Origin of the sequence: Kluyvera genomosp. 3 (assembly GCF_011765685.1) — a bacterium.
GTDB classification, from domain to species: Bacteria; Pseudomonadota; Gammaproteobacteria; order Enterobacterales; family Enterobacteriaceae; genus Kluyvera; species Kluyvera georgiana_A.
On record NZ_CP050321.1, the window covers coordinates 1429079 to 1486749 of the forward strand.

Below are 57671 nucleotides of genomic sequence, written 5' to 3' on the forward strand. Positions count from 1 at the left end.
AGGTGATGCGGCATTCCGTCGGTTGTTACATGAACTGGAGGCGCGAGAGTTTCCGGAATCGGTGAAAACGCTGTGTCAGCAGGCGGCAAACACCTGGTTTTTATCCAGCAGCATCACGGAAATGGCAGACAAAACGACGCTACAGCAGTCGGCTACCGTATACCTGTTAGCGGCTTTTGGTCGAATCAATGCGCTGGCGACCATGGAAGAATACCTGGAGCAAAGGAATAAAGAGTTGTTCGGCCTGCGCTAAGTGGATAACTGTTTTCCCTGAAAGATTTGCCCCGTGAGAGACCACGGGGCTTTTTTTATGGCGAGTTAGCGCTCTAAACCATAGTTAGTTAATCACTCGTTTTTCTATCTTGTGAGGATGCGGACTGTGGAGATGTATCTGCGAAGAATGAAAAAGGAGTGGCTGACGCTGCTCGACCAAACGGAACCTCACATCAGACAACAGGTTGCGACTGCCATGAACGACACGTTTGATGCGTGACAGGAAAGTAATCTGCTTATCATTTTTGGTTAACACACAGCACAAAGGGGGACTGTGGGTTTCCTAAGAGCCAGGCATTGCCTAATGGACTTAAGCGTAACTGGCGCTCGGTTCCTTCAGGAACAAAGAAGAAACTCTGTTTGATAATCTCATCATCAGCATTGTCCCTTGATGTTTTTATATAACTCATGTTTCTCACGATTATTTCACCGGGAACCTTAATATCATAATCAAACATGATGTTACGTGAGACAGTCTGCCTGCCGGTTGCTGTATCGATGCTGCCTGAGAGAACGACCAGCCCTTCAAAATCACTGTCCAGCCTGAACGTTAACTCCAGAGTGGAAATATAGTCTGGTTTTGCATGGTCATAATGAAGGATGGTTGAGCAATTTACTTTCATACCTGGTTTCTGCGCACTTTTATGCCACAATAACCCTGCCGATATGATTATCAGTCCTGAAGTTACTATCGCAATCCATTTTTTTTCAGGTTTTACTTTCATATCCGCTCCAGTAAAAATTCAGGCATGAAATATATTCATTATCTTTCAGCGTACACCTGCTGATGAACGCTCTGCCTTCGCGACCGTAAAGATACGCCTCGGAAACCTGATACAGGAATGATGTATCTTTCAGACAAGCAATATCACTCTCTTTAACAAGTTCAAGAAATAGTGATTTCTTGCGCTCTGAAAACGCGGCAGAGTTATTTTGCGTGGTGTAAACCGAACATTGATCATAGTTGAAAAGAAGAAATGTTGGCACATCTTTCTTCTGAGCCTGCACATTTTCCTGATGCAGTAAGTCAGCAGGTATAAAATGAATCCCCGTTGCAATGACACCTAATGCGATTGCCGCACTAATAAATAATCGACTGGAGATAAAGGACACGTAGGTTTTTTTTGTACCGCCGTTGACACTATTATCGGTATTACTGTCGAGTTTTTTTTCGGACCCGGTATCCTGCTGATCGTCAGCAATAATCTGTACCTCTATATCGCCGTTAAACATAAAGCCAATTCTGGGAATTGTCGCGATACACTCAGACGTAATGCCAAAATTTTTAAAATGTTTTCTGAGCTCAGAAAGGTACTTATTCAGAGTGTGATTTGACGAGTGCAGCCCATGTATATCCCAGACGTTTTGCAGCAACTCATCACGGGTCACTACCTGGCCTCGTTGTTCAATAAGATATGAAAGCAGTCTGTTCATTATCACCGTCAGGATAATTAGCGATCCTTCATCATCCTGGAGCCATATCGCACCATCATCAGAGCGATATCTAATCCGCATATCAATCAAATAAACCATTTCCGACTCTCCGTGCCTCATGGTGAAAGGTAGCCAGAAGACGCAGACTTCCGGTTCTTACATACCTGGTTGATTCTCTTCAATGATATCACAAAACACCTCATCATCACCATTTGGAGTTTTCGCTTGTAATTTTGATTTTTTTTGGCTTTTTACTCTGTAAATTATGCTTCTGTCAATACATATTGCCATGGTGGCGAGCGCATGGTTACTATTTGGCTCAGGAAAAAGGAGCCATACTATTAACACACACAATAATTTCATCATGCCACTCATTTTCCCTGACTGATAACGATATTTTATCTGCTGGGGGATAAGGAACTAACAGACAACTCTCTCTTCTGAAAGAGTGGAGCGTGTTCATTTTTCAGAAGTATTTTTATCGAAACTAGCCAGTATGAGAGATTTTTGCAATCGAATTTAACTATATAGCCATAATTATCTGATAATGGAAAATATCATTTTGAGTAAAAATGCATTTATCACCTGTGCATTTCGCCAAATTTTTAAAGAATGCGACTGTAAAGATGTCTGCGTTGTGGATATAGATTCATACGGTTCGCTCAATGAATTATTGAACAATATGAAAAAGAGGAAGTTAAGTGTAAATCAGAAGGTCTATTTTCTAAAAGGAAATAGTGTTTTATCAAACATGCTCGTTTCCATAACAGCCTTTCATGTTCTTGACTCACTGGCACATATTCGAAAAGTGATTCTGACAGGAATCGCGCCCTGCTATGTATTTGTGGGGATGTATATTAATGGGCTCAGAGAACTCAGTGTGCTGACCTATAGAGAAAAGCAGATAGTATATGCACTCGTGAATTATAAAGATGTGTCCAGCATAGCGCGAGCCATGAACGCAAACCATAAAACTATTTATTCTCGTGTGCGGAAGATTGCTATCAAGTTGAATTTGCGTGATATCGGGCAGGTGCGAAAGTTTATTTTTTCTGAAATCACTACATAAAAGCATATCCGATAAATAGTCAATTCGTTTAAGTACAAACAAGGTTAATGATTTATGCGAAGATTCTTTCGTCATTTTGTATGGATTAATATCCTCATCCAGTTTCTTTTTCCAGTTACTGTTGCCTTTACTCCGGCTATGGCGGGAGCGGGAAGCAATAAGCGCTTCTTAAATCCGGCTGCGGGCGAGCAACTTAACACGGAGGTCTATACACTTCAGCCCGGCGAAACGGCTGAGTCCGTGGCTGCAAAGTTTAACATGAGCATGGCGGCGCTGAAAAAGCTCAATCAGTTGAGGACTTTTGCCCGCGGCTTTGACAACCTTCAGGCTGGCGATGAGCTGGATGTACCAATGTCACCGTTACTGGAGATCGTCTGGGGCGAGAGTGCGTCTGCAATGTCTACCGACAATGAGCAGGCGAAAAACATCGCGGGCGTCGCCTCTAAGGCAGGGAACTTCCTTGCCAGTAATCCACACTCTGACGCCGCAGCTTCCATGGCCAGAGGGATGGCAACCAGTGCTGCCGGCAGTGAAATCCAGGAATTCCTCAATAACTTCGGGAGTGCGCGCGTTCAGCTGGAAGCAGACAAAAACTTCACGCTCAAAAATTCACAGCTCGATCTCCTGGTGCCGGTATACGACCGGGACAACACGGTGACATTCACCCAGGGCAGCCTACATCGTACGGACGATCGCAGCCAGACTAACCTGGGAGTCGGTATTCGTCATTTCACTTCTGGCTACATGCTGGGTGCCAACCTGTTTGGCGATTACGACCTGTCTCGCGATCATGCGCGGGCGGGTATCGGTGCTGAATACTGGCGAGATTTCCTGAAGCTCAGTGCGAACGGGTACTTTGGCCTGACGGGCTGGAAAAATTCTCCCGACGTCCGGGATCACGAAGAGCGCCCTGCTAACGGCTGGGATATTCGTACCCAGGGTTGGCTACCTGCTGTGCCGCAGCTAGGTGGGAAACTCACCTGGGAGCAATATTACGGGAAGGAGGTTGCGCTGTTTGGGAAAGATAATCGTCAGAGCAACCCGCATGCGATGACGGTCGGGCTGGAATACACGCCGGTGCCGCTGTTAACTCTGAGTGCGGAGCAGCGTCAAGGGCGGTCGGGGCAAAATGATACCCGTCTTGGGCTGGGGCTGAATTACCGGCTGGGCGTTCCGTGGCATCACCAGGTTGATCCGGGAATGGTTGCCTCAATGCGCAGCCTGACCGGAAGCCGTTATGACCTGGTCGACCGTAATAACAATATTGTTCTGGAGTACCGCAAGCAGGATGCTCTGCGTATTGACCTGCCGGAGGTGATGGAAGCGGAAGCGTCCAGAACGATCGTGATTCCGGTAACTGTTCAGAAATCTAAATACGGTGTGCAAGACACCGAATGGACGCCTTCTCAGGCGTTTCTGGAGCAGGGCGGCTCGCTACATAAACGGTCTGCCATCGAGCTGGAAGTTCGCGTACCGGCGTGGAATTATAGCGCCCCTGATGCGGCGAAGCAGGAATACACCCTGACGGCGGTCAGTATTGATAACAACGGGCGACGCTCAAATACCGCCACAACACTTATTCGCGTGCTGCCAGCGCAGAGCGACATCGAGACCCTGTCTGTGACTCCGGACGAAGCCGTTATCGCGGATAACGTCCAGTTTGCCACCCTGACCGCGAGCATAACAGACGCGTCCGGAGCCGTGGTGCCGGGCCAGGCGCTGACATTCAGCGTAGAGGGTCTCAATGATGCACAAAACGCATCTGCCGCCACGCTGTTTACCGATACTCAGTCACATAACAAACAGCTGGCCGTGGTCACAGATGCGCGCGGTCAGGCTGCCGTGATGCTGCGCAGTAAAGTGGCGAAGAAAGGCACCGTGACCGTGAAGATGGACAACGGAAAAATCAAAACGGTGCCGGTTACCTTTACTGCGGATACTGAAAGCGCGAGCGTCGCGTCCCTTACGGTGACGAAGAACGATGCCCATGCGAACGGCGTTGATGCCAACGAGATCGAGGCTGTCGTACATGATGTTCACGGTAATCCGCTGGCCAACTTCACCGTAGAGGCCGATGTGGATAATGATGGTGTGGTCGATATCTCTTCCTCGACGGATGTGAACGGCCGGACCACGCTGAGGGTCACCAACGAGCGGGCAGGGGAAACCACCGTCACGGTACGTTCTGGCTCGATGGCGCGCGCGTTTAAAGTAGCCACTGTCCATTTCCACGTTGATAAGTCTGCAACCCATATCGCCGCAGGCGACCTGACGGTGGATACCGGAGCAAAAGCAGACGGTACTGACAGCAATGCGCTGACGGTAAAAGTGACCGACAGCAACGGCAACGTGGCGAAGGATGTTACGCTTGAAATCAGCGCGTCAGGCACGGCGGGCAATGCCGTTGTGACACCGTCAGTGGTGCAAACCGACAATAACGGTCTGGCGAGCGCAGCCGTCACCAGCCTGAAAGCAGGGCAATTCACCGTAACCGCCGTGGTTCGCGAGTCGGGTAAATCTGCGAATGCGACAACCGAATTTGTCAGTGATGACGCTACCGCGACCATCACTGACAGCAATATGCACGTCACCAGCGGCGCGAAAGCGGACGGCAAACTGACAAACAGCGTTCAGGTTATTGTGACTGATGCACAGGGTAACCTTGTTCCCGGTGTGAGCGTGTCTTTTGTCGCCGATAACGCTGCCGTTAAGTTTGCGGAAAGCGCGTCGACAACGGATACCAACGGCGTGGCCTCTGCCACGATGACCAGCACGCTTGCCGGTCAATTCAAAATTACCGCGACGGTAGGAAACGTTAGCCGGAATATGGACACGACCTTTATCGCTGACATTTCTACGGCCCAAATCATTGCAGATAATCTTACTGTAGGAACCGGCGCGCTGGCTGACGGTATCGACAAAAATACTGTACAGGCAATCGTAACGGATGCGGAAGGCAACCTGGTTTCCGGTGCCAGCGTGACGTTCGGCGTAAGCGGCGATGGCAGCAAAACGATAATCACCACGCTGAAGGGGATTACGGGAAGCGACGGGGTGGCTACCGCAGAGGTGACCAGTAAAGAAGCGGGGTCGTTCACGGTTACGGCAGCCGTCGCAGGCAAGGAAACGACCAAGGTGACTGAGTTTGTGGCTGACTCATCCACCGCACGGATTACTGATAGCGATCTTGTGGTGACGTCCGGTGCGGTTGCGGATGGTTCCGACAAGAATACCGTGCAGGCAACCGTAACAGATGCTGAAGGCAACCTGGTTTCCGGTGCCAGCGTGACGTTCGGCGTAAGCGGCGACAGTAGCAAAACCGTAATTACCGCGCTGACGGGTATCACCGGTAGTGATGGGGTGGCTACCGCAGAGGTGACCAGTAAAGAATCGGGAGCGTTCACGGTAACGGCAGCCTTACCATCTGGAAATAAAACCGAAAAAATGGTCGAGTTTGTTGCGGGCACTATACATGACGTATATACCACGCTCATTACCGATAAGCAGAGTTACGTAGCAGGTGAAAAGGTGCTGCTCAAACTCACGATGAAGGATGCTCAGGGTAATCTGATTAAGGGTGAACTCCCCGATGGCTGGGAGTACTCTGTCCCGGGAACAGCTATTGATGGCATGATGTATGTAGACAGTAGCGGTGCAATTATTTCCCCATTAATGGCTATTAATTCAGGCAACTATCAGGCGTCTTTTACATGGAACGGTGGGACGGTAACCTCCAACGCTTATGTTATTTCAACGGGAGAGGTTTCAGTTGAGCGATCTACAATAGAAACAAACGCTGGGACCTACAGATCGGGTGAGGATATTACAGTCACTGTGACCCTTGAGGATTCGTATGGTAATCGTGTTGACTCGCTAGTAAATCAACTGTCTACAAGCACAATTTCGGTTCCTAATGCAGTACTGAAATCAACGGATGGCTGGAAGGAGCATGGAGATGGGGTTTATAGCATTATTTATCAGGCCGTGACGACAGGTTCCCTGAAACGTGCCTCATTAAAGATGCCTCACTGGAGTGAAACGATTCGTTCAGCATTCTATGCCATTAGCGCAGGTGAGCCTGTCAGGGAAAATTCATCACTTGAGATGGCATCTTCTTTTATCGTTGGGGATGATATTAATATTACCGTTTCGCTAAAAGATGCAGCAGGAAACGCTGTTACCGGTTATGCAGATGAAATCGTTCTTACAATGGCAAATACGATCGAGAAATCAGGTGCGTGGCATGATAACAACAACGGGACTTATACTTCTGTATATACAGCATCGGGAACGGCTTCGGGATTTGCCAGACTTAAATTAGCGGATTGGGAAACGCACATCGCTTCCATGTACACTATTAAGTCTGTTTCATTAAAATCAGTTGCTATAAACGGTTATGAGTTCTCGCCAACAGCAGGTGTGCCGCAAACCGGCTTTAAAAACGCCTCTTTTACGTTAACGCTTAGCGATGATGTTGATGCATCAGCATATGAATGGACAGCGAATCAGCCATGGGTAACTGTTACTGATGGGATAGTAACATTCATCGATGATGCCGGTACTTCAATCGTAGAAATAAAAGGAAAGAGAAAGAATGGACATGACTCTATTGGCGCTATTACCTATGTTTTCCAGACGAAAAAGTGGTTTTGGTTTCCTGTAGGAAATGAGCGAACCTGGGATAATGCTCGTAACTTGTGTATCAATAATGGCTATGTCCAACCAGAAGCTAGCCAGGTATATATTTCCAGCGCTTCCGGCAGTAGATTTGTGGGGGCACTGAAAAATGAATGGGGCGGAAATCTTGCTGTTTATGATGTAGGTGGCTTGGCCTGGCTTGCTGATGCTGGAATATCAAATTCAAAGCTACGTCGTGTAACCGATCTCTATACCAATACAATATTTGAATCAGATCCGAGTGGGGCTTCTTACAAGGCTATGTGTGTAAGATGATAGAATCAGCCAGGATAATTTGGACTGACCACATAAAATTGGACAGTTCATTTTAAACGGCTATCAGGGCTTGGGTTCGGTATTCTACCGGGCTCAGGCCTTTTAACTTCAGACCGATCCGCTCGTTGTTATCGTGATGGATATAGTGCTCTATTGCCTTCCTCAGGTCATTCAGTTCGCTGAACCTATTCAGGCCAAAACACGCAGATTTCAGTGTGCCGAAGAAGTTCTCCATCATCGGCCTCTCCGACAGGCTGTAGGAGATAATCTCCCGGTTAAACAGATCGAGAACTGGCGATAAGGACAGATTTTTACCCTGCACCGAGAGCTCTGTAATACCCGTGACACATTTTTCGTTGGCCTTCGATGCTCTGAAGTTCCGGCTCAGGGTATTGGGTGCTGCCTTGCCCACTTCCCATTTTTGGTGGGCAGCCCAAAGACCGCGGTTTTTTTATGGTGAGTTAGCGCCCTTTCTTGTGTCTTACAACAAGTGAAACCATAGTTAGTTAACCACTCGTTTATCTATCTTGCGGGGATGTGGGCTATGGAGATGTATCTGCAAAGAATGAAAAAGGAGTGGCTGACGCTGCTCGACCAAACGGAACCTCACATCAGACAACAGGCTGCCGATATTGCCGTTGCCCATGCACAGGCGTTGAGCGTGGAGTTTTATCGCGTGGTCCTTGCCGATCCCCATGCTGAAGAGTTTCTCAGCAATGAGCAGGTTGAGAAACAACTTAAGACCGCACTAGAGAAATGGCTTATTGATATCCTCTCCTGCAATGTAGAGGACGTTGAGGGACTGATGGCTGCTCAGCATACCGTGGCGGAAGTTCACGCTCGCATCGGTATCCCTGTCGAGTTGGTTGAAATGGGATTCCGGGTATTAAAAAAATTACTCTATCCCGTCATTATTTATGGCCCGCAACCGTCGGCAGATAAATTACAAATTTATCACTTTGCTATCAATAGTATTGATTTGGCGATGGAGGTTATGTCGCGTGCCTTTTCCTTTAGCGAAAGCAGTATGGCTAAAGAGGATGAAAATTATCGGATTTTCTCGTTGCTGGAAAACGCCGAAGAGGAAAAAGAACGACAAATCTCTTCGTTGTTGTCGTGGGAGCTGGAGATTATTTACAAGGTCGTACTGGATGCCGATATCGGTAATACCCTGCCGCTGAGCCAGTCTGATTTTGGTCTGTGGTTTAATCACAAAGGTCGGCACTATTTCAGCGGCATTGCCGAAGTCGGGCATATTTCGCGCCTGCTACAGGATTTTGACGGTATCCTTTCCGCTATTAACGATACCACTAAACCACTCAACGCGAAGACACATCGCAACAAGTTTTTGCTGCAACTCAGAAGTACCGTTTCGCAGATTACGACGCTGCTACGCGAGTTGTTTGAGGAGGTATCCCGCCACGAAGTGGGGATGGATGTGCTGACAAGACTGCTCAATCGCCGTTTTCTGCCGACTATCTTTAAGCGAGAAATCGCCCATGCCAACCGCGTGGGGACCCCGTTATCGATCCTGGTGATTGATGTCGACAGGTTCAAACACATTAACGATACGTGGGGGCACAATACTGGTGATGAAATTCTGCGTCGTGTGTCGCAGGTATTTTATGACAACGTACGCAGCAGCGATTACGTTTTCCGCTATGGTGGCGATGAATTTATTATCGTGTTGACGGAATCCACTGCCCACGATACGTTGCGTACCGCCGAACGCATCCGCAGTCGCGTAGAGAAAACCAAAGTGAAGGCGCCTGACGGTGAGGACATTTTGTTATCGCTATCTATTGGCGCGGCGATGTTTAGCGGCCATCCGGATTATGAACGATTAATTCAGCTGGCGGACGAGGCGTTGTATATCGCAAAAAAACAGGGGCGCAACCGCGTTCAGATGTGGAAGCCTGGTTGATTTTTGCACTGTTTATTTAATCAATCACGTGCCGCTGGCATTCTCTCTTCACCTGCTGCCGGTATTCTGCATTCCAGTCATTATTAAGAAAGTCTCGGCCGCCTCGCCGTTCACATCCGGTGGGTTTCTCCAAAGCACGACGATGGCGAGATTTCGTCAATCGGCATTGCGACACGATAGCGCATCAATCATCCATCCTGTTTGCCAGAAATCACGTAGCGTTCGCGTTTTATGATTTGAACAGGGATTCACTATGCGTAAACGCGCTTGCCTCACGCTCATCCTGCTGACGGGCCTTCTTTCTGGCTGTACGACGGCTTACACCATGACCACGCGAACGGGAAAAACTATCGACACGCAGGGAAAACCGGTCGCAGATGCTACCACCGGCATGACCACATACGCGGATACCTTCGGTTATCAGCGTGTGATAGCGACCAGCGAAATTGTACAAACCACGAAGGGCAATACGACGCTGGGGTGGTGATAACACATGACGATGATGGGTTGAAGAGCTGTGTGGCGATAGAATGCATGAGGACGGGCGCTATCGCCGCTCAGTATTCATGCATTTTTATTGCGTTAACGCAGCGTATGACCAAAATAAATCAATCGGATACCATCAAGAATAATATGTTTGAGATGAACGTTTTGATTTTCAGTGGCCAACTATTATTCTTTCGCTTTAAAAACAACGACGCTTCAGGAGGCTTATCCTCACCTATTTCGATATGTGTAGACAAGGACAGTGTGTTGTGAGGACTGGCTCGGGCATAAATGCGCCTTTGTTCACCTCGTTGCTGATATCTGCCGATATTGAAAAAATTATCTCTGCGATCCTAATCTGGAGCCGAGTAACCCCCTGCCGATAGTTAGCTTAACATAATCATCAATCAGACTCGATCAGGAAATTGATTGCGTTATTCAAAAGAGCACTCTCTAACGTGAAAATTCTTATTTTGGAACTGTCCAAATTAGGAATTTTTCTTGCTTGAAATGTTAATTCACCTATTTATACTGCTCTCGGTGTTGTTTTATTTTTATATTGATTTAAATCAATTATCTTCTTTTATTGCCTAAATAAACCAGACCTTTTTTATTACCTGGGATATCTCACTGGTAACAAGGTAAATATTAATGAAAAACTCTGCTTTTTCTGAGGTGTGAACGAAGAATTCGGAGGAAAATTCCTAAAATTCAGCATTTGACAGATCTAAGATCTGTAAAGTTGATCTTGACTCGAATATTATCCTGCTGTTTCATGCAAAAGTATTACACGCGTTATGGCGATTGAGTATAACAACGAGGGTTGGTTAGATGAGCGATAGTTTCCAAAGCGAGGTGCCTAAGGCACGTATTAACTTAAAGCTGGATCTGCATACTGGTGGCGCAACGAAAAAGACGGAATTACCTCTAAAACTGCTGGTGGCGGGGGATTTCAGCAACGGTCAGGAGGATGCATCGTTGTCTGAACGGGTTAAGGTTAATATTAATAAAAACAACTTTGATGCAGTCCTTTCCGAATATTCCCCAAAAATAAATCTTACCGTTAAAAATACGCTGGCAGATGATGGCAGTGAAGAAAATATCAGCCTTGCATTCCAGAGCATGAAAGATTTCACGCCAGAACAGGTGTCCCGCCAAATACCGCAACTGAAGGCCATGCTCTCGATGCGTAATTTGCTGCGCGATTTAAAAGCCAACTTACTAGATAACCAGGCTTTCCGAAAAGAGCTGGAAAAAATCCTACTGGACCCGGCGTTAAGCGCAGAGCTTCGCGCCGAGCTGTCAGCCCTGGCCCCTAAACAACCCTAACCGTCACCCGGTAATCACGGATTAACCAAGGAATGCTCATGTCTGTAAAAAATGAAAACGCCGCGGCTGGCGACAGCGTTGTGCTGGAACGTCCTGCTGCGGGCGGGGTGTACGCGTCGCTGTTTGAAAAAATCAATCTTAGCCCGGTGTCTGAACTGAGCGCGCTGGATATCTGGCAGGATGCCCAGGCGATGTCGGATGCCACCGCGGATGAACGCCTGACCGCCGGTATGCAGGTGTTTCTGGAATGCCTGACCAAATCGGGTTCACGAGTCGAAAAACTCGATAAAAACCTTATCGATCACCACATCGCTGAACTTGATTACCAGATTAGTCGTCAGTTGGATGCGGTAATGCACCATGAAGAGTTTCAAAAAACGGAAAGCGTCTGGCGCGGTCTGAAGTCACTGGTCGATAAAACGGATTTCCGCCAGAACGTCAAAATCGAACTGCTGGATATGTCGAAAGACGACCTGCGTCAGGATTTCGAAGACAGCCCGGAAATCATTCAGAGCGGCCTGTATAAGCACACCTATATTGACGAATATGACACCCCGGGCGGAGAACCCATCGCCGCGCTGATTTCGGCGTACGAGTTTGACGCCTCGGCGCAGGATGTCGCCCTGCTGCGCAATATCTCGAAAGTGTCCGCTGCCGCCCACATGCCGTTTATCGGGTCCGCCGGGCCGAAATTCTTCCTCAAAGAGTCCATGGAAGAGGTGGCCGCCATTAAAGATATCGGCAATTATTTCGACCGTGCCGAGTATATCAAGTGGAAATCTTTCCGCGAAACGGACGACTCCCGCTATATCGGCCTGGTGATGCCGCGCGTGCTGGGGCGCCTGCCGTATGGTCCGGATACCGTGCCGGTTCGCAGCTTTAACTATGTGGAAGAAGTGAAGGGGCCGGATCACAATAAATATCTGTGGACCAACGCGTCGTTCGCTTTTGCCGCCAACATGGTGCGCAGTTTCATCAACAACGGCTGGTGCGTGCAAATTCGCGGCCCGCAGGCTGGCGGCGCGGTGCAGGATCTGCCTATTCATCTGTATGATCTGGGGACCGGTAATCAGGTTAAAATTCCTTCTGAAGTGATGATCCCGGAAACCCGCGAATTTGAGTTCGCCAACCTCGGATTTATTCCACTTAGCTACTACAAAAACCGCGATTACGCCTGCTTCTTCTCAGCAAACTCGGCCCAAAAACCGGCGCTGTACGATACCGCTGACGCTACCGCGAACAGCCGCATCAATGCCCGTCTGCCGTATATCTTCCTGCTGTCGCGCATCGCGCACTACCTGAAGCTCATTCAGCGCGAAAATATCGGTACCACCAAAGACCGTCGTCTGCTGGAGCTGGAGCTCAATACCTGGGTTCGAAGTCTGGTCACCGAAATGACCGATCCGGGCGACGAACTGCAAGCTTCTCACCCGCTGCGTGACGCCAAAGTGGTGGTGGAAGATATCGAGGACAACCCAGGCTTCTTCCGCGTGAAGCTGTATGCGATCCCGCACTTCCAGGTAGAAGGGATGGACGTGAATTTGTCGCTGGTTTCCCAGATGCCGAAGGCTAAATCGTAACCGAAGGCAGGAAGCTGATGAAAACGGAACAACCGTTATGGGGCAGGGGCGTTATGGTCTCTCCCCAGCACTTCCAGCAACAGGCCGCGTATGCGGCCTGGTCTGCCGAAGGTATTGCCCGGATGGGCCTGTCTCAGCCTTGGGGCGTGATTCATGTTGCTTTCGAAACGGATACGCTAAAGCTGGGGCGCCTGCAGGCCAGCCATTTACACGTGCGTTTCCAGGACGGCACGCTGATCGACACGGACAATGCTGACGCCTTACCGCCGACGTTGACGCTCGACCACGAATCACATGAGGTGATTGTGGTTCTGGCCCTGCCGCTGTTGCGGGCGAACGGCGGTAATTGCCTGAAACCGGAAGAGGTGGCCGAGCGGCCAGTCCGTTTTCGTCAGCGCTGGCACGATGTCCGCAATACGTTTGGTGACGATACCCGCCAGATTGCGGTCATGCAGCCGGAGCTGACCCTGCGTTTTGCCCATCAAAACAACAGTGATTACCTGACATGTGCGGTTGCCCGTTTGCGACAAGACTCGCAGGGCGGTTGGGTGATGGATGAGGCGTTTCTTCCGCCTCTGCTGACGCTGCAGGGCAGCCGTTGGCTGGTATTACAGCTTGAACAACTGATGACGCAGCTGCGCGCCAGGCTCAGTCGCCTGATGGCCATGCGCCGGGAAAGTAACGAACGCATGGCCGATTTCGCCGTGGCGGACGTTTCGCTATTTTGGCTGCTTAACGCCCTGAACAGCGCGGAGCCCGTGCTTGGGCAGTTTCAGCGCAACCTGCAAAATCCCCCGGAGCGGCTATATCCGGAGCTTGCCCGCCTTGCCGGTAGTCTGCTGACTTTTTCACTGGAGCATCAGGTTAGCGCCATTCCCGCCTGGCACCATGAGCAGCTAAATCAGGTGTTCCCGCCGCTGTTTGATCTCCTGAGCGACCTGCTGGAAGCCAGCCTGCCGTCGCGCGTGGTAGCAATTGAGCTTGAATATGATGCGCGGCTTCACTTCTGGCAGGCTCGCCTGCACGACCCCCGCCTGCGCGAAGAGGCGGATTACTACCTCTCTGTGCGATCGCCGATGCCGGTGGCGCAGTTGCAGGAGCAGTTCCCGCGTCAATGCAAAGTCGGCAGCCCCGATCACGTCAGGAGCATAGTGAACTCATCGCGCGTTGGCGTGCCGCTTACGCCGCTACGTCATGTGCCTGCGGCTATTCCGCTGCGTCTGGAAAATCAGTATTTCAGTCTTGATGTGACCCATCCTTTGGCAGCCGAAATGCTGCAGAGCGGTTGCTGCATGTTTTACGTTCCGGGGATGCTCGGCGAGCCTGAACTTGAACTCTTTGCGGTATTAAGAACATGAATGAGCATAAACACGGAAAAGCCGCGCCTATTGATATCGACGGCCTTCTGCAGGACACCTGGCTGCAGGTCATTAGTTTGCGCTATGGCCCGATTTTTCAGGAAGGCGAAGGACGCTTGTTGTGGGAGCGCTGTGTCGCCGACGTGGAGCGCGTCCAGCGTGAGCTTAAAGCCAGTGGGCTGGATGAGGCAAGCTGCCAGCACATCCTGACCGCGCAGTGCGCCCTGCTTGATGAAACGGTCAAAGGCCGAGGCGTCGACGATGACGCCTGCGTGCAGTGGTATGACATTCCCCTGCAGGGGCGTTTCCTCGGCACCATGGATGCCGGTGATACGCTGTGCGAGCGGATGCGCGAGGTTCTGCATGAGCCGGCCCCCGAGACGGCGGTGGTGACCTGTTTCCAGCGGGTGATGATGCTGGGTTTTCTCGGTCATTACCGTTCGTTGAACGATCCGGAGCGGCAAAAACTGGTTGAGGCGCTCAGCGAACGCGTTGCGCCATTTAGCTATCCGCAGACGCATCCCGTGCTGGCGGAGTGCCAAAACGGGTGGAATCTGGGCGGCTGGCTGGCGTCGTGGCCTGTGCGTATTGCGTTAAGCGCTGTTGTTGTCGCCGCGCTCTGGTGGGGGCTGGATCATTGGCTTAATCAAACGCTGTTAACCCTGCTGCCGGGAGCGGTGCAATGAGTCCTGCACAACGGCGCGGGCTGGTTCTCTGGGCTGTGGTGCTATGCGCCGCGGTGAGCCTGTTTTTTTTGCCGGTTAACCGGTGGATTTCCGTTCTGCTTCTGCTGGTGATTTTCGGCCTGACGGCGACGTTTTGGGTGATGACTCGCCGCCGTCATCAGGATGAACTCATGCTGCGTCTTGAGAACCTGCCGGAAGCGGCATACCGCCAGCCTGTCGTCCTGGTTTGTGGCGATCTGCCGCTCTCCTGGTCGCAGCCCTCGCAGGTGTTGACCGTAACGCAGGGCTGCTGGATTCGGGTTGAAGAGCATCAGGAGCTTGAGCAGGTCGCGCGTGAGCTGCTAAGACAGCGTCCCGACTGGGGACGCCAGCTGTCGGTCATGGTCAGCGTCTGCCCGCAAAAACATGCAGACAGCGAAGCACTGACCAGCCGCCTGTTATCGCTGCGTTGGCAAATTAGTCAGTTGCGTAAGACGTCCGGCCACGATGTGCCGCTGGTGCTCAATGCTCAGGTGGGTAGCGCCATGGTGGACGATATGCTCTGGCAGGCCGCTATTCCGGATGAAGGGGTGAGGATTTGGCGGGCTGCTGCTGCCCCAAGCTCCATTGCCGCGTGGGTCAGTACCGGCGGGGCAATCGCCATGCAGCAGCAGGTCTTGATGAACAGCCTGGTGAGCTGGTTTCGTCAGTCGGTCAAATCGGTATTTATCGATGAGAATCCGGATGTTCCGGCTATCGTGCCGACGGCGGTGCTGTGGGGGATTGGCCCCATTGTTGCCGGAAGCCTGGCATCTTCTCTCTGGACTGCCTGGCTTTCTCGCCACACCGCGATGCAGCAGGTTGAAGGCTGGCAGCCCGTGGGCACCGACAGCACCGTACTCTCTCCTTTTCCTGATTTTGTTCTGCCGCTATTGCCGGAAGGCAGAGGCTTAACGCCGCGTGCCCGCACCCGGCGCTGCGCGTTGGGCATCTTCACGCTGGCTACCCTCGCGGCGCTACTCTGCAGCGGCTGGAACAACGATCGGCTATTGCACCGCGTGAGCTTTGATATCGCCCACTATAACGCGATCGCCATGGATAACTTCGGCCCGAAAGCCGATGCCCTTGCCATTCTGCAACAGGATGCCGGGCAGCTTGACGACTGGGCGCGCAATGGCGTGCCGGTCAGACTGAGCCTTGGCCTGTATCAGGGGGAGCGCCTGCGGTTGCCGGTACTGGAGGCGATTCGCACGTATGTGCCGCCGCCCCCGCCGCCCAAACCGCAGCCGAAGCGAAAGCCAATCCCGAAAATTATCCGCCTCGACAGCATGTCGCTGTTCGATTCAGGCAAGTACGACCTTAAATCGGGCTCCACCAAACTGCTGGTCAATTCGCTGGTTGGCATTAAAGCCAAACCGGGCTGGCTGATTGTAGTGGCGGGGCATACCGATAACACCGGTAATCCGCAACTGAACCAAACGCTGTCTCAGAGACGCGCCGAAGCGGTGCGCGACTGGATGCGTGATACCGGCGACGTACCGGAAAGCTGTTTTGCGGTGCAGGGCTACGGTGAAAGCCGTCCGATCGCAACGAATGATACGCCGGAGGGCCGTGCGCTCAACCGCCGTGTCGAAATCAGTCTGGTACCGCAGGCGAACGCCTGTCTGATACCAGGCCAACCCTCAGCGTCATCGCAGGATGATGACGCTTCACAACACAATGGAGAGTAATCCATGGCAATTCCTGTTTATCTTTGGCTGAAAGACGACGGCGGCGCGGACATTAAAGGTTCTGTAGACGTTCAGGATCGTGAAGGCAGTATCGAAGTGGTGGCGCAGGAGCATAACCTGTACATCCCAACCGATAACAATACCGGCAAGCTGACCGGTACGCGTATCCACACCCCGTTCCTGTTCACCAAAGAAATCGACTCTTCCAGCCCGTATTTGTACAAGGCGGTCACGACCGGTCAGACCCTCAAGTCTGCGGAATTCAAGTGGTACAAAATTAACGACGCGGGTCAGGAAGTGGAGTACTTCAACACCAAACTTGAGAACGTGAAAGTGGTGAAAGTGAATCCTGTGATGCACGACATCAAGAATCCTTCTTTCGAGAAGCACAATCACCTCGAGCAGATTGAACTGCGTTACGAAAAAATCACCTGGACCTACAAAGACGGCAACATCATTCATTCCGATTCCTGGAACGAACGCGCCACCGCGTAAGACCGATGCGGACAGTTTCGCTGTCCGCAGTTTTTTGCTGAGCGCCTGTCCTGACAGGCATTGAGCAAAGAATCACACAATCTGCCTGCCTGACCTGATGCGCTTTGGGTGCCTTATTAAAAGGGAAAGCGAAGGGCGGTAGCGTGCCCGGGAATCATCAAGAGAGAGAAAAATGGAAAACTCAGCCGTCCTGTTACGTCGCCTCAATCCTTACTGCGCCCGCGCGCTGGAAGGGGCCGCTTCCTTGTGTCAGACCCGCGCGCATGCTGAAATCCTGCCGGAGCACTGGCTGCTGAAACTGCTGGAGCAGGGCGAAGGCGACATCACTGTGCTGGCTCGCCGTTACGAATGGGACATGGACGACATGTGGCAGGCGCTGCTGGGCTGGCTGGACGCGCTGCCGCGCTCGGTGCGCCAACGTCCGCAGCTCTCCGACGCACTTAACGCGCTCTTAAAACAGGCGTGGATGGCCGCTTCTTTGCAGGGCGAGGAACACATCCGCAGTCTGCATCTGCTGATGGCGTTAATTGAAAGCCCAAAACTTGTTCACTGCGATGATTTATGGCCGCTGCTGACGCTGGGTCAGAGCCAGCTTGAGCGCCTGCGCCCGCTGCTGGACGCCCAGTCTGAAGAACGTCCGCAAGCACAGCTCGAAGCCGAACTGGCGCACCCCGCGGGCGACGTAGAATTTGTTGGTCGCCCGGTTGGGGTAAACACTCCGGAGGGCGAGCTGAACCCGGCGCTGCAAAACGCGTTGGATAAATTCACGCTCGACGTCACCGCCAAAGCCAAAGAGGGCAAAATCGACCCGGTATTTGGGCGCGATACGGAGATCCGCCAGATGGTGGATATTCTCTCCCGTCGCCGCAAGAACAATCCGATTCTGGTTGGCGAACCCGGCGTCGGCAAAACTGCGCTGGTGGAAGGACTCGCGCTACGTATTGCCGAAGGCAACGTGCCGGAGTCCCTCAAACCTGTGATTTTGCGTACGCTCGACCTCGGCCTGCTGCAGGCGGGCGCGGGTGTGAAGGGCGAATTCGAACAGCGCCTGAAAAACGTGATTGATGCGGTGCAGCAGTCTCCGGTGCCCATCTTGCTGTTTATCGATGAAGCGCACACCATTATTGGCGCTGGCAACCAGGCCGGCGGCGCGGATGCCGCTAACCTGCTGAAACCTGCGCTGGCGCGCGGCGAACTGCGCACTATCGCCGCCACAACCTGGAGCGAGTACAAGCAGTACTTCGAGCGCGACGCCGCTCTGGAGCGCCGCTTCCAGATGGTGAAAGTGGACGAGCCGGATGATGATACCGCCTGCCTGATGCTCCGCGGTTTGAAATCACGCTATGCCGAACACCACAATGTGCATATTACCGACGACGCGGTTCGCGCCGCCGTCACGCTCTCCCGCCGCTACCTGACTGGCCGCCAGTTGCCGGATAAAGCTGTTGACCTGCTCGATACTGCCGCGGCCCGCGTACGCATGAGCCTGGACACGGTGCCGGAGCAGCTAACCCGCATCCGGGCGCAAATCACCGCCCTTGAAATCGAGAAACAGGCGCTGCTGGAAGATATTGCTGTTGGCAATCAATACCACGGAGAACGCCTGCCGGTGATTGAGCGCGAAGAAAACACGCTTGTTGCGGCGCTTGAAGCCCTGGAAAGTCAGTACGACCTTGAGCTTCAACTGACTGAGCAACTGCTTGAAAGCCGCCGGGATATCTCGCGCCAGAGCGAAACGCATCGCCTTCAGCAAGCGCTCAACGATATGCAGCGCAGTGACCCGCTGTTGTCGGTGGATGTGGACATCCGCACCGTCGCCAATGTGATTGCCGACTGGACCGGCGTGCCGCTCTCCTCGCTGATGAAGGATGAACAGAGCGAACTGCTGAGCCTGGAAAAGGAAATCGGCAAGCGCGTGGTCGGGCAGGATGTCGCGCTGACCGCTATCGCCCAGCGGCTGCGCGCCGCTAAGACCGGCCTGACATCGGAGAACGGTCCGCAGGGCGTATTCCTGCTGGTTGGCCCAAGCGGCGTCGGTAAAACGGAAACCGCGCTGGCGCTGGCCGATGTGATGTACGGCGGCGAGAAGTCGCTAATTACCATCAATCTGTCTGAATACCAGGAGCCGCACACCGTATCCCAACTGAAAGGATCGCCTCCCGGCTATGTTGGTTACGGTCAGGGCGGCATCCTCACCGAAGCCGTGCGTAAGCGCCCCTACAGCGTGGTGCTGCTCGACGAAGTGGAAAAAGCGCATCGCGATGTGATGAACCTGTTTTATCAGGTGTTCGACCGCGGCTTTATGCGCGACGGTGAAGGGCGTGAAATCGACTTCCGTAACACGGTGATTCTGATGACCTCGAACCTCGGCAGCGACCCGCTGATGCAACTGCTGGCGGAAAGCCCGGAAGCCAGCGAAGGCGAACTGCACGAATTGCTGCGGCCAATTCTGCGTGACCACTTCCAGCCTGCGCTGTTGGCCCGCTTCCAGACGGTAATTTATCGCCCGCTAGCGGAAACAGCGATGCGTACCATTGTCGAGATGAAACTGGGGCAGGTAAGCCAGCGTCTGCATCGTCATTATGGGCTGACGACGCATATCGACAGCACGCTGTTTGATGCCTTGACCGCCGCCTGCCTGCTGCCGGATACCGGCGCGCGTAACGTTGACAGCCTGCTTAACCAGCAGATCCTGCCGGTGCTGAGCCAGCAGTTGCTGGCGCATATGGCCGCCAAACAAAAACCGCAGTCGCTGACCCTGAGCTGGAGTGAAGAAGAGGGGATTGCGCTGGAATTTGCACAGCCTGAAGGAGGGCGCGTATGAGCATGAGCCTGCCGATATTGTTCAGCCATAATCACCATCTGCTGGTGGTCAAAGGCTGTGAGTCCGCCCTCGACGTGCTGGCGTTTGAAGGCGACGAAGCGCTGAGCACGCCGTTTCGCTACCGTATCGAGTTCACCAGCCCCGACCATGCCATCAGCAAAGAGACTATGCTGATGAAAGACGCGTCGCTGACGCTGCAGGCCCCGGTCGACCAGGGTTTTGGCATTAAAATTCAGCAGCCGGTGCGGGTGATTCAGGGAGTGGTTACCGGTTTCGAACGTCTTCGCACCTCGAAGGATCAAACCCACTACGCCCTGACGTTGCAGCCGCGTCTGGCGCTGCTCGACCGCTCGCACCAGAACGCGATTTACCAGGATATGTCGGTCCCGCAAATCGTCGAGAAAATTCTCCGCGAGCGTCACAACATGCGCGGACAGGATTTCCTGTTTTCGCTAACCAAAGAGTACCCGCGCCGTGAGCAGGTAATGCAGTACGGCGAGGACGATCTGCACTTTATCACCCGCCTGCTGGGCGAGGTGGGCGTCTGGTTTCGTTTCACCACCGACACGCGCCTGAACATTGACGTGGTGGCGTTTTATGACGGTCAGCAGGGCTATGAGAAGGGGCTGACGCTGCCGTCGATTCCACCGTCAGGGCAGCATTCGCAGGGTGTGGACGCGGTGTGGGGGATGGAGTGCCATCACCAGGTCGTACAAAAGCAGGTCAGCACCCGCGATTATAATTACCGTCAGGCCACGGAAAACATGAACACGCGAGTGGATGCCACCCGCGGCGACGATACCACTTACGGCGACGCCTATCACTACGCGGATAACTATCTGACGCCGGGCAGCGCCTATGACCGCAACCCAGCGCCGGAGTCCGGGGCGTTTTACGCCCGTATCCGCCATGAGCGCTATCTGAACGGCCAGACCCAGGCTCAGGCGCTCACCAGTTGCCCGACCCTCTCGCCGGGACAGGTGCTGAAAGTGACCGGCGGCTATGAAGTGGCGGAGGTGTTTACAGCAGGTGTGGTGGTGACGTCGATGCACTGCCATGCCCGTCGCGATACAGACTTTGGTGTGTTGTTTAACGGCATCCCTGACAGCGCCGATTTCAGCTTCCGCCCGCAGCCCGGCGCCCGCCCGGTGATGGCCGGCACGCTCCCGGCTCGCGTCACCAGCACCACGGAAAACGACACCTACGGGCATATCGATAAAGACGGCCGCTACCGCGTCAACATGCTGTTTGACCGGGACAACTGGGAAACCGGCTTCGAGAGCCTGTGGATACGCCAGTCGCGCCCGTACGCCGGCGACACCTACGGCCTGCACCTTCCACTGCTGGCGGGCACCGAAGTGGCGATTGGTTTTGAGGACGGCAACCCGGACAGACCGTATATCTCCGGAGTCCTGCACGACTCGGCGCACGGCGACCACGTCACCATCCGCAACTATAAACGTAACGTGCTGCGCACCCCGGCGAACAACAAAATCCGCCTCGATGACGAGCGCGGGAAAGAGCATATCAAGGTCAGCACGGAGTACGGTGGGAAGAGTCAGCTCAATCTCGGGCACCTGGTTGACAGTGAGAAGCAGAAGCGGGGCGAGGGGTTTGAGCTTCGCACGGATAGCTGGGGGGCGATACGGGCGCAGAAGGGGATTTTTATCAGTGCTGACGGGCAGAGCGCGGCACAGGGGCAGGTGCTGGAGATGGCTTCGGCTATCAGCCTCCTGAAAGGTGCGGTGAATCAGGTCGCCGGATGGGGAAGCGTGACACAGACGCACCACAATGTCTCCCCGACAGTTGATCCTCTCAGCAAACTTGCGAGTGGAGCCAGCGAGCTCAAAGACCCAACACTGCTGATGTCGGCACCAAACGGCGTTGCCAGCGTCACCCCGGAAGCCGCGTTATTGTACAGTGGAAAAGGGCTTTATCTCCAGAGTCTGGGGGAAGTCAATATCAGTGCAGGACAGCGATACTCGGTCAATGCGGAGCAGGCGATATCCTTTTTGTCTCGTCAGGAAGGGATACGTTTGGTGTCAGGGAAAGGGCCTCTGGATGTGGAGTCGCACGGCGACGTACTTTCCGTGACGGCGCTAAAGGATGTTACCGTGCAGTCAACACAGGGGCATCTGCAGTTAACGGCAAAAAATGGCATCACGCTTGCCTGCGGAGGCGCATATATCCAGCTCACGCCAGCGGGTGAGGTGAAGGTGCACGGACCAGGTCTGCTCAGCCTGAAGGGGCAGCATAAATGGGAGGGGCCAGCGAGCCAGGATTATCCGCTGCCTGAATTACCTTCGTCAGTGTGTAAAGAGTGTTTGAAAAAAGCGCAGGAACTCGCGCAGGGTTTTGTGCCAAGGGAGGCATAATTGATGGAGAACAGCACAACCGACTGGCTAAACAAGCTTCAGCAGACATACGCCGAAATTGAAATGAACCACCTGGATTTTATTATCGATCAGTGTGGCATCGATTTTTCAGTTATTCCGGTGCTGCAGGAGTTTTCTTCTCATCTAAAATGGCAGTCTCTCTACAAGGGGCTGCCGGAGGACGCTTTATCAGAAGACGCTCCTCTGCTGGTACGAATGACGCTCAACGATCCACAACAAAACCAGTGGCTTAGTGAGTTAGCTCAGAAAGTCCAGAAAACAGCGCCATTGATGGTGATCTGTTCACAGTGGCCCTTTTCGGCGTTAGCGGAATGGTTAACGGACTGCGTTGATGCTACCCACGAAGGACGTGCCGGTTTATTTCGATACTTTGATGCCCGCATTTTCCCTTTTCTGTTCTCCGACATTCTGACGCAAGAGCAGCAGGTTCAACTGCAACGACCTGCGTTGTTCTGGAGTTGGCTCGATCTTGACGGGAAGCCCGCTCTGTTGATGGGCAACGGTTCACTGCCAGGGAAAAGTGAAAAATGCCAAAAAGTCACATTCAGTGATAACCAGTTTGAGCGGCTGATGTGCCTCTGCGATGTAAAGCTATTACTGCGCTATCAAAACATCCCGGAAGCCTGGTTCGAGTCCCTCGAAGAACGGTTTTCCGCCTGTTTCAGGGCCATGGTCGCTGCGACGGACAAAAGAATCCTACTGGATAAAGAGCGCGAAGCATGGGTTGTCAAAACACTGGAATCGCGCCAGTAGAGCGGTTCCTGTTATCGGCAAATGTGGAAGGCCAACCAAAAGGATAATCGGGATGAAGATAATAACCTGCAGCGTATTACTGGGTATTTTTTTACTGACTGGGTGTAGCCAGCCAAAGGCGGAAGCCCGGGCGCAAAGCGGTGGAGCAGGGACGATAGAAGCCATTAACCATACCAAATGGGCGATTAACCATTTCAGCGTTAACGGGCAGTCGGGTATTGATGCGATTGGACCTTTTGATGGCGGTGGTGGTGGGTGTTGTTATGGTGTACCAGCAGTATGGAGACCGGGCATGACAGTCAGAGTTGACTGGGAAAGCAGTGAGGCGTCTACAGAGGGATTCCCGGGATTTGCTGATTATGAGAAATATAAAGCTTGGGAAAAGAAAATGAGTGCGAATAACAGACTGCATAGCAAAACCGTGCCGCTACCCGATTATACCGGACAGGAGACCTGCGGTATCACGGTGCATTTTCTGCCCTGTGACGATGTGAAAGTAACAACCAGCTGTTTTACCTACGGTAGCCCGTCTTACCCGATTAAACTTCCTCTGGAAATGAAGGAGCCGAAAGTCTGTCCGAAGTAATCAGCGATTGGGGCTGGTATCCGCCTGAATTGTGTGAACCAGTTATTTGACGCGACAGGCAGTCATCGGGATCACGATTTATCACAATGACGAAGATGATTTAATCATGCCAGCCAGTGGCACCGTTAAATCATTTTATCGGTAAATGTGGAAGGCCAACCAAAAGGATAATCAGGATGAAGATAATAACCTGCAGCGCATTACTGGGTATTTTTTTACTGACCGGGTGCAGCCAGCCAAAGGCGGAAGCCCGGGCGCAAAGCGGTGGGACGGGAACAATCCTGGCGATTAACCACACCAAATGGGCAATCAATCATTTCAGCGTTAACGGGCAGTCGGGCATTGATGCGATTGGACCATTTCAGGGTGGGGGGGGAGGATGCTGTTATGGTGTACCTGAAGTATGGCGACCGGGCATGACAGTCAGAGTTGACTGGGAAAGCGGTGAGGCGTCTACAGAGGGATTCCCTGGCTTTACTGATAGAGAAAAGTACAAGGAATGGTTAAAAGAAAAGAGAGCTAATAATAGGGAACATAGCAAAACAGTACCACTACCCGATTATACAGGACAGAAAACTTGCGGCATTACGGTGCATTTTCTGCCCTGTGACGACGTGAAGGTAACCACCAGTTGCTGGTCACCCGCTCATGCTAATTATCCGATTAAGCTTCCTCTGGAAATGAAGGAGCCGAAAGTCTGTCCGAAGTAATCAGCGATTGGGGCTGGTATCCGCCTGAATTGTGTGAACCAGTTATTTGACGCGACAGGCAGTCATCGGGATCACGATTTATCACAATGACGAAGATGATTTAATCATGCCAGCCAGCGGCACCGTTAAATCATTTTATCGGTAAATGTGGAAGGTCAACCAAAAGGAAAATCAGGATGAAGATAATAACCTGCAGCGTATTACTGGGTATTTTTTTACTGACCGGGTGTAGCCAGCCAAAGGCGGAAGCCCGGGTGCAAAGCGGTGGCGCAGGGACAATAGAAGCCATTAACCATACCAAATGGGCGATTAACCATTTCAGCGTTAACGGGCAGTCGGGTATTGATGCGATTGGACCTTTTGACGGCGGTGGTGGTGGGTGTTGTTATGGTGTACCTGCAGTCTGGAAACCCGGAATGACAGTTCGTGTAGATTGGCAGACTGGTGTTGGAACTTCAGAAGGTTTTCCTGGATTCGCTGATCGTGAAAAGTATAAAGCCTGGGAAAGGCAAATTACGGCGCAGAATCGTGAGCATAGTAAAACAGTACCACTACCCGATTATACCGGACAGGAGACCTGCGGTATCACGGTGCATTTTCTGCCCTGTGATGATGTGAAAGTAACAACCAGCTGTTTTACCTACGGTAGCCCGTCTTATCCGATTAAGCTTCCTCTGGAAATGAAGGAGCCGAAAGTATGTCCGAAGTAATCAGCGATTTGGTGTGGTATCCGCCTGAATTTCCGTTGCAGGGGCGTCTACCGTCTCAGGCGGCGATAGTGGGGAAAAATTGTAAGCAGCAAGAGAGCCTCGAACTTTTATACCGTAATATGCTTTGCCAGACCGAAAATAAACGGGTAGCTATGCCGTGCTGTAAGTCATTGCATATTAGTCTTTTTTTTGACGGCACAGGTAACAACCTGAATAACGATCTTTATTTATCTAACCCAAAGCACCCAACCAATATTGCTCGTCTGTTTCGAGCCGCAATCGGCAATGGGACAGTGGGGGGCGTAACCACCTCTGCGGGGTTGCTTGACACTGATTCAAGCCTTAAGGGCAGCTATTACAAATACTATATGCCAGGTGTTGGGACGCCATTTCCGGAAATCAACGATCTGGATTATTCAACTTCGGGACTGGCCTTTGCCAAAATGGGAGAGGACAGAATTAACTGGGCGTTGTTGAGAATTATTGACGCCTTGAAACGCTCTTTGGCTTTTCAAAATGAGGATAGCTGTAAACTTTCAGATGGAGCAACGCGTAACGCCATAAAGAGTATGGCGACTTCGTGGGCTTCATTGGGGTTAACCGGTAGCCATAATCGATACGAAACATTTCAGAATCTGCTGAAAGATTTGTCGGCAGACCTGCAAAAAGCTCTGACGCCTACCGAACCAGGAAAGCCTAAGCTGCTGGGGGTCAAGCTCTATGTTTACGGTTTTTCGCGTGGGGCGGCGGCGGCACGGGCTTTTGTTAACTGGCTCTGCGAGCTGCTGCCAAAACCTGAAGAGGGAAAGGACAGGCCAGAGCAGTGTCTGGCAGTGGGGGCAGTAAAAGTGCCGATAAGCGTTGAGTTCTTGGGGCTGCTGGATACCGTGGCGTCCGTGGGGGTGGCGCATGTCGCGCCGGTGGCGGAAGGGCATATGTCCTGGGCCGATGGTACCCAGGCGTTGCCTGATGAGAAAACTTACGGCGGATTAATTAAGCAATGTGTGCATCTGGTTTCTTCTCACGAGCAGCGGCTCTGTTTTCCATTGGATTCTATTCGTCGCGCTAATGGGAAATATCCGGCAAACAGTAAGGAGGTGGTGTATCCGGGGATGCATTCTGATATTGGTGGGGGGTATCCGCCTGAAGATCAAGGTAAAGCTAATTATATTGATATGAGTGACAGCCAACTACTTTCTCAAATTGCGCTGCATGATATTTACAGTAATGCTTTTAGGGCGGGGGCACCCCTGAAAGTTCCAATTGAGGCGCTCTCTGAAGATTTTAAGAGAGACCGCTGGCGGCAATTACCTCCAGATATTTTGAAAGAATTTAATATAGATACTTCTCTTGTCAACCGCTTCAACGCCTGGCGAGAATTAACACTAAACCTCCCCCCTTCCACCGAAAAAATAACTGACGAACAGGCAGCAGAATATAACCCGCCCAGGGCAACCGTTAGTCTCGAAAAAGCTTTTGAAAATCAGATAGCCTGGATTACCGCGTGGCGAGTCGATCGCTATGCCAAAGGCACAATGCTGGTTACACCATTTTACCAGCGAGCGACGGATAACGATGGGCTGCCAGGGGCGCTGGAAATTTCACGCACAAAACGGGATCTGGAGCAAGGCGCAGTTCAGGCACGGCGCAAGGAAAAAATTGCCAACCAGCCAGCGGATAAGATGGATGAGCTCGTACTGGAGCCCGGCGTCAAGGATTTTGACCCGGATATTGCAAAGACGCAGCTGCAGCAGGCTGCAAAAGAGTTTGGCGAAGACTATCGGCAGCAGCTTCGTAGCCCAACCAGTTTTGGTCAACTGGTGCTAGCGGCAATCCCCCGCAATAGTATTTTCATGCTTAATATCGATGACGGGCCACGAGAGTATGCGCTGATAAAAGCGTCCGCCGAGACGAAAGTCGCGACACTGTTTCCGCCTCTCGGCGAAGCCTCGAATGCGGATACGCCAGCTGGATTGGTCAGAGCGCTGTTTGACGATCAAGTACATGACTCCCGCGCGTGGTTTATGCATTACGCGCTGGGAACGCGCGAGCCTTGGGGCAGCTATTTCCTCTACCGGATGATCTACTTCGGCAAAAATTGCAATAAATCACTCTCTCCATTGACCATTGCCGGGGATGTTGTCGGCGCTGCCACGCTGGTGGGAGGCGTAATCTTCAGTTTCAAACAGAAAGGGACGGCTGCAAAACTGGCTGGTCTCGCGGGTACCGCGGGGCTGTTGTCGCTGGAATCTCAGGCGGTGGATTACCTCACTGGCATGACTATTCCGATGCTGGATAACGCTGATTCGCTAAAAGCATTCACAACCGAGCCCGGTACCGTGACGGCGCAACAGACTGAAAGCATCAATGAGAAACGGCTGACGTTGGCGAAATCGGTTATTCAGTCCGGGTGGCTTGAGCAAGCTCAATCGCTGGTAACAACCTGAGCAGGAGGCATTGAATGAAACAGGTGATTCGTGAGGGCGATAGTCTTCGGGAATATGGCGGTAAGGTGCTGGGTGGGCATTATCTTTGCTTTGGTAAGGGCATTGCCTGTAAAGGCGATGCGGTGAAATGCAACAAACACGGTATGACGGTCATCAGCGAAGGCAGTTCGCTTTCTGAAGTCGATGGACAACCGGTGGCGCTGCACGGGCATCGGTGTGCCTGTGGATGCACGCTGGTAAGTTCGTTCCCTGATTGCGGAATCGCGCAGTGAGGCCGGCTCCAGCCTATCCGCCATACCGAACCCCTCGTATCCCCGATAGTAAACGCTGGTTGTCAGCGTGCGCGTTGCTGGTACTGCTTTGTGGAGGAGGGATGGCGCTCTTGCCCTCTGCAGACCAGGGGGCCAGTAGAATAATGGGAGGGATCCTTGGGGCCATGGCCCTGACGGGCGGTTTGTGGCTTATACGTCAGCTTTATTTTCGTTTATCTGTTCACAATGCCCAGCTTTATGAACAGTTGATTGAGCAGCAGCAACAAATCTGGTGGAAACAGCATCAGCACGTGTTTGCTCTCAGTGAATGGGCGTTACTGGGGCCAGCGGGTGCCGATATTTCACAGTGGGTGCGTTTACTTAAGCGAGAACATCGGCTTCCGGAGGTGAAAAACGAGGCGAACGGAAAGGCGCTGCGTATTTCCCGGACGCTGGTTGACCCGGCAGATGAACGCGAGGCTCAACTGGCAAAAATGTTGGTATTGCAATGGCAAGCGCAAAGAGCAGATAACGTATTGCCCCCGATTGTTCGCTGTTACTGGCAGGGCTCCTTTTCGGCCTGGCGGGTATTTCGCTCACAAATGGGGGTGACATTTCCCGATGCCGTACTGCCGGATGAAGCTAATGTCTGGCGAGGTGAAGAGACTCTTTCGGCCCTCGCCAGCGCCTCCCGCACATTATCGTCTGATGAGGCCATTTTGGTTGCAGGCTGTCATTCGGCGTTAGCCTCATTTAACGCTGTATTGCCCGCTGGGGAATCTGCCGCGCTATGGTTGGTAAGCCAGAAAGGACCAGTCAGCCTAACACGTGGGGAGTTTTACGACAGCGCCGGGGATGAAGCACTAACGGCGGTCTGTGAACGGGCACAGCAGCAAAGCGAGCTTGAAGACCCCCCCGATTATTGCCTGTTGTTCTCCCAGCCTGAATTGCCAGCACTGGCGCAATGTGGCTGGAATGTGACCCACCATATACAGGATCTCAACTGGGGCAATCCCGGTGATATGGAGATGCTGACGGTGCTTACACTGGCCGCTATTTGCGCAAGCCATCATCAAGAACCCTGCGGCTGGATAGCCAAAGACTTACAACACACTCTCGCACTTGGGATCGTTAAACCATATGGTCAAGGATAATAAACCCGCTGAATTTTCTGTATTCCCTACAGCGTTGTTGTTTATTGCCACCGTGACGCTGCTTGTTTTATCTGGCGGTCTATTTTGGTGGTACTGGAGAGAGGATCTTACCTCTGACTGGAATGTTATTCGTCAGATTCTCATGGTCAGTTTCATTCTTTGGACATTAATTCTCAGCCTGCTCGTGCTAGGGCTCATTGCTTTTCGCCTGGCGATTCGCGATAAGGTGATGCGAGAATCCGCTCCTGCTGACATAAACAAGAAAAAAACAACGGACCTGTCATTTTGCAGTGAAATAAGCGGATATTTGCGTCGCCGTTATGGCTGGCGCTGGCCTCGCAAAACCCGCCTCCTGCTCATCACCGGCGATGAAACCGCTATCGAAAAACTGGTCCCTGGCCTGCAGTCCCTGCAGTGGCTTGAAGGCAACCGTACGGTACTTATCTATGGCGGCAGTCTGCACACCGAGCCTGATACAGCAATGTTTACCGCGCTACGCAAGCTGCGTCGGGGCCGCCCGTTGGATGGCATCGTACGTGTGCTCCCGGCTTCCGCGAGTCTGACTCCGCAGATTAGCGACAGCGATCTGCGCGGGCTTGAGAAAATCAGTGAGCTTTTGCGTTATTCCGCCCCAGTTTGGCTGTGGCAACTTTGCGACAGCAACTGGTCGCAGGCGCAACGCATTGAGCAGGCGGTGGGGGCCTGTTTCCCTCCACGGGCGGGCGACGACGAGATAACTCGCCAGCTTGAAGCTTTGCTAAAGCCACTGCGAGAGCAGGGCGTGGGGCAGATGGTGGAAAATAACCGCCACGATTTTCTGCTGCGTTTGGGCCAGCATTTGCAGGCGGGGGGGATTGGTCGTTGGGTTCAGCAATTACACCCGTGGCTGCATTACGCACAACAGCGCGTTGTGCTGCGCGGGCTGATGTTCAGTTTGCCGTCATCGGCGGGGCAAACGGCGTCGGGTACTGAGTCGTTTATTCCGGAATCGCAGCGTCATTCCCTGACCTTGCCGGAGAGCTGGCAGGGTGTTGTCAGCGACTGCGCTCGCCTGCGCGGCCGTCGTGTGGGTATGCCGTGGGAGCAGACGCTCGCATGGTCATTGATGGCGGTTGTGGGGCTGTGGGGCGCGGGGCTGCTGCTCTCTTTCGCGCTGAACTATAGCCAGATCGTCTCGGTTGCGGATAAAGCTCGCACGTTGGTTGATCATCCTTCCGTATCGGATTATCAACTGACAGCATTGCACGAACTGCGTAACGACGCCGGGCGTTTACAGCATCATATTGCGCAGGGCGCGCCGTGGTATCAGCGCTTTGGGCTTGATCATAATCAGCCGCTGTTAAATGCCATGCTGCCGTGGTACGGCGTGGCAAACAACCGCCTGATTCGCGACCCGGCTAACATCGCGCTCACGGAAAAGCTAACGGCGCTGGTCAACTCGGCGCCGGGCAGCGATCGCCGCGCACATCTGGCAAAACCCGGTTATGACCAGCTGAAAGCCTGGCTAATGATGGCGCGCCCGGATAAAGCCGACGGCGGCTTTTATGCGCAGACAATGAAAACCGTGCAGCCAAAGCGGGTGGGAATCTCAACCGGCCTGTGGCAGAGCCTGTCACCGGATCTGTGGGCCTTCTACATCTCCGAACTGTCAAAGCAGCCGCAGTGGCAGATCACGCCTGATGCGGCGCTCGTCAGCGAAAACCGTCAGGTGCTATTACAGCAAATAGGCCATCGCAACGCAGAAAGTACGCTGTATCAAAATATGCTGGCCTCCGTACGGCGTAATTTTGCCGATGTCTCACTTGAGGATATGACCAGCGGTACCGATGCCAGCCGTCTGTTTACCACGCATGAAGTGGTACCGGGGATGTTCACCCGTCAGGCGTGGGAAGGGGGGATACAGCAAGCGATTGATAAAGCGGCCAGTTCGCGCCGTGACGAGATTGACTGGGTGCTCAGTGATAGCCGCGGGACCGTCTCTGCCGATCTGTCGCCGGAGGCGCTAAAAGTGCGTCTCACCCAGCGTTACTTCACCGATTTTGCCGGTAGCTGGCTTAATTTTCTCAATAGCCTGCGCTGGAATACGGCGAGCAGCATTGCGGACGTAACCGATCAGTTGACGCTGATGAGCGATGTGCGTCAGTCGCCGCTGATTGCACTGATGAATACCCTGGCCTGGCAGGGACAGACGGGGTTGCAGGGCGAGAAGCTTTCAGACTCGCTCATTCGCTCGGCAAAAGATCTGATCGGCAGCAAAGATAAACCCGTTATCGATCAAACCGCCGCCGGGCCTGAAGGGCCGCTGGAAGGCACATTCGGGCCTCTGTTATCGCTGATGGGTAAAAATAACGCCAGCAATGTGATGTCCGCCGACAGTTCGCTTAGCCTGCAAACCTACCTGACCCGCATCACGCGCGTTCGGCTCCGCCTGCAACAAATCGCCAGTGCGTCCGACCCACAGGAGATGATGCAAACCCTCGCCCAAACGGTGTTTCAGGGGAAAAGCGTTGACCTGACCGACACCCAGCAATATGGCAGCCTGGTCGCCGCAAGCCTGGGCGAAGAGTGGAGCGGATTCGGCAACACGCTGTTTGTACAACCGCTGACTCAAGCCTGGGAAACGGTGCTGCAACCGTCAGCCGCCAGCCTTAACGATCGCTGGAGTCGCTCCGTGGTGGCTAACTGGCGCACGGCTTTCAATGGCCGCTTCCCGTTCGCGGCGAGCAAAAGCGATGCCTCATTGCCAATGCTGGCCGAGTTTATCCGTCAGGACAGTGGCCGCATCGATCGCTTCCTGACCACTCAGCTTAACGGCGTACTGCACAAAGAAGGCAACCAATGGGTGCCTGATAACGCACACAGCCAGGGGCTGAACTTTAACCCTGATTTCCTGCGCGCGGTGAACCAGCTCAGCCAGCTTGCCGATATTTTGTTTACCGACGGCAGCCAGGGGATTAGTTTTGAGCTACAGGCTCGCCCCGCTCCACAGGTGGTGGAAACGCAGCTCACCATTGACGGGCAGCCGCTTCGCTATTTCAACCAGATGGCGGAATGGCACGCTTTTCGCTGGCCGGGGGATACGTTTAAGCCCGGCGCGATGCTGACCTGGACTTCAACTAATGCTGGCACCCGTCTGTTTGGTGATTACAGCGGAACCTGGGGCTTTATTCGCTGGCTGGAGCAGAGTAAACGTCAGCAGTTGGAAAGCAGCCAATGGATGATGAGTTTTACGGCGCCGGATGGCCGCACGCTGCAGTGGGTATTACGCTCGCAGTTGGGTAAAGGTCCGTTGGCGCTGTTGGATCTGCGAGGCTTCACGCTGCCAGACAGAATATTTAGCGTGGATGCCTCTGCCATCGCAGCGGCACAAACTGATGGAGCGGGAGTGGAATAATGGCGACATTACAAAGCGTGCTTCAGGCAAGCGGTGCGGATGAGAGCGCTTTACTGAGCAGCGCGCGCCTACGTAGCGCCGACTGGGAACGCTGGCTGATACCGATTAGCGACGCCCAGCCCACCGGCGAAGACCCGGGTTATGACGATGACTTCCAGCGTATTCGTGAAGAGGTGAACAAACTTTCCGGCATTGATACTGCCCTGATTTGCGAGCTGGCGGAAAAGTTACTGACTGACACCTGTAAAGATTTGCGCGTCATCACTTTCTATATTTGGGCGCGTTTGCATCAGGACGGTGAGTCAGGCCTGGCGCAGGGCATTGAGCTTTTAGCCGCCATGCTGGCGCGTTTTGGCACGGGTTTGCATCCGCATCGTGAGCGGAGCCGGACCATCGCGCTTGAATGGCTCGCCAGCAGCCGGATGACTGATAGCCTGTCGTTATACCCGGAGATGGACACCGCCGTTATGCAGCGTATCGTCGGCGGTCTGCTGCTGGCGGAACAGGCGCTTCGGTCGTTTGGCGATACGGCGCAACCCAATCTCGGCGGGCTGTATCAGGCGTTGGACAATCGCCTGGAGCAAAATGGTGGGGCGAACAGCCTGGTTCCGCAAACCAGCAGGGAGGAGGGGGCGTCGACGGTATCCGCGCCATCGGCCCCGGTCATGAGTGCCATCACTTCGGGGCGCGATCTGCTCGACCAGGCCAAAGTGCTGGCGAAATACCTTCGCGACCAGCCCGACGGCTGGCTTGCCGGGCACCATCTGATGAAAAGCGTTCGCTGGGATACGCTGACGGCGCTGCCGCCGCTGGATGCCAGTGGTCGCACCCGTCTGGCGCCGCCAAAGCCGGACAACAAAGCGCATCTCAAACGCTTATATCTGCAAAAGAGCTGGTCAGAGTTGCTGGAACATACTGATGTTCTGTTTGCGCAGGGGGTGAATCATCTGTGGCTGGACGTGCAGTGGTACGCCTGGCAGGCGCTGATAAAACTGGATAACGACAACGTGCGGGCCGATATTCTTTGCCGCGATCTCAAAGGCCTGCTCTCCCGTTTGCCGGGGCTGGATGCGCTGGCGTTCAGTGACGGCACGCCGTTTGGTGATGAAGTGACGCTGAACTGGATCAACGACAGCGTGCACGATGATATCGCCGAGTGGAAAGAGGGGCCGGTGACTACCGCCACGTCAGGCAATGATGACGTGCTGATGCTGGAGCCGGAAGTGTTAGCTAAAGCCGATGCCGACGGCATTGAAGCGGCGCTCAACTGGCTTCAAATCCAACCGGGGTATACCTCTTCTCGTGACCAATGGCTAATGCGCTTACTGATGGCGAGGGTGAGCGAACAGTACGGTAAGAGTGAATTAGCGCTGCATTTGCTCGGTGAACTGGATGACCGTGCTCGCACGCTGACCCTCGAAAAATGGACGCCGGAGCTGCTCTTCGAGGTCAAAGCTCGCCGCTTAAAGCTGCTGCGTAACAAGGCTGGTCGCAACGAGGCCGATAAAGCTCGCTTGCTGCCTGAAATGGACACGCTGCTTTCCGGCCTGATTGAGTTGGATCCCGCCCGCGCCGCCGTGCTGTGTAGTTGATAACCTGACGAAAAAATCATTATGGATGACTTAACCCTGCGTTACTACGACGCCGAAATGCGCTACCTGCTGGAAGCTGGCGAAGAGTTTGCCCGCGCTCACCCCGAGCAGGCGGCCATGCTCAATCTTGATAAAGCGGGCGCGCGCGACCCTTATGTTGAGCGCCTGTTTGAAGGTTTTGCCTTTTTGATGGGCCGTCTTCGAGAGAAGCTTGATGACGATCTGCCAGAGCTGACCGAAGGGCTGGTCAGCCTGTTATGGCCGCATTACCTGCGCACCATTCCTTCGATGTCGGTAGTGGAATTCACGCCCGACTGGCGCGAGATGAAAGAGCCGATGCGCATCGTCAAAGGCTTCGAGGTGCTTTCACGGCCAATAGGCGAGAAAGGCACACGCTGTCGCTATACCACCACCCAGGAGAGGCTGCTTCAGCCGCTCTCCCTTGAGCAGGCCCGGCTGACTACCGATGCCGAGGGCCGATCGGTGGTCACGCTACGCTTTCATTGTAGCGACCTGGCGGACTGGAGCCGTATCGACCTTCGCCGCCTTCCGCTCTATTTTAATGCCGATGCGCCGCTGGCCTGCGCGATGCACGAAGCGTTCACCATGAACGTCGCGCGGATGTGGCTGCGAATGCCCGGCGAGGTTGACGCCAGGCCGCTGGACGCGCATTTTGCCGCGCTGGGATTCGGGGATGACGACATTCTCTGGCCGAAGGGCAACAGCAGCTTCAGTGGCTATCAGCTGCTGCTGGAATATTTCACCTTCCGCGAGAAATTTATGTTTGCCGGGCTGCGTGGGCTGGAGAGCGTCGCATTTCCCGCCGCGCTCCCCTGGTTTGAAATCGACGTGGTGCTGAGCGAACGCTGGGAGCATGACTTTAGCTTTACCGAAAAGCATCTGCGCCTGAACTGCGTACCGGTGATTAACCTGTTTCCGCTGGAGTCCGACCCGCTGACGCTAAATGGTCTCCAGACCGAATATGTGTTGCGCCCGATGCGCGTACAGGATGGCCATACCGAGATCTACGCGGTGGATTCGGTGATGTCATCGAGCCAACACCGCTATGTGCCGTTTTCAAGTTTTCGCCATAAAGGGGGAATGATGCGTCATGAAGCCCCGGAATATTACTATCACACCCGCGTGCGCCGTGGCCCATCCGGGCTGCATAACACCTGGCTTATCCTTGGCGGAGAGGCGTTTGATAACCACACGGTACCGGAGGATGAAAGCCTGTCGCTGACGCTCACCGGCACCAACGGTCAGTTGCCTCGCCGGGCGCTGCAAAGCACCGTGCTTGATACGGTGATGAAAACCACTTCGGCCAGCATCGCCGTACGCAACCTGTGCGCCCCAACGCTACCTTGTTATCCCCCGGCCCAGGACCGTTTTCACTGGCGCGTGTTGAGCCATCTTGGCAGCGGTTTTTTGTCGATGATGGACAACGCGGACGTACTGCGCGGCACGCTGGCGTTGTATGAGTGGACAGACAGCGAGATGAATCGCCGTCGTCTGGAGGCCATCATCGATGTTAAGCACAGTGAAACCGAGCGTTTTGAGCAGGGCTATCTGGTGCGCGGCGTTCAGATAGAAGTCACTCTCGATAGCCATGGTTTTGCCGGGCGAGGAGACATCTGTCTGTTCGGCGAAATGCTCAGCCGCTTCTTTGCGCTCTATACCGACATCTACCTGTTTAACCGCCTGATTATCATTCTGCAACCGACCGGAGAGCGTCTGGAATGGGAAGAGAAGCACAACCGCCGCATTCCCGGCTAAACCCACGGCTGGAAGCCGACCTTTATCGCATCAACTTTTACCGTTTCTGTCAGCTACTGGAAAAACGTCAGCCGGGAAAACCCTTATTGGGTTCGACCAGCCATCCCGCCGATGACCCGGTGCGTTTTGCGCCGCATTCAGGCATGGGCTTTCCGGCCAGTGAACTGAAGGCGATTGAATATGACGAGAACGATGACAGCAGGCCGCCGGTGGTGCGCACCACTTTCATGGGGCTGTACGGTGTCGATTCGCCGCTTCCCACCGCCTACCTTGATGACATCACCCAGCGGCGGGAAGGGCACGAAGCGTTGCAGGGATTTCTCGATATTTTCAGCCACCGTATCCTGACGCAGTTTTACCGTATCTGGCGCAAATATTCCTACCCGGCCACGTTTGAACCTGGGGGGACCGACAGCATCTCGCAGTCGCTGCTGGGGCTGGTCGGGCTGGGAATCCCCGGGACGGCAAAGCAGATTGCCACGCCGGTATCACGCTTTCTGGCGCTGCTGGGCGTGCTGCGCCAGCCGGGTAAAACCCAGGAAGGGATACAGGCACTGGTCAGTCTGTTGGCCCCGGATACTCGTGTCAAAGTCAGCCCATACTGCCTGCGTCCCGTGGCGGTCAGCCAGCCTTTAGGGTTTTACGGTGATGAGGATTTTTTGCTGGATGGCAATACGCCGCTGGGTGATGAAGCGATGGATGCCAGCAGCCAGCTTCTGATCGCACTGGCAACCGACAATCAACAGGAAACCCAGGGCTGGAAACCCGATGGCCTGCTGTATCAGGATTTTCTCATCATGCTGAGGGTATATCTGGGCTGGCGCTTTAAAGCCAAAATCACGCTAACGACCCAGACTCGTCTGCTGACCGCGCCACCGTTGGGTGAGGGGCCTTTCTGGCTGGGGATGAATGGCGTACTGGGCGCTGATGAAGAACCTTTGTCAGACGATATTCCAAATGCGTTTACCACAGAACTGGGCTATTACACCGGCCTTCAGCCGGCAACACCACAACAAGGAAACCGACGTGTTACGTACAAGTTTGACTAAATCTACACGCTGGCTGTTACCCGTGCTGGCTATCATCCTCTCCGGCTGCGGCCTGACCCAGAGCGTCAGCGATGGCACCAAATCGGCCTTTAGCGCGGTGTTTTATAAAAAGATAAAAGTGCTGCATCTGGATTTCACCGCGCGTGAAGCCCTGAATATTGATGCGCGCGAGAATAACTCGTTGTCTGAATCGGTGGTGGTGCGAATTTATCAGCTTAAAGATATCAAGACCTTTGAGCGGAGTGTCTATCAGCAGCTGTTAAATGACGGCGAAACGACGCTGGGCGCGGATTTACTGGCCACTCGCGATGTGGTGGTGAAACCCGGCGGCGATGCGCTGCTGAATATGCCGATGGAAGAAGAAGCAAAATATGTGGCGGTGGTGGGGTTGTTCCGCCATCCGGATATGCACACAAACAGCTGGAAGCTGACAATTGACCGTGAAGCGCTCGACCCGGACAAGGCGCGGGTGATTGAAGCCGGCAATAACCAACTGATGTTATTGCCGCTTAAGGATAAATAATGCCTCAGTCCCATAAATCGCCCTCGCTGTATGAGATGCTCTCCGGTCATTTCGCCGGGGGGCTTGAGCTTCATCGGGTTAGCGAGGAAAACCAGGTCATTTTGTCCGTGCTCGATAACATGCAGCGTATTCTCAACTGTCGAGCCGGTACGCTGGCGCACCTGCCTGACTATGGCCTACCTGACATGACTAAAATCCTCCAGGGAATGCCCGGCACCGCGCATGAACTGATGGGCACGCTGTCTGCCGTCCTGCTCAAGTATGAGCCACGGCTAAAAAAAATCACCGTTGTCCTGTTGGAACAGAATGTCCCCGGAGAACTGCGTTATGCGATTGATGCTGAATTAAAAGGGGTGGGTCTGGTGCGCTATGGCACCGAATTTATGCCTGAAGGGCGGGTGCTGATCAGACATTTTAAACAGCAGCAGTATCTCGATGACACAAACAGAATCTGAGCCACCTTTAACCATCTCGCGCTGACGGCTGCAACGTCATCAAGACGTGAAGCCGCAGCATTTCCTCTCTTCTCTTTTGCTAACGACGTCAAATGGACAACCGGTCATGAATGACACTCCCGCGCGTAAAATTAAAACCGGCGGCGATCCGCGGACGCTGCCGGACTATGCACTCCTTCGCGATGAACTTAACAAGCTGACCCATCCCGCCCGTCCGGACGTGAACTGGCAGTATGTCGAAAAACTCTGTCTCTCCCTGTTTGAGCAGAACGGCGTGGAGCTGCAAACGGCAGCCTGGTACACACTTGCGCGTACCCATCTTGCCGGGCTGAACGGTCTGAACGAAGGGCTGGGGATCCTTGAGGCGTTGATAAGCCATCAGTGGGGCGCGATTTGGCCTCAGGCGATTGCCGCCAGAGTGGATATTCTTAACAGCCTCAGCCAGCGATTACAGCAGCTCATGCGGACGTGGTCGCTGAAGGGCGGCGATCTCAAGGCGCTCTATCTGGCAGAGCAGCGGCTCTCACATCTTGGTGCGGTGCTAGAGGAGCGGGAGCTAAAGCATCTAAGCCAGTTGGATACTTTGCGTAACCTGATCCATAACGGTGCCGTGCGTCTGGAAAACGCCGATGACTCGTCTCTGAAAGTAGAAGATGTGGGGGAAAACGCGCCGCAAAGTGCAGATAAGTGGGTGTATGTGGTTGAGTCACAACGCCAGCCGAATGTTGACGTCTCGGTCGCCGTGGCGGCGCTGAGGCAAAAGTGGGCATTCTTCGCCGCCGGAATGAGTACCATGCTGCTGGTCAGCCTGGCGACGGCGTATGGCTGGCACGCTCTGCACCAACCGGACCCGCAGTTGGCCCGGCTTGATGCTACCCTGGCTCCACTGCCTCAGCCGCTGTCGGCGGCGCAGCTTCAAGCCCTGAAACCGCCTGCGTCTGCGGCTCAGTCCTATATCAACGCCACTCAACGTCAGCTGGCGCATCTGGAACGGCTCTCTCCTGACTGGACGCTAACCTACAGCCGTCAGTTGCTGGAACAGGCGCAGACGCTGTGGCCTGAGCAGGCAACCCCATTGCAAAGCCAGTGGCAGCGGCAGATCAAAGCCTCTGCGCTGCCGACAGAAAAATTAAACGGCTGGCATCAGGGAATGACAACGCTCCAAAAACTGAGCGATCGGCTGAATGGACTTGATGAGCAGAAGGGCAAATACATGACTGTTAGCGAGCTGAAATCAGTGGTTTTTTCCACCATGCAGTCCTTTAATCAATCCATACCGGTCGAAGAGCAACTGCGTGTTTTGTCACAATATACGGCTGGTGAACCTTTACCTGAAGCTGCCCGGTCTCAACTGGAAATGCATCTGAAGCAACTGATCGCTCGATATACGATGCTGGTTCAGCCTGAAATGTATCGCATCAATGAAAATAACATTAAGGAATAGTAGAGGGCGGAACGCTGTTTATCAGGGATTTTTAGCGAGTTCGGCAGACGCCAGGAGAGGGGGATATGGTGTCCCCTGCAGGAATCGAACCTGCAACTAGCCCTTAGGAGGGGCTCGTTATATCCATTTAACTAAGGGGACGAAGCGGCACGAGTATAGCGTTTTTTGCCCATCCGGGTAAGAGCGGTGCCGCTTGACTGCTCAAACAGTCGCCATTCAGAGCTGTTTTTCCTCACGTTTCTGCTTTTTGGCCTCTTGTTCCGCTTTTAAACGAGCCTCTTCTTTGCGTTTATTGCTCATGTCGTTGCGAATTTGCGCGTGACTCATTAAGGCAAAGATAAACGTGCCGCCGAAAATATTGCCCGCCAGCGTGGGAAGCGCGAAGGGCCAGATAAAGTCACTCCAGTGCAGCGTGCCGTTGAAAACCAGATAGAGTATTTCTACGGAGCCCACCACAATATGGGTGGTGTCGCTAAGTGCGATCAGCCAGGTCATCAGGATGATAACCACGATTTTGGCCGCGCCGGCTGCGGGAAACATCCACACCATGGTCGCAATCAGCCAGCCAGAGATGATGGCATTGGCGAACATCTCCGTTGGGCTGTTTTTCATAACGTCGAGGCCTATCTTAATAAAGGCGTCCCGGGTCTCTTCTTTAAAGATAGGCATATACTCAAACGCCCAGGCGGCAAGACCGGTGCCGATCAGGTTGCCGAGCAGGACCACGCCCCACAGGCGCATCAGCAAGCCGACGTTACCCAGCGTCAGATTTTGCATGACCGGCAGGACGGCGGTGACGGTATTTTCGGTAAACAGCTGCTGGCGCGCCATAATGACGATGATAAAACCGAAGGTGTAGCCGAGGTTTTCGAGTAAATAACCGCCCGGTACGCCGTCCAGTTCGACATGAAAAATCCCTTTGGCGACCAACGACGCGCCCATCGATAACCCTGCGGCGATTGCCGACCACAGCAGTGCCATCGCGTCGCGCTCCATCTCTTTTTCGCCTTCCTGACGAATATGTTCATGAATTGCCATGGCACGAGAGGGGAGCCGGTCCTCATCGATTTCGATTTTTTCCCCGCTAAGCTTCTCTTCGCTTTCCACCTTGATGTCATCCATCATAATGTTCCTGAATAAAGAGGCGTATTGCTAAAGCGTAGCGGCTGCTGGCTTAATGGGCGGTGGATATATTCTGAAAGTGCAAAAATGGTAATATTTGTTTTTTTCTCGCCGTTAGAATATAAGCGCCACGGCGTGCTCTTTACCAGGCTATGATCAGATCAATAAAATTGGCTATATAGACATCGTCGGCGTGCTGTTACAATCACTTACACCTAAACAGGCGGATACGATTAAGGTCCGTCATGGATGGCAATCAGTGATAGCCATAATCACCAGGGAGACATTTATGAAGCTTCGCCTGTCGGCGCTTGCGCTCGGAACAACACTGCTGGTGGGCTGTGCAAGTTCCGGAACAGAACAGCAGGGGCGTTCTGACCCGTTTGAAGGTTTTAACCGTACGATGTACAGCTTCAACTTTGACGTGCTGGATCCGTACATTGTTCGCCCGGTCGCCGTCGCATGGCGTGACTACGTTCCGCAGCCCGCGCGTAATGGCCTTGGCAACTTTACCAGCAACCTGGAAGAGCCGGCCATTATGGTCAACTCTTTCCTGCAAGGCGACCCGTACACGGGGATGGTTCACTTCACCCGCTTCTTCCTGAACACCATTCTGGGGATGGGCGGCTTTATTGACGTCGCCGGTATGGCAAACCCGAAACTGCAGCGCGTGCAACCGCACCGTTTCGGCAGCACGCTGGGGCACTATGGCGTAGGCTATGGCCCGTATCTGCAGCTTCCGTTCTACGGCAGCTTCACGCTGCGTGACGAAGGCGGCGACATGGTCGACACCACTTATCCGGTGCTCTCCTGGCTGACCTGGCCGATGTCTATCGGCAAGTGGATGGTTGAAGGCGTAGAGACGCGCGCTCAGCTTCTCGACTCCGACGGCCTGCTGCGCCAGTCTTCTGACCCGTACATTATGGTGCGTGAAGCCTACTTCCAGCAGCATGACTTTATCGCTAACGGCGGCAAGCTGAAGCCGGAAGAGAACCCGAATGCGCAGGCGATTGAGGGCGATCTGAAGGACATCGATTCAGAATAAAAAAGGGTGAACCGCAAGGTTCACCCTTTTTGTCTTCACGTCTTAAGGATTAAAACGCGTAGTTCAGGTTCACGCCGTAGAGCCAGGCTTTACCTTCAGATTCGAAGCTGTACGGGCCTTCTTCGAACTTCACTTTCTGACCATGCATATAAGACACGCCGACGTCGACAGAGGCATCTTTATTAAACGCATAGGTTGTCCCGGCGCTCAGCCAGAAACGGTCCTGATCCGGAATTGAGATGGAGCGACGGTTTGCTGGAACCGGGCTGTCATCGAAAGCGATACCGGTACGGAAGGTCCAGTTATCGTCGTAATAATACGTGGTACCCAGCGCAATGCGGTAAGAGTCTTTAAAGCCTTCTTCTTTATAGAAGAGCGTCTCGCCGTTGCTGTTTTTCGCTTTCAGCTCCTGGAACTGGCTCCAGCTGGTGTACGCGATGCTGTAGTGAATTGCCCACTGCGGCGCAACGCGGTTGTAACCTGAAATTTCCCACATTTCCGGCAGGTTCAGATCCAGAGAGCCGTCGATGGTTCTGCCATCGGTGCCTGCTGGTAGCGGCAGGCTGGCGAACAGTGGACGGAACGCTGCTGGCAGGGACTGTGATGACGGCAGTGAGCTACGGTAGTCGCCGTCGAAGTCAATTTTAACTTCAGAACGGTAGGTGAAGCCGTAGCGGTTGTCTTTGTCTACTTCATACAGCAGACCGGCGTTCCAGCCGAAGCCCCACTCATCGCCTTTCAGACGGGCAATTTGCGTATCCGGCTGGATATTATTGGCATACCCAGCCGCGCCTTGCAGCGCCGGGCTCTGGGCAAAGCCAGGCCTCTGACTGATCTGGCCGGCAATCAGCTGGCCCAAATCGCCCGCGTAGCGTTCGAGCTTCGCTTTGGCATATACGGCGTTAAAGCCTAAACCGAAGCTGAAGTGGTTATTCAAACGGTAGGCACCGCTTAAATTCAGGTTGATGGTTTCAAGGTCGGTTTTCCCGCCCATTGAACCTGCGGCGTAGCTGTTATTAAACTCCGTCGCCAGACCATAGTTAGAGGTCACAGAAGCGCCCCAACCAAACTGATCGTTAATTGGAGCAACGTAGTGGAAGTTCGGTACCCAGGCGGTAGGCGCAATATTGTCCTGGCTGGCATCATTTAATGCCGATCTACCGGTAATGTTGACATCCGGGTCAACAAAAATTGCGCCCGCGGACAGCGTTGGGCGATCGAACATCATAATTAATGCCGGGTTACGGCTGGCGTTACCCGCGTCATCGGCGATAGCGCCTTCACCAGAATAGGCACGGCCCAGACCAGAGGACGAAAATTCATTAAGCTGGAAGCCCGCTGACCAGGCTTGGGTTGAAACAAGTGCCACTGCGACAGCAAGAGCGGACTTCGTGTAACGGGTTTTCTGGCTCATGACCATAACCTCATTGAGTTATTTTTATACAAACAATGTTACATGTAGTAACAGAAGCGCGAAGTGTAGGGGCTGGACTACGACAGAGAAATCAGACCAGTGACGAGAGTATAGGTCTGACCAGCTGGTATGTTGCAATATTGTTTATTAGATTTTTCTAAGATGTTGTTTGAAACGAGATCTGGTTGGCAAAAATGCGGGTTTGGTCATAGCGTCGGAATGCCTGAATTTGTTTTAGATCATTTTTAATTGTGATTTCGGTCACTTATCGCCTTGGATCACATTCTCGACTGGAGACGCACAAAGGGCGGGCGTAAAATAGGCGCATAGTTTATCTGGCACCCTGAGTGCACCAAACAGAGGAAATCTACGATGAGTAAATGTAGTGCTGATGAAACTCCGGTATGCTGCTGCATGGACGTTGGTACCATTATGGACAACTCCGACTGCACCGCATCTTACAGCCGCGTGTTCGCCAACCGCGCAGACGCGGAAGAGACGCTGGCGGCGCTGACTGAAAAGGCGCGCGGCGTAGAATCCGAACCGTGCAAAATCACCGCCGACTTTAAAGACGTTGAAGGCGGCGTGCAGCTGGATATCGACTTTGTCTTTGCCTGCGAAGCAGAAACTCTGATTTTCCAGTTGGGCCTGCGTTAATCGCCCCTGCAAACCACTTCTCTATTAACGCCCCCGTTGCTGATGCCATGGGGGCGTTTTCTTTACTGCTCAGTGTGTTTTAGCTCGCATTTTTTCCTCTCCCTGATTGGCTAAGTGTAAAAAATTAGTTAAGAATGTTATCAGGTCAGACCACTTGGTCGATTTCCGATAACAGGGGAGAGTTATGAGTCAGGCGTTACCACTAATCACCCGCCAGGGCGATCGCATTGCCATTGTCAGTGGGTTACGAACCCCTTTTGCCCGACAGGCGACGGCTTTTCACGGTATACCTGCCGTTGATTTAGGCAAAATGGTGGTGGGTGAAATGCTGGCGCGCAGCGAAATTCCCCCCGACGTTATTGAACAGCTTGTTTTTGGCCAGGTTGTGCAGATGCCGGCTGCGCCCAATATTGCCCGAGAGATTGTTCTCGGCACTGGGATGAACGTGCATACCGACGCCTACAGCGTCAGCCGCGCCTGCGCCACCAGCTTTCAGGCGGTGGCAAACGTAGCGGAAAGTCTGATGGCGGGGACCATTCGCGCGGGTATCGCCGGTGGGGCCGATTCCTCTTCTGTCCTGCCGATTGGCGTCAGCAAAAAGTTGGCCCGTACGCTGGTTGATGCCAACAAAGCCCGTACCCTTGGCCAGAAGCTGAAACTTTTTTCTCAGCTGCGTCTGCGCGATCTGCTGCCGGTACCGCCTGCGGTGGCAGAGTATTCCACCGGGCTGCGTATGGGGGACACCGCCGAGCAGATGGCTAAAACCTACGGCATTACCCGCGAACAGCAGGATGCGCTGGCAAACCGGTCGCACCAACTGGCCGCGCAGGCCTGGGCGGCGGGTAAACTGACAGATGAAGTGATGACCGCCTACGTGCCTCCCTACCGCAATCCGTTGGAACAGGACAACAATATTCGCGCTAACTCTACGCTGGCGGATTACGCCAAACTGCGTCCGGCGTTCGACCGCCAGCATGGCACCGTCACGGCGGCCAACAGTACGCCATTAACCGACGGCGCGGCGGCGGTGATTCTGATGACGGAATCGCGTGCGAAAGAGCTGGGGCTGACGCCGCTGGGTTATCTGCGTAGCTACGCCTTTACCGCTATTGATGTCTGGCAGGATATGCTGCTGGGGCCGGCATGGTCTACGCCGCTGGCGCTGGATCGCGCAGGGCTAACTTTCTCCGACCTGACGTTGATTGATATGCACGAAGCCTTTGCTGCGCAAACGCTGGCGAACATTCAGTGCCTGGCCAGCGAAAAATTTGCCCGCGAGGTGCTGGGGCGCAGCCAGGCAACTGGCGAAATTGAAGAGAGCAAATTTAACGTACTGGGCGGCTCCATCGCCTACGGACATCCGTTTGCGGCAACCGGCGCGCGTATGATCACCCAAACGCTCAATGAGCTGCGCCGTCGCGGTGGCGGCTTCGGGTTAGTCACTGCCTGTGCGGCTGGTGGATTAGGCGCGGCGATGGTTCTGGAGGCTGAATAATGGACGCGATGAAATCGGCATTTACCTTCACCGTACGCCCGGACAATGTGGCGGTCGTCACGATCGACGTACCTGATGAAAAGATGAATACCCTGAAAGCGGAGTTTGGCGGTCAGGTGCGCGCCATCCTCAAACAAATTCGGGACAACAAAACGTTGCAGGGTGTGGTATTTATCTCCGCCAAGCCCGACAACTTTATTGCCGGGGCCGACATTAATATGATTGGCCGCTGTCAAAGCGCCCAGCAAGCCGAGTCGCTGGCGCGTCAGGGGCAGCAGGTGATGGCGGAAATTCAAAGCCTGTCGATTCCGGTGGTGGCGGCGATTCACGGGGCTTGCCTTGGCGGCGGTCTCGAGCTGGCGCTGGCCTGCCATGCGCGCATCTGTTCCGACGATGGGCGGACGGTGTTGGGGCTACCGGAAGTGCAGTTGGGTCTGCTGCCGGGGTCCGGCGGCACTCAGCGGTTACCGCGTTTGATTGGCGTCAGTACCGCGCTGGACATGATTTTGACCGGCAAACAGCTTCGCGCACGTCAGGCGCTGAAAGTGGGGCTGGTGGATGAGGTTGTGCCGCGTTCGATTTTGCTCGACGCCGCTGCGGAATATGCGCGTAAAGCGCATCATGAACATCGCCGTCTGTCGGTGCGCGATCGTATTCTGGCGGGGCCGTTGGGGCGTCATCTGCTGTTCAGCATGGCGGCCAAGAAAACCGCGCAGAAAACGCAGGGCAACTATCCGGCAACGGATAAAATCCTCAAGGTGATTGAAACCGGGCTGGCGCACGGCGCCAGCAGCGGCTACGAGGCGGAAGCTCGCGCCTTTGGCGAGCTGGCGATGACGCCGCAGTCGCGTGCGTTGCGCAGTATTTTCTTTGCCAGTACGGATATCAAAAAAGATCCTGGCGCCAGCGTTGCGCCTGGCCCGCTGGGCTCGGTCGGTGTATTGGGCGGCGGCCTGATGGGCGGCGGTATTGCCTACGTTACCGCCATTAAGGGCAAGCTGCCGGTGCGTATTAAAGATATCAACGCCAACGGTATCAACCATGCGTTGAAATACAGCTGGGATCAACTGGAGCAAAAAGTACGCCGTCGCCATCTGAAACCTGCCGAGCGCGACGCGCAGCTGGCGCTGATTTCCGGTAGCCTCGACTACCGTGGTTTTGCTCATCGTGACCTCGTGATTGAGGCGGTTTTTGAAGACCTCGCGCTCAAGCAGAAGATGGTGGGTGAGGTTGAACACTATTGCGCTCCTCACACTATTTTTGCTTCAAATACCTCTTCTTTGCCCATTGGCGATATTGCTGCCCAGGCACAGCGCCCTGAGCAGGTGATTGGTTTACACTTTTTCAGCCCGGTAGAGAAAATGCCTCTTGTGGAGGTCATCCCGCATGCGGGGACGTCTGAACAGACGATCGCAACGACCGTTAAGCTCGCAAAGAAACAGGGTAAAACGCCGATTGTGGTCGCCGATAAAGCCGGATTCTACGTAAACCGTATTCTCGCCCCGTACATCGCCGAAGCCATGCGCATGCTTGTTGACGGTGAGCGTGTGGAAGACATTGATAATGCATTGGTTAAATTTGGTTTCCCGGTTGGGCCTATTCAGCTACTGGATGAAGTGGGTATCGATACGGGCACGAAAATTCTCCCTGTGCTGGAAGCGGCCTACGGCGAACGTTTTAGCGCCCCTGCAACGTTGATTCAGGCAATTTTGAATGACGATCGCAAAGGCAGAAAAAATGGCCGTGGTTTCTATCTTTATGGTGTAAAAGGGCGTAAAAGCAAGAAACAGGTGGATACCGCGGTCTACGCCTTCGCGGGCATGTCGGCGCGTAACGCCCGCTGCTCGGCAGAGCAGATTGCCGAACGTTGCGTGATGCTGATGCTTAATGAGGCGGCACGCTGTGTTGATGAAGGCATCATCCGTAGCGCGCGCGATGGCGACATCGGCGCGGTGTTTGGTATTGGTTTCCCACCGTTCCTCGGTGGCCCGCTCCGCTATATGGATTCGCTTGGCGCGGGTGAAGTGGTTGCCAGACTGCAACGACAGGCCGGTCTGTATGGCCCGCGCTTTGCGCCGTGCGATGCGCTTTTACAGCGGGCGGAGCGGGGAGAGACCTTTTGGCCCAGGGATGAACAGATTCCATGAATGGCTGTCAAAGTAGGTGAACCCTGATGAATCGCAAGGTTTCTGGCTATTTTGTAAACAGATGTTGACTATACTTACGCCAGTAAGGTAAAAATCAGCGTTTCATTCAGTGAATGGATAAGGCACAATGCCCGGCTACCGCGTCACCCTCAGGGTGACGCTGGTGCTTCTGGTTAACAAAAGCGGTGCAATATGCAAGTGTTTATTATGCGTCACGGCGACGCTGCCCTCGATGCAGCCAGTGACTCGGTTCGTCCCCTGACCGGCTGTGGTTGTGATGAATCTCGTCAGATGGCAACCTGGTTGAAAAACCAAAAAGTGGATATCGGTCGCGTTCTGGTGAGCCCATATCTGCGTGCGGAACAGACGCTGGAAGTGGTAGGGGAATGTATGAACCTGCCAAAAGAGGTGGATGTTTTGCCCGAGTTGACGCCGTGTGGCGATATTGGTCTGGTCAGCGCCTATCTCGGGGCATTAGCGAATGAAGGTGTGTCATCGGTGCTGGTGATTTCTCACCTGCCGTTAGTGGGTTACCTGGTCGCTGAGCTCTGCCCTGGCGAAGTTCCGCCAATGTTCACCACCTCCGCCATTGCCAGCGTCACCCTCGACGCTAACGGTAAAGGCACCCTGAACTGGCAAATGAGTCCCTGCAATCTCAAAATGGCCAAAGCGATTTAACGCGATCGCCATCTGTGCCTTCTCTGTAGGCCGGATGGCGCTACGCTTATCCGGCCTACGTTGACTTACGGCAGCTCCGGCGGCAGCCACTCTTCTACTTCAATCAGCACCAGCAGCGCGGCGTCGCCGCCATACTCCTTCGATGCCTGATGAAAGGCCATCACGTGCGGATGTTGGGCCAGCCACAGCGGCGTCTGCTGTTTGAGAATATGTTTACCGTGACCATGCATGACGCAGGCACAGAACACATGTTCGCGGCGGCAGGCGGCGATCAGCGCGCCCAGTTCCTGCTTGGCCTGCATCTGCGTTAAGCCGTGTAGATCGAGGAACAGCTCGGGCGAGTAGTCGCCGCGACGTAGCTTCTTCAGCTCAAAATGGCTGACATCCTGGCGCACGTATTTTACCGGCCCGTTAGTATTGAGCAGCGGCTGGAATTCGTCGGAAAAATAGTGGCTGTTGTCCGCCTGCTCCTGCAATAAACGTTTAGGCGGCACTTCGCTAATTTTCTTACGCTGCGGGCGGTGGACAATGGTGTCCTGCTTTATTTTGCGCGTGCCCGTCATCAGCTGCTGGAAGAGCGCCTGATCCTCCTCGCTCAATGAGTTTTTGTTTTTCATCGATTCTTCTCAAATTCGCATTTTCCTCTAGTTTACCTTTTCGTTGTCCTTCCTGCAGCGAAAACGCTTTTTTCCCCGCGCCCTACGCAAGAATGCTGATTTATCGCCGTCTTCATGGCAAACTAGCCGCCGAATTTACCCCGACGCATGCCCTGGAGGACAACGTGGATAAGATTTTTGTTGAAGAAGCAGTCAATGAGCTGCACACCATTCAGGACATGCTGCGCTGGGCGGTCAGCCGCTTTAGCGCGGCCGAAATCTGGTACGGTCACGGAACCGATAACCCGTGGGATGAAGCCGTCCAGCTGGTACTGCCGACGCTGTACCTGCCGCTCGATATTCCGGAAGATATGCGCAACGCGCGCCTGACCACCAGTGAAAAACAGCTGATCGTCGAGCGCGTGATTCGTCGCGTCAACGAGCGTATCCCGGTAGCCTACCTGACCAATAAAGCCTGGTTCTGCGGCCATGAATTCTACGTTGACGATCGCGTGCTGGTGCCGCGCTCGCCGATTGGCGAGCTGATCAACAATCGCTTTGCCGGCCTGATTAACCATCGCCCTGAGCATATTCTCGATATGTGCACCGGCAGCGGCTGCATCGCGATTGCCTGCGCCTATGCCTTCCCGGAAGCGGAAGTTGACGCCATCGACGTCTCCACCGACGCGCTGGCCGTGACCGAATACAACATCGAAGAGCACGGCATGATCCACAACGTCACGCCGATCCGCTCCGATCTGTTCCGTGACGCGCCCCAGTTGCAGTACGACCTGATCGTCACTAATCCGCCGTACGTGGACGAAGAAGATATGTCCGATCTGCCGTCAGAATATCGCCACGAGCCCGAGCTGGGCCTGGCCTCCGGTTCCGACGGCCTGCACCTGACCCGCCGCATCCTCGGCTGCGCGCCGGATTATCTGACCGACGACGGTATTCTGATTTGTGAAGTGGGTAACAGCATGGTACATCTGATGGACCAATATCCGGATGTTCCGTTCACCTGGCTTGAGTTTGATAACGGCGGTGACGGCGTCTTTATGCTGACCAAAGCGCAGTTGGTTGCCGCGCAGAACCACTTCGGGCAGTACAAAGACTGATTTATCCAGCACGCAACAACAGAACAACGATAACGGAGCCGTGATGGCAGGAAATACAATTGGACAACTCTTTCGCGTAACCACCTTTGGCGAGTCGCACGGCCTGGCGCTGGGCTGCATCGTTGACGGCGTGCCGCCCGGCATTCCGTTAACCGAAGCGGATCTCCAGCACGACCTGGACCGTCGTCGTCCGGGCACGTCGCGCTACACCACCCAACGTCGCGAACCGGATCAGGTGAAAATCCTCTCTGGCGTATTCGAAGGCGTGACCACCGGCACCAGTATCGGCCTGCTGATTGAAAACACCGATCAGCGCTCGCAGGACTACGGCGCCATTAAGGACGTCTTCCGTCCGGGGCACGCCGATTACACCTACGAGCAAAAATACGGCCTGCGTGACTATCGCGGAGGCGGACGTTCTTCCGCCCGTGAAACGGCGATGCGCGTGGCGGCAGGGGCGATTGCCAAGAAATTCCTCGCGGCGAAGTTTGGTATCGTCATTCGCGGCTGCCTGACCCAGATGGGCGATATTCCGCTGGCGATTAAAGACTGGGAGCAGGTTGAACAGAACCCGTTCTTCTGCCCGGATCCGGACAAAATCGACGCCCTGGATGAACTGATGCGCGGCCTCAAAAAAGAGGGCGACTCTATTGGCGCGAAGGTCACCGTCGTGGCTGACGGCGTACCGGCGGGCCTCGGCGAGCCGGTATTCGATCGTCTGGACGCGGACATTGCCCATGCGCTGATGAGCATCAACGCGGTGAAAGGCGTGGAAATTGGCGACGGTTTTGAAGTGGTCAAACTGCGCGGCAGCGAAAACCGCGACGAAATTACCAAAGCCGGTTTCCAGAGCAACCATGCGGGCGGTATTCTGGGCGGTATCAGCAGCGGCCAGCAGATTGTGGCCAATATTGCGCTGAAGCCGACCTCGAGCATTACCGTTCCGGGCAAGACGATCGATCGCTTTGGCGAGGAAGTCGAGATGATCACCAAAGGTCGTCACGATCCTTGTGTGGGTATCCGCGCGGTACCGATCGCTGAAGCGATGCTGGCAATCGTGCTGATGGATCACTTTATGCGCCAACGCGCGCAAAACGCCGATGTGACGACCTCAATTCCACGCTGGTAAACATGAGAAAAACCGTTATTGCGCTGCTGGCTCTGGTGGCCAGCAGCACCGCGCTGGCGGCAACGCCGTGGCAAAAAATCACGCAACCTATTAACGGTAGCGCCCAGTCTATCGGGGCGTTTGCTAACGGCTGTATCGTCGGTGCCGAAGCGCTGCCGTTGCAGTCGGAAACCTACCAGGTGATGCGTACCGATCAGCGCCGCTACTTTGGCCATCCCGAACTGGTGCAGTTTATCCAGCGTCTGGGCCGTAACGTGCAGCAGCACGGAATGGGGACGATGCTGATTGGCGACATGGGGATGCCAGCGGGCGGGCGCTTTAACGGCGGACACGCCAGCCACCAGAGTGGGCTGGATGTCGATATTTTCCTGCAATTACCGAAAACGCGCTGGAGCTCGTCGCAGTTGCTGAAGCCGCAGGCGCTGGATTTGGTCCGCGCCGACGGTAAAGGCGTGTCGCCTGCGCTATGGAAACCGGAGATTGGTCAACTGATCAAGCTGGCGGCGCAAGACAGCGAGGTGACGCGCATTTTCGTCAACCCGGCGATTAAACAACAGCTGTGCCTGGAAGCCGGCAGCGATCGCGACTGGCTGCGTAAAGTGCGCCCGTGGTTCCAGCACCGCGCCCACATGCACGTCCGGCTGAAATGCCCGGCCAACAGCTTCGAGTGTGAAGAGCAGGCGCCACCGCCTGCGGGCGACGGCTGCGGCGCTGAGCTGCAAAGCTGGTTCGAACCGCCAAAACCTGGCACCACCAAACCTGTGAAGAAGACGCCTCCACCGTTGCCGCCTTCCTGCCAGGCGCTACTGGATGAACACGTACTCTGATGGACAGTTTCTCCGCGTTATTTATGGTTGAGCCGCTGATGCTGGTGGCGCTTTTTTTCATCGCCATTCTGGCGGGCTTTATTGACTCTCTGGCGGGCGGCGGCGGTTTGCTGACCGTCCCGGCGCTAATGGCTGCGGGCATGCCGCCCGCGCAGGCGCTGGCGACCAATAAGCTGCAGGCCTGCGGCGGCTCGCTTTCCGCCTCGCTGTACTTCATTCGCCGCAAGGTGGTGAATCTGGCCGATCAGAAGCTCAATATTTTGATGACCTTCATTGGTTCAATGAGCGGCGCGCTGCTGGTACAGCACGTGCAGTCTGACGTTCTGCGCCAGATCCTGCCGCTTCTGGTGATTGGCATTGGTCTCTATTTCCTGCTGATGCCAAAGCTTGGCGAAGCGGACCGTCAGCAGCGTCTGTACGGCCTGCCGTTTGCGCTGGTGGCAGGCGGCTGCGTGGGCTTTTATGACGGTTTCTTCGGACCCGGCGCGGGCTCATTTTACGCGCTGGCATTCGTCACGCTGATGGGCTTTAATCTTGCCAAATCCACGGCACACGCCAAAGTGCTGAACGCGACGTCAAATATCGGCGGGCTGCTGCTGTTTATTCTTGGCGGCAAGGTCATCTGGGCAACTGGCTTTGTGATGATGATTGGCCAATTTTTCGGCGCGCGCATGGGCTCGCGCTTAGTGTTAAGCAAAGGGCAGTCGCTCATTCGCCCAATGATCGTCATTGTTTCGGCGGTTATGAGCGCCAAGCTGCTCTACGACAGCCATGGACAGGAAATCCTTCAGTGGTTAGGGATGAGCTAATGACAAAGACGCATGACTACCAGCAGTTGATCGCCATCTTCGATGACTGCTTTGCCGACGAGTTTAATACTCGTCTGATTAAAGGCGACGACGAACCCATCTATCTTCCGGCAGATGACGAAGTGCCTTACAACCGTATCGTTTTTGCTCACGGTTTTTTTGCCAGCGCGCTGCACGAAATTTCTCACTGGTGTATTGCCGGCAAGGCGCGCCGCGAGCAGGTTGATTTTGGTTATTGGTACTGTCCGGACGGGCGCGATGCTAAAACCCAGGGGCAGTTTGAAGACGTTGAGGTAAAACCGCAGGCCTTTGACTGGCTGTTCTGCGTGGCGGCGGGCTTCCCGTTCAACGTTAGCTGCGACAACCTCGAAGGTGATTTTGAGCCGGATCGTATCGCCTTTCAGCGGCGTGTTCACGCGCAGGTGATGACCTATCTTGACGAGGGCATTCCGCCGCGCCCGGCCAAATTTATCCAGGCCCTACAGAATTATTACCAGACGCCGAGCCTAACGGCGGAACACTTCCCATGGCCGGAGGATCTCTAAGCCATGTTACAGAAAGAGGAAAGAAGATGATCGCGGAGTTTGAAGCACGCATTCTGGCGTTAATTGATGAAATGGTGGAACACGCCAGTGATGATGAGCTGTTTGCCAGCGGTTATCTGCGTGGTCACCTGACGCTGGCGGTTGCCGAGCTGGATGAAAGCGAAGCGCACTCGGCAGAAGCGCTGTATCGCAACGTGACCCAGAGTCTGGAAACGGCCATTGGCGCGGGCGAACTGTCGCCGCGCGACCAGGCGTTGGTCAAGGAGATGTGGGACAGCCTTTACCAGCAGGCTTCCCGCTAAGCCAATTTGCCCGGTATCGCTGCCGGGCAAATCTCCTCACTTACTTCACCGCCTTTCCCTTCAGCAGTTTTCGAACCCACAAACGATTTGGATTCAGGCCTGCCAGCGTTTGCGCGTCCAACGGCAGCGGTTCATTGCTCATCTGCGCCGCCAGCACTTCTGCGGTTAACGGCGCAGAGCATAGCCCTCGCGACCCAAGGCCGCCAAGCATAAACAGCTCGGGATAGATTGGCGCGGCACTTGCCGTCTCTGGACTTTCGTTCAGCGTGGCGTATTCGGCAAGCGTGGCGGCATAATCCGGCACGTTTCCGACCATCGGCAGATGATCGCGCGTGGCGCAGCGCACGCCGCAGCGGGCATCGTTAGCGCTGACATCAACCTCCTGCGGCCACGTCTGCTGTGGGAAACAGTCCAGCAGCCGCTGGCGGTTATGCTGCTGATCGTCCTCGTTGAAGGTCATCTCGCGCTGGCCGCGATGATAGCTGGCGCCGATACAGTGCTGCTGATTATTCGGATTCTGCGGCGTGAGATAGCCGTCGTAGCACAGCACCTGTTCAAGCTTTGAGAGATTTTCGGTGGTCGGAATATGGCTCACCTGGCCACCAACGGCGTATACCGGTAATGCTTCGGTTTGCGCGAACTGATTGATGTTGTGGCCGTTTGCCAGCACGACGCACGGGGCGATGCTTGTCTCTCCGTCGCTGAATGCCAGCTGCCAGCCATCGTCCTGCCGGGTGAGGGTTGTCAGCGTTTTCCCCCAGTGCGCCTGTAACCCTTGCTGGCGCGCCAGTTCAAATACGCCTGCGGTGAGCTGCGCCGGGCATAACCAACCGCCCAGCGGGTACTGAATCCCCCCGCAGCCGGTCTCCAGGCCGATACTGGCTCGAACTTCTTGCGCCGTGACCGCGCGGGCGATCTCTTCGGGCAGGCCCAGCGTCAGCATTTGGGCAATCTTCTGGGCGCTTTTTTCATCCCAGCCAAGCTGCGTGACGCCGCACCATTGATGGTCGAAGTCGATGGGTAGCGTATCGTACAGGCGACGGGCATAGAGATAGGCTGCGGGGAAGAACTGCGCCAGCGCCGCGTCGTGGGCGCTCAACAATGGATAGAGCGCCCCCTGGCGGTTGCCAGATGCGCCTAGTGCGGGTTCAGCATCGGCGCAGTAGAGCGTTACCGACCAGCCGCGGCGCAGTAGGGCGAGCGAGAGCAGGGCGCTGGCGATGCCGCCGCCGATAATCGCGGCTTCCCGTGCCTGGCTACCGCTGCGCGCAAACCACGGCGTACGGGTGGCGTCGGGCTGAGGGGCCATCATTTCGCCGACCAGCATTTCGCGCTTACGGCCAAAACCTTTGCTCTTGCGCATGCTGAACCCGGCTTCCTGTAGCCCACGACGCACAAAACCCGCCGAGGTAAAGGTCGCCAGGGTGCCTCCCGGGCGGGCGGTGCGAGCCATGGCGGCAAACAACGCGGGCGTCCACATATCCGGATTTTTGGCCGGGGCAAAGCCGTCGAGGAACCAGGCGTCTACCTGCTGATTGAAGGTATCGTCGAGCTTATCGGTCAGCTCATTGATATCGCCGAACCACAGGTCCAGCGTCACGCGCCCTTCATCGAGCAGCAGGCGATGACAGCCCGCCAGCGGTAACGGCCACTGCGCCTGAAGCTGCTCTGCCCAGGGGGCCAGCTCCGGCCAGTGCTGGTGCGCCAGACGCAAATCGTCGGCCTTCAGCGGAAATTTTTCAAAACTGACGAAATGCAATCTTTGTAGCGTAGCGTCAGGATGCTGACGGCGGAATGCGTCAAAAGCTTGCCACAGCGTCAGGAAATTGAGGCCGGTGCCAAAGCCGCTTTCTGCTACCACGAAAAGTGGATGTGGGTGCAGGGGGAAGCGTACCTCTATCTGGTTACCCCCGAGAAAAACGTAGCGGGTCTCCTCCAGACCGTTATCGTTGGAGAAATAGACATCGTCAAAATCTCGGGAAACAGGTGTACCCTCACTGTTAAATTCGAGGTTGGCTGATTGTATGGCGTTTTGTTTCACGTAAGTTACTCGCGCGGCAAGGAGTCTGCCGATCTTAACGATGAGCGTCCGCAGGCGCAAATTTCTGCATAAATTTGCTGATCGGACTTGTTCGGCGTACAAGTGTACGCTATCTTGCGACTCGAAACTTTAAAATAGTGATGACTTACAGAGGTATTGAATGAAACGTGCAGTGATTACTGGCCTGGGCATCGTTTCCAGCATCGGTAGCAACCAGCAGGAAGTCCTGGCATCTCTGCGTGAAGGACGCTCGGGGATCACTTTCTCTCAAGAGTTCAAAGATTCTGGGATGCGTAGCCACGTCTGGGGTAACGTCAAACTGGACACCACGGGTCTGATCGACCGTAAAGTGGTCCGTTTCATGAACGATGCCTCTATCTATGCTTATCTCTCCATGCAGCAGGCGGTTGAAGACGCTGGCCTGAAAGCAGAAGAGTATCAGAACAACCCGCGCGTGGGCCTGATTGCCGGTTCCGGCGGTTCCTCCCGTGCGCAGGTATTTGGCGCAGACGCGATGCGCAGCCCGCGCGGCCTGAAAGCGGTTGGCCCGTACGTGGTCACCAAAGCGATGGGTTCTGCGGTTTCCGCGTGCCTCGCAACTCCGTTCAAAATCCACGGTGTGAACTACTCTATCAGCTCAGCTTGCGCCACTTCCGCGCACTGCATCGGTAATGCGGTAGAACAGATTCAACTGGGCAAACAGGACATCGTGTTTGCTGGCGGCGGTGAAGAACTGGGCTGGGAAATGGCCTGTGAGTTCGACGCGATGGGCGCACTGTCCACCAAATACAACGAAACCCCAGAAAAAGCCTCCCGTACCTATGACGCGCATCGTGATGGTTTCATCATCGCAGGCGGCGGCGGTATGGTTGTGGTTGAAGAACTGGAACACGCGCTGGCACGTGGCGCGCATATCTATGCAGAAATCGTTGGCTATGGCGCAACCTCCGATGGTGCAGACATGGTTGCTCCATCCGGCGAAGGCGCGGTGCGCTGCATGAAGATGGCGATGCACGGCGTTGACACCCCGATCGACTACCTGAACTCTCACGGTACCTCCACTCCGGTAGGCGACGTGAAAGAACTGGGCGCTATCCGTGAAGTGTTCGGCGACAACAGCCCGGCTATCTCCGCAACGAAAGCGATGACCGGCCACTCTCTGGGCGCCGCTGGCGTACAGGAAGCGATCTACTCTCTGCTGATGCTGGAACACGGCTTTATCGCCCCGAGCATCAACATTGACGAGATGGACGAGCAGGCGGCTGGCCTGAACATCGTCACTGAACCGACCGATCGCAAACTGACCACCGTGATGTCCAACAGCTTCGGCTTTGGCGGCACCAACGCCACGCTGGTGATGCGTAAGCTGTAATTTTTACGGCGGATAAGAAAAAGGAGCCTTCTGGCTCCTTTTTTTATGCGTTGACAACGGCCTGAAAGAACAGGCAAACTCGCGGCTCAACATTATCATCATGATAATGCGTAAGCGTTTAACGTCATCCGACGCACCTTAATCCTGATCGCCAGGTAGAGGGGGCGTGGCTACAGATCCTCGCCTTACTCAGCATTCGGAGTAAAGCATGACCGCAGTAACTCAAACTGAAAGTACTTCTTCATCCAACGTGTCGCTTTTTCGCATCGCGTTCGCGGTGTTTTTGACCTATTTAACCGTCGGTATTCCGCTGCCGGTCATTCCGCTATTTGTTCACCAGGAACTGGGCTACGGTAACACCATGGTGGGTATCGCCGTCGGCATCCAGTTTTTCGCCACGGTATTAACCCGTGGCTACGCCGGGCGTCTTGCCGATCAGTACGGCGGCAAGCGTTCTGCCCTACAGGGCATGTTTGCCTGTGCCTTTGCCGGAGCGGCGTGGCTTGGCGCGGCGCTGTTGCCGGTGGATACGATGGTCAAATTTGGCCTGTTGATTGTCGGGCGCTTAATTCTTGGCTTCGGTGAAAGCCAATTGCTGACCGGCACGCTCACCTGGGGGATGGGGCTGGTTGGCCCGAAGCGTTCCGGTAAAGTGATGTCGTGGAACGGGATGGCGATTTTTGGCGCGCTGGCGGCCGGTGCGCCGTTGGGGCTGTATATCAACAGCCGCTATGGCTTTGCCGTGCTGGCTGGCGTCACGATGGCGTTGCCTTTGCTGGCCTGGGCCTTTAACGGCTCGGTGCGTAAGGTGGCGGCGATGGCCGGGGAACGTCCGTCGCTGTTCAGCGTGATTGGCCTTATCTGGAAACCGGGCTTGGGGCTGGCGCTACAGGGCGTGGGCTTTGCGGTGATTGGCACTTTCGTCTCACTGTACTTTGTCAGCAAAGGCTGGTCGATGGCGGGCTTCACCCTGACGGCCTTCGGTGGCACCTTCGTGTTGGTGCGCATTTTGTT

Annotated in this window: 47 protein-coding genes, 1 tRNA gene and 1 pseudogene (2 of these 49 running past the window's edge); 40 read left to right on the forward strand and 9 right to left on the reverse strand. The window is 54.4% G+C overall.

Annotation, left to right across the window (positions count from 1 at the left end; genetic code table 11):
* A protein-coding gene (locus GY169_RS06730; RefSeq protein ID WP_167575295.1) for a hypothetical protein crosses the window boundary here: on the forward strand, positions 1-253 show its 3' portion. 80 nt of this gene lie to the left of the window's left edge; only the last 253 of its 333 coding nucleotides appear in the window; its start codon lies beyond the left edge, outside the window; it ends in the stop codon at positions 251-253.
* Between the two features lie 259 nt (positions 254-512).
* Here the strand turns inward: GY169_RS06730 and GY169_RS06735 are convergent, their stop codons facing one another.
* From GY169_RS06735 to GY169_RS06745, 3 genes are read right to left on the reverse strand one after another with little or no spacing between them, the layout of a single operon-like run.
* Positions 513-998 (reverse strand): hypothetical protein, encoded by a 486-nt coding sequence (locus GY169_RS06735; protein ID WP_167575296.1) that lies wholly within the window; start codon positions 996-998, stop codon positions 513-515.
* Positions 982-1806 carry a transcriptional regulator gene (locus tag GY169_RS06740; protein WP_167575297.1) on the reverse strand — a complete coding sequence of 275 codons (825 nt, stop codon included), beginning with the start codon at positions 1804-1806 and terminating at the stop codon, positions 982-984. The genes GY169_RS06735 and GY169_RS06740 overlap by 17 nt, the downstream gene beginning before the upstream one ends.
* Positions 1807-1863: 57 nt before the next feature.
* The gene (locus GY169_RS06745) at positions 1864-2073 is read right to left on the reverse strand and encodes a hypothetical protein (RefSeq protein WP_167575298.1); all 210 of its coding nucleotides are present in this window, start codon (positions 2071-2073) and stop codon (positions 1864-1866) included.
* A 181-nt stretch (positions 2074-2254) separates the two neighbouring features.
* On the opposite strand from GY169_RS06745, the gene GY169_RS06750 reads away from it, so the two are divergent.
* Positions 2255-2776: a helix-turn-helix transcriptional regulator gene (locus GY169_RS06750; RefSeq protein ID WP_167575299.1), complete on the forward strand. Its 522-nt coding sequence runs from the start codon at positions 2255-2257 to the stop codon at positions 2774-2776.
* Positions 2777-2830: 54 nt separating this feature from the next.
* Positions 2831-7729, forward strand: a complete 4899-nt coding sequence (locus GY169_RS06755; RefSeq protein WP_167575300.1) for an inverse autotransporter beta domain-containing protein — start codon at positions 2831-2833, stop codon at positions 7727-7729.
* A gap of 52 nt (positions 7730-7781) precedes the next feature.
* Here the strand turns inward: GY169_RS06755 and GY169_RS06760 are convergent.
* Positions 7782-8144 (reverse strand): annotated as a pseudogene (locus GY169_RS06760) (IS3 family transposase); the annotation flags it as partial.
* 129 nt (positions 8145-8273) lie between these two features.
* Here GY169_RS06760 and GY169_RS06765 point away from each other — a divergent pair.
* The 24 genes from GY169_RS06765 (at position 8274) to GY169_RS06880 (ending at position 39360) form a co-directional block, all read left to right on the forward strand.
* Complete coding sequence (locus tag GY169_RS06765) at positions 8274-9653, forward strand: diguanylate cyclase (RefSeq protein WP_167575301.1); 1380 nt, start codon at positions 8274-8276, stop codon at positions 9651-9653.
* Positions 9654-9906: 253 nt separating this feature from the next.
* A complete protein-coding gene (locus GY169_RS06770) occupies positions 9907-10140 on the forward strand; it encodes a YgdI/YgdR family lipoprotein (protein ID WP_167575302.1) in 234 nt (77 codons plus the stop codon).
* 830 nt (positions 10141-10970) lie between these two features.
* Positions 10971-11468 (forward strand): type VI secretion system contractile sheath small subunit, encoded by a 498-nt coding sequence (tssB, locus tag GY169_RS06775; RefSeq protein ID WP_163449220.1) that lies wholly within the window; start codon positions 10971-10973, stop codon positions 11466-11468.
* A gap of 32 nt (positions 11469-11500) precedes the next feature.
* Complete coding sequence (tssC, locus tag GY169_RS06780) at positions 11501-13048, forward strand: type VI secretion system contractile sheath large subunit (RefSeq protein WP_167575303.1); 1548 nt, start codon at positions 11501-11503, stop codon at positions 13046-13048.
* Positions 13049-13062: 14 nt separating this feature from the next.
* Positions 13063-14406 (forward strand): type VI secretion system baseplate subunit TssK, encoded by a 1344-nt coding sequence (gene tssK / locus GY169_RS06785; RefSeq protein WP_167577253.1) that lies wholly within the window; start codon positions 13063-13065, stop codon positions 14404-14406.
* Positions 14403-15092, forward strand: a complete 690-nt coding sequence (gene tssL / locus GY169_RS06790; RefSeq protein WP_167575304.1) for a type VI secretion system protein TssL, short form — start codon at positions 14403-14405, stop codon at positions 15090-15092. The genes tssK and tssL overlap by 4 nt, the downstream gene beginning before the upstream one ends.
* Positions 15089-16801: an OmpA family protein gene (locus tag GY169_RS06795; protein WP_167575305.1), complete on the forward strand. Its 1713-nt coding sequence runs from the start codon at positions 15089-15091 to the stop codon at positions 16799-16801. The genes tssL and GY169_RS06795 overlap by 4 nt, the downstream gene beginning before the upstream one ends.
* A 3-nt stretch (positions 16802-16804) precedes the next feature.
* Positions 16805-17296, forward strand: coding sequence for a type VI secretion system effector Hcp (gene hcp / locus GY169_RS06800; protein WP_159378585.1), 492 nt, complete (start codon positions 16805-16807; stop codon positions 17294-17296).
* A 172-nt stretch (positions 17297-17468) separates the two neighbouring features.
* Entirely contained in the window at positions 17469-20120 is a 2652-nt protein-coding gene (gene tssH, locus GY169_RS06805; RefSeq protein ID WP_167575306.1) for a type VI secretion system ATPase TssH, read from the forward strand.
* Between the two features lie 2 nt (positions 20121-20122).
* Entirely contained in the window at positions 20123-22495 is a 2373-nt protein-coding gene (locus tag GY169_RS06810; RefSeq protein WP_411908123.1) for a type VI secretion system Vgr family protein, read from the forward strand.
* 3 nt (positions 22496-22498) lie between these two features.
* Positions 22499-23269 (forward strand): DUF4123 domain-containing protein, encoded by a 771-nt coding sequence (locus GY169_RS06815; protein WP_167575308.1) that lies wholly within the window; start codon positions 22499-22501, stop codon positions 23267-23269.
* Between the two features lie 52 nt (positions 23270-23321).
* Positions 23322-23855, forward strand: coding sequence for a DUF3304 domain-containing protein (locus GY169_RS06820; protein WP_167575309.1), 534 nt, complete (start codon positions 23322-23324; stop codon positions 23853-23855).
* A 176-nt stretch (positions 23856-24031) separates the two neighbouring features.
* Positions 24032-24565, forward strand: coding sequence for a DUF3304 domain-containing protein (locus tag GY169_RS06825; RefSeq protein WP_167575310.1), 534 nt, complete (start codon positions 24032-24034; stop codon positions 24563-24565).
* Between the two features lie 176 nt (positions 24566-24741).
* Positions 24742-25275, forward strand: coding sequence for a DUF3304 domain-containing protein (locus GY169_RS06830; protein WP_167575311.1), 534 nt, complete (start codon positions 24742-24744; stop codon positions 25273-25275).
* Entirely contained in the window at positions 25263-27722 is a 2460-nt protein-coding gene (locus tag GY169_RS06835; RefSeq protein WP_167575312.1) for a T6SS phospholipase effector Tle1-like catalytic domain-containing protein, read from the forward strand. Before GY169_RS06830 ends, GY169_RS06835 begins: the two co-directional genes overlap by 13 nt.
* Positions 27723-27736: 14 nt before the next feature.
* Entirely contained in the window at positions 27737-27994 is a 258-nt protein-coding gene (locus tag GY169_RS06840) for a PAAR domain-containing protein (protein ID WP_167575313.1), read from the forward strand.
* A complete protein-coding gene (locus GY169_RS06845) occupies positions 27991-29127 on the forward strand; it encodes a hypothetical protein (protein ID WP_167575314.1) in 1137 nt (378 codons plus the stop codon). The genes GY169_RS06840 and GY169_RS06845 overlap by 4 nt, the downstream gene beginning before the upstream one ends.
* Complete coding sequence (locus GY169_RS06850; RefSeq protein ID WP_167575315.1) at positions 29114-32521, forward strand: ImcF-related family protein; 3408 nt, start codon at positions 29114-29116, stop codon at positions 32519-32521. The genes GY169_RS06845 and GY169_RS06850 overlap by 14 nt, the downstream gene beginning before the upstream one ends.
* Positions 32521-34113, forward strand: a complete 1593-nt coding sequence (gene tssA / locus GY169_RS06855) for a type VI secretion system protein TssA (RefSeq protein WP_167575316.1) — start codon at positions 32521-32523, stop codon at positions 34111-34113. The genes GY169_RS06850 and tssA overlap by 1 nt, the downstream gene beginning before the upstream one ends.
* A 21-nt stretch (positions 34114-34134) precedes the next feature.
* Entirely contained in the window at positions 34135-35889 is a 1755-nt protein-coding gene (gene tssF / locus GY169_RS06860) for a type VI secretion system baseplate subunit TssF (protein WP_167575317.1), read from the forward strand.
* The gene (gene tssG / locus GY169_RS06865) at positions 35853-36938 is read left to right on the forward strand and encodes a type VI secretion system baseplate subunit TssG (protein ID WP_167575318.1); all 1086 of its coding nucleotides are present in this window, start codon (positions 35853-35855) and stop codon (positions 36936-36938) included. The genes tssF and tssG overlap by 37 nt, the downstream gene beginning before the upstream one ends.
* Positions 36916-37461: a type VI secretion system lipoprotein TssJ gene (gene tssJ, locus GY169_RS06870; protein WP_167575319.1), complete on the forward strand. Its 546-nt coding sequence runs from the start codon at positions 36916-36918 to the stop codon at positions 37459-37461. Before tssG ends, tssJ begins: the two co-directional genes overlap by 23 nt.
* Positions 37461-37916, forward strand: coding sequence for a type VI secretion system baseplate subunit TssE (tssE, locus tag GY169_RS06875; RefSeq protein WP_167575320.1), 456 nt, complete (start codon positions 37461-37463; stop codon positions 37914-37916). Before tssJ ends, tssE begins: the two co-directional genes overlap by 1 nt.
* A 106-nt stretch (positions 37917-38022) precedes the next feature.
* Entirely contained in the window at positions 38023-39360 is a 1338-nt protein-coding gene (locus tag GY169_RS06880) for a VasL domain-containing protein (protein WP_167575321.1), read from the forward strand.
* 66 nt (positions 39361-39426) lie between these two features.
* Here the strand turns inward: GY169_RS06880 and GY169_RS06885 are convergent.
* Together GY169_RS06885 and GY169_RS06890 are read right to left on the reverse strand one after the other, a co-directional pair.
* Positions 39427-39501 (reverse strand) — tRNA-Arg (locus tag GY169_RS06885).
* Positions 39502-39576: 75 nt separating this feature from the next.
* A complete protein-coding gene (locus GY169_RS06890) occupies positions 39577-40485 on the reverse strand; it encodes a formate/nitrite transporter family protein (RefSeq protein WP_167575322.1) in 909 nt (302 codons plus the stop codon).
* 286 nt (positions 40486-40771) lie between these two features.
* Between GY169_RS06890 and mlaA the strand changes: the two genes are divergently transcribed.
* Complete coding sequence (gene mlaA, locus GY169_RS06895) at positions 40772-41527, forward strand: phospholipid-binding lipoprotein MlaA (RefSeq protein ID WP_065355832.1); 756 nt, start codon at positions 40772-40774, stop codon at positions 41525-41527.
* A gap of 49 nt (positions 41528-41576) precedes the next feature.
* On the opposite strand, the gene fadL is transcribed toward mlaA, so the two are convergent.
* A complete protein-coding gene (fadL, locus tag GY169_RS06900) occupies positions 41577-42941 on the reverse strand; it encodes a long-chain fatty acid transporter FadL (protein WP_167575323.1) in 1365 nt (454 codons plus the stop codon).
* A gap of 372 nt (positions 42942-43313) precedes the next feature.
* Here fadL and GY169_RS06905 point away from each other — a divergent pair, with 372 nt between their 5' ends.
* The 4 genes from GY169_RS06905 (at position 43314) to sixA (ending at position 47918) form a co-directional block, all read left to right on the forward strand.
* Complete coding sequence (locus tag GY169_RS06905; RefSeq protein WP_163448765.1) at positions 43314-43598, forward strand: YfcZ/YiiS family protein; 285 nt, start codon at positions 43314-43316, stop codon at positions 43596-43598.
* A 184-nt stretch (positions 43599-43782) separates the two neighbouring features.
* Positions 43783-45093: an acetyl-CoA C-acyltransferase FadI gene (gene fadI, locus GY169_RS06910; protein WP_167575324.1), complete on the forward strand. Its 1311-nt coding sequence runs from the start codon at positions 43783-43785 to the stop codon at positions 45091-45093.
* 8 nt (positions 45094-45101) lie between these two features.
* Complete coding sequence (fadJ, locus tag GY169_RS06915; RefSeq protein WP_223882167.1) at positions 45102-47240, forward strand: fatty acid oxidation complex subunit alpha FadJ; 2139 nt, start codon at positions 45102-45104, stop codon at positions 47238-47240.
* Between the two features lie 192 nt (positions 47241-47432).
* A complete protein-coding gene (sixA, locus tag GY169_RS06920) occupies positions 47433-47918 on the forward strand; it encodes a phosphohistidine phosphatase SixA (RefSeq protein WP_163448763.1) in 486 nt (161 codons plus the stop codon).
* A 65-nt stretch (positions 47919-47983) separates the two neighbouring features.
* Here the strand turns inward: sixA and smrB are convergent, their stop codons facing one another.
* A complete protein-coding gene (smrB, locus tag GY169_RS06925; protein ID WP_064543774.1) occupies positions 47984-48535 on the reverse strand; it encodes an endonuclease SmrB in 552 nt (183 codons plus the stop codon).
* A 164-nt stretch (positions 48536-48699) separates the two neighbouring features.
* Here smrB and prmB point away from each other — a divergent pair, with 164 nt between their 5' ends.
* From prmB to GY169_RS06955, 6 genes are read left to right on the forward strand one after another with little or no spacing between them, the layout of a single operon-like run.
* On the forward strand, positions 48700-49632 hold the full coding sequence (gene prmB, locus GY169_RS06930; RefSeq protein WP_064543790.1) for a 50S ribosomal protein L3 N(5)-glutamine methyltransferase: 933 nt from the start codon (positions 48700-48702) through the stop codon (positions 49630-49632).
* A 43-nt stretch (positions 49633-49675) separates the two neighbouring features.
* Complete coding sequence (gene aroC, locus GY169_RS06935) at positions 49676-50761, forward strand: chorismate synthase (protein ID WP_163448761.1); 1086 nt, start codon at positions 49676-49678, stop codon at positions 50759-50761.
* A 2-nt stretch (positions 50762-50763) separates the two neighbouring features.
* Positions 50764-51588 (forward strand): penicillin-insensitive murein endopeptidase, encoded by an 825-nt coding sequence (gene mepA, locus GY169_RS06940; RefSeq protein WP_167575326.1) that lies wholly within the window; start codon positions 50764-50766, stop codon positions 51586-51588.
* Positions 51588-52397, forward strand: coding sequence for a sulfite exporter TauE/SafE family protein (locus GY169_RS06945; RefSeq protein ID WP_163448759.1), 810 nt, complete (start codon positions 51588-51590; stop codon positions 52395-52397). Before mepA ends, GY169_RS06945 begins: the two co-directional genes overlap by 1 nt.
* A complete protein-coding gene (locus GY169_RS06950; protein ID WP_167575327.1) occupies positions 52397-52942 on the forward strand; it encodes an elongation factor P hydroxylase in 546 nt (181 codons plus the stop codon). The genes GY169_RS06945 and GY169_RS06950 overlap by 1 nt, the downstream gene beginning before the upstream one ends.
* A 26-nt stretch (positions 52943-52968) precedes the next feature.
* Complete coding sequence (locus tag GY169_RS06955; protein WP_064543784.1) at positions 52969-53244, forward strand: YfcL family protein; 276 nt, start codon at positions 52969-52971, stop codon at positions 53242-53244.
* Between the two features lie 40 nt (positions 53245-53284).
* Here the strand turns inward: GY169_RS06955 and mnmC are convergent, their stop codons facing one another.
* On the reverse strand, positions 53285-55285 hold the full coding sequence (gene mnmC / locus GY169_RS06960) for a bifunctional tRNA (5-methylaminomethyl-2-thiouridine)(34)-methyltransferase MnmD/FAD-dependent 5-carboxymethylaminomethyl-2-thiouridine(34) oxidoreductase MnmC (protein ID WP_191091019.1): 2001 nt from the start codon (positions 55283-55285) through the stop codon (positions 53285-53287).
* A gap of 160 nt (positions 55286-55445) precedes the next feature.
* Here mnmC and fabB point away from each other — a divergent pair, with 160 nt between their 5' ends.
* Complete coding sequence (gene fabB / locus GY169_RS06965) at positions 55446-56657, forward strand: beta-ketoacyl-ACP synthase I (RefSeq protein ID WP_163448756.1); 1212 nt, start codon at positions 55446-55448, stop codon at positions 56655-56657.
* Between the two features lie 208 nt (positions 56658-56865).
* Positions 56866-57671 carry the 5' portion of an MFS transporter gene (locus GY169_RS06970; RefSeq protein ID WP_163448755.1) on the forward strand. 370 nt of this gene lie beyond the right edge of the window, so the window shows 806 of its 1176 coding nt (coding positions 1-806); its start codon is at positions 56866-56868; its stop codon lies beyond the right edge, outside the window.

Excerpts from the sequence above, each read along its gene's own strand:
- sixA (WP_163448763.1), top strand. The coding sequence starts at position 47,433 with ATGCAAGTGTTTATTATGCGTCACGGCGACGCTGCCCTCGATGCAGCC.
- GY169_RS06825 (WP_167575310.1), top strand. The coding sequence starts at position 24,032 with ATGAAGATAATAACCTGCAGCGCATTACTGGGTATTTTTTTACTGACC.
- tssE (WP_167575320.1), top strand. The coding sequence starts at position 37,461 with ATGCCTCAGTCCCATAAATCGCCCTCGCTGTATGAGATGCTCTCCGGT.
- GY169_RS06945 (WP_163448759.1), top strand. The coding sequence starts at position 51,588 with ATGGACAGTTTCTCCGCGTTATTTATGGTTGAGCCGCTGATGCTGGTG.
- aroC (WP_163448761.1), top strand. The coding sequence starts at position 49,676 with ATGGCAGGAAATACAATTGGACAACTCTTTCGCGTAACCACCTTTGGC.
- GY169_RS06795 (WP_167575305.1), top strand. The coding sequence starts at position 15,089 with ATGAGTCCTGCACAACGGCGCGGGCTGGTTCTCTGGGCTGTGGTGCTA.
- tssC (WP_167575303.1), top strand. The coding sequence starts at position 11,501 with ATGCTCATGTCTGTAAAAAATGAAAACGCCGCGGCTGGCGACAGCGTT.
- tssA (WP_167575316.1), top strand. The coding sequence starts at position 32,521 with ATGGCGACATTACAAAGCGTGCTTCAGGCAAGCGGTGCGGATGAGAGC.
- GY169_RS06840 (WP_167575313.1), top strand. The coding sequence starts at position 27,737 with ATGAAACAGGTGATTCGTGAGGGCGATAGTCTTCGGGAATATGGCGGT.
- GY169_RS06750 (WP_167575299.1), top strand. The coding sequence starts at position 2,255 with ATGGAAAATATCATTTTGAGTAAAAATGCATTTATCACCTGTGCATTT.
- mepA (WP_167575326.1), top strand. The coding sequence starts at position 50,764 with ATGAGAAAAACCGTTATTGCGCTGCTGGCTCTGGTGGCCAGCAGCACC.
- GY169_RS06740 (WP_167575297.1), bottom strand. The coding sequence starts at position 1,806 with ATGGTTTATTTGATTGATATGCGGATTAGATATCGCTCTGATGATGGT.
- GY169_RS06765 (WP_167575301.1), top strand. The coding sequence starts at position 8,274 with ATGGAGATGTATCTGCAAAGAATGAAAAAGGAGTGGCTGACGCTGCTC.
- GY169_RS06955 (WP_064543784.1), top strand. The coding sequence starts at position 52,969 with ATGATCGCGGAGTTTGAAGCACGCATTCTGGCGTTAATTGATGAAATG.
- GY169_RS06815 (WP_167575308.1), top strand. The coding sequence starts at position 22,499 with ATGGAGAACAGCACAACCGACTGGCTAAACAAGCTTCAGCAGACATAC.
- fadJ (WP_223882167.1), top strand. The coding sequence starts at position 45,102 with ATGAAATCGGCATTTACCTTCACCGTACGCCCGGACAATGTGGCGGTC.
- GY169_RS06820 (WP_167575309.1), top strand. The coding sequence starts at position 23,322 with ATGAAGATAATAACCTGCAGCGTATTACTGGGTATTTTTTTACTGACT.
- GY169_RS06735 (WP_167575296.1), bottom strand. The coding sequence starts at position 998 with ATGAAAGTAAAACCTGAAAAAAAATGGATTGCGATAGTAACTTCAGGA.
- GY169_RS06850 (WP_167575315.1), top strand. The coding sequence starts at position 29,114 with ATGGTCAAGGATAATAAACCCGCTGAATTTTCTGTATTCCCTACAGCG.
- GY169_RS06905 (WP_163448765.1), top strand. The coding sequence starts at position 43,314 with ATGAGTAAATGTAGTGCTGATGAAACTCCGGTATGCTGCTGCATGGAC.
- tssF (WP_167575317.1), top strand. The coding sequence starts at position 34,135 with ATGGATGACTTAACCCTGCGTTACTACGACGCCGAAATGCGCTACCTG.
- GY169_RS06835 (WP_167575312.1), top strand. The coding sequence starts at position 25,263 with ATGTCCGAAGTAATCAGCGATTTGGTGTGGTATCCGCCTGAATTTCCG.
- GY169_RS06880 (WP_167575321.1), top strand. The coding sequence starts at position 38,023 with ATGAATGACACTCCCGCGCGTAAAATTAAAACCGGCGGCGATCCGCGG.
- tssB (WP_163449220.1), top strand. The coding sequence starts at position 10,971 with ATGAGCGATAGTTTCCAAAGCGAGGTGCCTAAGGCACGTATTAACTTA.
- tssH (WP_167575306.1), top strand. The coding sequence starts at position 17,469 with ATGGAAAACTCAGCCGTCCTGTTACGTCGCCTCAATCCTTACTGCGCC.
- fadI (WP_167575324.1), top strand. The coding sequence starts at position 43,783 with ATGAGTCAGGCGTTACCACTAATCACCCGCCAGGGCGATCGCATTGCC.
- fabB (WP_163448756.1), top strand. The coding sequence starts at position 55,446 with ATGAAACGTGCAGTGATTACTGGCCTGGGCATCGTTTCCAGCATCGGT.
- mlaA (WP_065355832.1), top strand. The coding sequence starts at position 40,772 with ATGAAGCTTCGCCTGTCGGCGCTTGCGCTCGGAACAACACTGCTGGTG.
- GY169_RS06890 (WP_167575322.1), bottom strand. The coding sequence starts at position 40,485 with ATGATGGATGACATCAAGGTGGAAAGCGAAGAGAAGCTTAGCGGGGAA.
- GY169_RS06755 (WP_167575300.1), top strand. The coding sequence starts at position 2,831 with ATGCGAAGATTCTTTCGTCATTTTGTATGGATTAATATCCTCATCCAG.
- GY169_RS06810 (WP_411908123.1), top strand. The coding sequence starts at position 20,123 with ATGAGCCTGCCGATATTGTTCAGCCATAATCACCATCTGCTGGTGGTC.
- tssG (WP_167575318.1), top strand. The coding sequence starts at position 35,853 with ATGGGAAGAGAAGCACAACCGCCGCATTCCCGGCTAAACCCACGGCTG.
- tssL (WP_167575304.1), top strand. The coding sequence starts at position 14,403 with ATGAATGAGCATAAACACGGAAAAGCCGCGCCTATTGATATCGACGGC.
- GY169_RS06770 (WP_167575302.1), top strand. The coding sequence starts at position 9,907 with ATGCGTAAACGCGCTTGCCTCACGCTCATCCTGCTGACGGGCCTTCTT.
- GY169_RS06745 (WP_167575298.1), bottom strand. The coding sequence starts at position 2,073 with ATGATGAAATTATTGTGTGTGTTAATAGTATGGCTCCTTTTTCCTGAG.
- hcp (WP_159378585.1), top strand. The coding sequence starts at position 16,805 with ATGGCAATTCCTGTTTATCTTTGGCTGAAAGACGACGGCGGCGCGGAC.
- GY169_RS06830 (WP_167575311.1), top strand. The coding sequence starts at position 24,742 with ATGAAGATAATAACCTGCAGCGTATTACTGGGTATTTTTTTACTGACC.
- GY169_RS06950 (WP_167575327.1), top strand. The coding sequence starts at position 52,397 with ATGACAAAGACGCATGACTACCAGCAGTTGATCGCCATCTTCGATGAC.
- fadL (WP_167575323.1), bottom strand. The coding sequence starts at position 42,941 with ATGAGCCAGAAAACCCGTTACACGAAGTCCGCTCTTGCTGTCGCAGTG.
- smrB (WP_064543774.1), bottom strand. The coding sequence starts at position 48,535 with ATGAAAAACAAAAACTCATTGAGCGAGGAGGATCAGGCGCTCTTCCAG.